Raw genomic sequence first — 57428 nt, forward strand, 5'->3', positions numbered from 1 at the left:
ATCAGCAAATCCTGGGCATGCAGCATACTCGCCTCTTCGTCAGATGCTACGACAACTGTCGTCGGTTGATTGCGCACGACTTCCTCCGCATGGCTGGGACCGGTCAACACAGCGAGCCTCTTGGCGATCGGCTCCGGCACTTCTTCACCGATCACTTCCGACATACGCTTGAGCGTCTCCAACTCAAAGCCTTTGGTCGCATGCAAAAGCAGTACATCGGGATGCAGATGCGGCGCCATTTCCCGACAGACTTGCCGCATCGCATGGGACGGAACGGCAAGCAAGACGACGCGCATGTCCCGCACAGCCTCGCGGATATTTGTCGTCGCTGCAATGCCTGTAGACAGCTTGATGTCCGGCAAGTATTTTCTATTCTCATGCTTCGTGTTTACGTCGCTGGCCAGCTTTTCGTCACGGACCCAGAGCGTGACCTGATGTCCGTTTCTGGCGAGTACGGACGCGAGCGCTGTTCCCCAGCTCCCAGCCCCGATCACGGCAACATGTTGATTCACGATCACAAACCTCCCTTATATCCCTCGCTGCATTGATCTGGAATCAATCCAGCTTCCGCTGCGCTTTTTCCCCGATTTTGCGCTCCTTGCCCGAAAGAAGATTGCGGATATTATCATAATGACGAATGTAGGCAAAAATGGCGAGGATGAGACTCGTCCACACAAAAGCAGCCGGTTTGTCCAGCAGGTAGATCACGATGGGCAGAGCCGTGACCAAGAGGAGTGATCCGAGCGATACGTACCGGGTGATCGCAATCGCGATGACGGCGATGACGGCTCCGATCAGAAACGCAAGGGGTGAAAAGCCGAGGGCGACACCAAGCGTCGTGGCGATGCCTTTGCCCCCGCGAAAGCCGAAGAAAATCGGCCAGTTGTGTCCGGCGATGGCAAACAGCCCCGCCACGGCGTAAGCCAGCGGGTCGCCTGTCAGCAAGTGGGCAATCCCCATCGCCGCCAGTCCTTTGAGTGCATCCAGAATCAGAACAGCGATTGCCGGCCCTTTTCCCAGGACGCGCAGTGTGTTCGTCGCCCCCGCGTTGCCGCTTCCATGTGAACGGATGTCGATACCGGCTATTTTTTTGCTGATCAAGTAGCTAAAACTGATTGATCCGATCAGATAGCTGATTACCCAGGATAATAGCACCATACTGCTTCCCTCTCCCTACGCTTTTTTGCGCGTCCAAATCCGGATCGGCGTACCTTCGAAGACGAACGCCTCGCGAATTTTGTTTTCTATATAACGCTCATAGGAGAAATGCATGAGCTCTGGATCGTTGACGAACAGAATGAAAGTGGGGGGCTTGACCGTCGCTTGTGTCGCGTAGTTGATCTTGAGCCGTTTTCCCCTGTCGGACGGCGGCGGAGTGCGAATCGTCGCATCCGTAATCAGATCGTTCAAGACGGATGTCGGGATGCGCATGTTGTGTGCCTCTGCCACCTCGTTGACTTTTGGCAAAATGGTGTGCACGCGCTGCTTGGATTTTGCCGAGACGTAGAGGATCGGGGCGTAATCCAGGTATTTGAACTCCTCGCGAATCAGCTCCGTGAAGCGCTGCATGGTCTTGTCGTCCTTCTCTACGGCGTCCCACTTGTTGACGACGATAATGACAGCACGGCCCGCTTCATGGGCATAGCCGGCGATTTTTTTGTCCTGCTCGATGATGCCTTCTTCCCCATTGAGCACGACGAGTACGACGTCCGAATCCTCGATGGAGCGCATGGCCCGCATCACACTGTACTTTTCCGTCGCCTCGTACACTTTTCCCCGCTTGCGCATTCCCGCCGTATCGACGAGTATGTAATGCTGCCCGTCCCGTTCGAAAGGCGTATCGATCGCATCACGCGTCGTACCCGCGACCTCGCTGACAATGACCCGCTCTTCCCCGAGAATGGCATTGGTCAACGACGATTTCCCGACATTCGGGCGGCCGATGATGGAGACGCGGATCACGTCATCGCCCAGATTGTCCTCATCCACTGGCGGAAAATGAAGTGCGACGGCCTCAAGCATATCGCCCAAGCCAAGTCCGTGGCTTCCGGAAATCGGATATGGATCACCCAAGCCCAGGGTGTAGAAATCGTAAATATCGGCACGCATGTCCGGGTTATCTATCTTGTTTACGGCGAGCACGACCGGCTTGCCGGTGCGGTTCAGCATCCGCGCCAACTCCTGATCGGCATCTGTCACGCCTGTGCGTCCATCCGTGATCATCACAATCACATCGGCTTCATCGATGGCGAGTTCAGCCTGATAGCGCATTTGTGTAAGAATTTCGTCGGTCTCGCCAAATTCAATACCACCCGTATCAATGACGTGGAAAGAACGAGTCAGCCATTCTCCCTTCCCGTACAGACGGTCACGGGTTACACCCGGCTTGTCCTCCACGATGGCGATACGCTCGCCGACCAATCTGTTAAAAATCGTGGACTTGCCCACGTTGGGTCTCCCCACAATGGCTACCACTGGCAATCCCATAGTTGACAACACTCTCTCTCATTTGCTTTTTTGACTAGCTAATCATACCACAATCTGCATATGCCGAACAACGACAAGCCCTAGGCATCTTCCGGGTTGGACGGCTCTGCACGGTTCCCCGCCATCCGTTTGATGACGGTCCAGACGAGCCGGTACAGCGACCAGCCTGAAAGACTGCTCCACAGCAAATCCTGGGCGTACTCGTCGCCGAGAATACAGGCACCGGACCATTTCCAGAAGTAAAAGCCGTGGGTGGTGTCCGCGATCTCCAGCGAGAAAAGAAGGGAAAAGAGCTGTGACAGCGGGCTGCGAGTAAAAAGCGAAACCATGATGACGGCTACTGTCGGCAACAGGATTCGCTCATCCCAAACCAACAGCACTGGATCGGAGAAAAATACCCATCGCAGCCAGAACAGCGACCAGGCGATGCCGATGGAGGCGATCAAATGAAAGCGGCGCTTTTGCGGCTGTACGCGCGTGTATAGCCAACCGCAAGCAACGAGCGGAAGAAGCGTTCCGCTCAAACTGATCTGCACCGGAGCGAAGGAAAGCTTCCAGCTGGCGAAGGTGCAGAGGAGCGTTACGGTCATGGCCGCCAACACATTTCTGCGCGACAGTCCCACTTCCCGCAACAGGCGATCAAGGCTTCCCATCCAGACCAGGCAGAGCATACACCACTGGATGAGCATCGCAAGTGTCCCTTCGTTCATGTCCATCTCCTCACGATGTGGTTGTCTCTGTCAAAGTATGCCTCAAGCGCCTTTCTTTCATTAAAATGGCCATCTGCGAATCCCGCTTATCCGCGTTGGGCGTATCGCTGTGGCTCGATCCCGCGCAGGCGGGCAAATTCGCCAAGCTCGCCCAGGAGCAGCACAGGTACTCTGCGCAACTCGTCTGGTCCTGTCACGCCGAGCGCCGTCATCGCGACACGAATCTCATGGTGCCAGCGATCGAAGACCGCCAACGCCTCCTCTGTCGTATGGTTTTGCACGAGTGCAAGCATCGCCCCTGCCATACCGACTGCATCGGCACCCAGTACCAGCGCTTTTGCCACATCGAGACCGTGGCGCACTCCGCCCGTTGCCATGAGCGAGATGCCCCGCTCTCGCGGCTCGCATGCTGCTGCCTCCAGCAGACTCTCCGCCGTGGACAGCCCCCATTGCTCGAATGCGGTCAGGGGCTGGCGGCTGCGCATGTTCTCGATTGTGGCAAAATTGGTTCCCCCGCTGCCGCCGAGGTCGATCAGTGTCACTCCGGCTTCGAACAATCGCTGCACCGTTTGCGCCGTCATGCCAAAGCCTACCTCTTTGACCACGACAGGGACTCCCAGTTTTGACTGGATCATCTGGATGTTCTCCAAATACCCGTGAAAGTCCCGATCTCCTTCCGGCATGAGCAGCTCCTGCATCACGTTCAGGTGAATCTGCAGTCCGTCGGCTCGGATCATCTCCACGGCTGCCGCCGCTTGGTCGACAGTTGCCTCCGCCCCGATATTGGCAAAGATGATGCCCTCTGGATGTTCCTGCCGCGCAATCGAATAGCTCTCTCGAACGGAAGCATCCTTGACGGCTGCCATCTGCGAGCCGACCGCCATCGCCAAGCCTCGCTCGCGGGCGAGAATTGCCAGCTTCTGATTGATTCTCTTTGTCACCTCGGCGCCGCCTGTCATGGCATTGATGACGATCGGGGAACTCAGCGCGAACGGACCAAACCGGGTGGACAAGTTCGAGTTGTCATAACATATATTCGGTAAACTGTTAGGCAGCAGACGAACAAGATCAAAATGATTGCCTGCTACCTGTTCATTCACGCGCATTGCGTGACGGATATGTTCCATTTTTCGCTGCGCTCGCTCCACCTTTTCCGCCTCCTGTACAAAACAAAAGGGATACGCTGCTGCGCATCCCCTGTTTTTCGCATATGCTTACTTCAGTTTATCCTTCAGGTCGCCAAACAGTTCGCCAAGCGTAACACCCATCGGCTGGTTGTTTTCTTGCTGGAACTGCTGTTGCTCACGTTTGGACGCACGCTCTGCCTGCTCCTCACGCTCTTCCTCTACGGCGCGAATACTCAGGCTGATGCGTTGTTCATGCGGAACGACATCCAGTACCTTGACTTGTACTTCCTGGCCTTCTTTCAGGACTTCGCTCGGCGTGTTGACACGGCGATTGGCGATTTGCGAGATGTGCACAAGACCTTCGATTCCCGGCGCTACTTCAACGAAAGCACCAAACGAAACGAGGCGTTTGACAGTACCGGTCACGATCGAACCCGGTTTGAATTCTTCCGCCACATTCGCCCAAGGACCTGCCTGCGTTTCCTTGATGCTCAGGCCGATGCGCTCGTTCTCGCGGTCTACCTTGAGCACTTTCACTTGCACCTTGTCGCCTTCTTTGACTACGTCAGACGGCTTTTCTACGCGGTTCCAAGCCAGCTCGGAAACGTGCACCAGACCGTCTACGCCGCCGATGTCGACGAATACGCCGAAGTCCGTCATGCGCTGTACGGTACCTTCGAGGATTTGCCCTGGTTGGATCGAGTCGAGAATCGATTGTTTTTTCACTTTTGCTTCATCTTCGAGAACAGCTTTATGAGACAGGATCACTTTGTTTTTCTCTTTGTCCATTTCCACTACTTTCAGGCTGAGCTCTTTTCCTTTGTAATCGGAGAAGTCCTCAACAAAATGACGCTCTACCATGGAAGCAGGGATGAAGCCGCGAACGCCAACATCTACGACCAGGCCGCCTTTTACGACTTCCTTCACGGTCGCATGGATAACTTCGCCAGACGCCATTTTTTGCTCCAGGTCTGCCCAAGCTGCTTCCATCGCTACTGCTTTTTTGGACACAACCAGCTCTTCCTTGTCATCGTTGAGCTTGATTACTTTTACTTCAAACGTGTCTCCGACTGCTACTACATCGGACACTTTTTCTACGTGCAGTACAGACAGCTCGCTGATCGGAATCAGTCCGTCGTATTTGTACCCTACATCTACTAGTGCTTGTTTTTCTTCTACCTTGGTCACCGTTGCTTTCACGGTGTCGCCAACAGAGATAACTGTGGCGTCTGTAAGGTGTACATTGGTTTCTTCCATCATAAAGACCTCCTTAAATGCCATCCAGTCCCAAACCATCGATCAGAGGTTGCGCTACAACCACCGAGCAAGAAGCGGGAGCATGTATATTTTTAACTGACGCCCGGAGGCTGACAGTTAGATGACGAGCCAGTATGTTCCAGCAGATTTAGTATTCTTCGCTTCGGCGTTTCTATACGGAAGCCGAAGAACGATGCTGCTCATGCAGCGATCGGATTTCCGCCATGATCAGTTCAGTGACGCTTTTCACCGTCTCCGAATTCGTCTTGGCTTCGCGATAGGCGCTTAAGTCAATCGGCTTGCCATATATGATCGTTATCGGTCGAAACAGACGATACGGTCCGATGATCGCGACCGGCACCACTTCTGCCTGTGACTTGAGGGCAAACATCGCTGCTCCACCCTGCCCTTGCCTGATTTGTCCAGTCTTGCTGCGGCTGCCCTCTGGAAAAATCCCCAATACTTTCCCTTGTTCCAGTATGTGCAGCGTCGAGCGGATCGCCGCCCTGTCGCCCGCTCCCCGTTTTACCGGAAAAGCGCCAAACTGGGTAATGAACCAGGAGAGTACCGGGATGCGGAACAGCTCTTCTTTTGCCATAAAGCACACCTGGCGCTCAATGCCGGAGCCCAACAGCGGAGGGTCCCACAGTGAGATGTGGTTGGCGCACAGGATGACTGGCCCTTCCTTAGGTATATGTTCTCGCCCGATCACTTGCCAACGGTAGGCAAAAGAAAAAATCGCGCGAAAAAAACTGCGGAACAGACGGTATAACTTCACTGCTTCGACTCTCCCGTTCGATCGCAAATTTGCAAGATCCGGTCCACGACTTGCTCAATCGAGCTGCCTGTTGTGTCCACGAGAACCGCGTCCTCTGCCTGGCGCAGAGGGGCAACTTCCCTGTTCATGTCGCGATGATCGCGCTCGGCGATTTCTTTCTCCATGTCAGACAATTGCGGATCGTTGCCTTTTGCGCGCAATTCATTCCATCGTCTGCGCGCCCTCTCCTGAATCGAAGCAGTCAAAAATATCTTCACTTCTGCATCAGGCAGCACATGCGTCCCGATGTCCCTGCCATCCATCACTACATTCCCTCGCGTCGCCATCGCTCGCTGCAACCCAAGCATTTGCTCGCGAACAGATGCGTAACTGGCAACGATGGAAGCGTACTCGCTTACTTCCGGGGTGCGGATGAGACGGGTGACATCGATGTCATTCCAGTATACACGCTGCTCGCCCTGTTCACGCTCCAGGCGAATCGTGTTCTCCTGAAGCAGGCGGGCGACCGCTTCCTCGTTCTCGACGGGAAGCTCGTAATGATGCACGGCCCAGGCCAAGGCACGGTACATGGAACCCGTGTCAATATATAAATAGCCCAGCTTTGCGGCTACTTGCTGCGCAACAGTGCTCTTGCCCGCTCCCGCTGGTCCATCAATCGCTATATTCATTCTGTCTCACCTGCTATGTACAGTAATCCGAAAAAAGGAGTAGAAACAAGAAAAGCTTCTGCTGAAGCTCCATTCCTCTCCTATGTTTCTGTGCCCTACCACTTATAGTACCATAGTATGGAAGCATGCGCAAACCTTACGGGACACGGGAAACTCCTTCCAACCGATCCGTTTCGACCAGAACTGCGCGAACTGGCGCATACTCAAGCAGCCATTCTCCCGCTGTCAGGAGGATGAAACATACGGCTATGGCGATGATAATTCCCTTTTCTATACGCTTGGCTACACGCTGAAATTTCTCGTTGTATTGGCTCGTCACGTAAGCTCCCGTCCTGTCCGTTTTGGCGTTATTCGACTATGCCTTTTTTGCGCAATTCCAACTGTCTTTCATAGCAAGCCCTGACCACTTTGGCCCGATCCACTTCACTGATCTGGATGAACTTCCCGGAAATCCATTGAAAATAGCCTCTTTCTTCTTCAACGACCTGTCTGACGACCTCCAGGACAGCGTACGCATGCTGGACTTGTCCTGTTTTGCCGGGGAGCGCGATCCAGACGTGCAGCTGATCCCCTACTCCAATGCGATAGGAATCAGCGCATCGGAAGGAAAGACCTCCACCACTCAGATCGATGGTTCGTGCCACGAAATGGTACGATCGCACGGAATCGATCATCTTGATGGCGATGTCAACACCTGTTTCGATCCGCAAAAAGTTTCGTCGCTGCGTGCGATTGATTTTTTCTGCAGCAGGCAGCTCCAGAAGCAATACGGGGAACGGCTCCAGCTCCCTGCCGACGACGGACGAGGGAAAATCATAACGAGAACCGTCTTTTGCAATATACCAGATTTCACATGCAGTCCCAACGTCAAGCAAACCCGTTCTGCCTGTATTTTCGCTGATCGGCAGCTCAATCAAGGCAATGGAGTCCCGTATGTCGGACACGCGGCTTTTTAATGTAGCAACCCCTGTTTCTTCAGAGGAATCTCTTATGTTTACATATACTGTTTGTCCGATTTGCGGAAAGCTCATGCAACGGTCCTCCTTTGTTTCTCGTCCCCATTTCCATTATATACTCGAACGCATGCAAACAGCAAATAGGGAAAGCCTTAAATTCCGGCTTTCCCCATTGACTTTTTTGCCGCTTATCTTCCTGCTGCCTGTCCACCGCCGACGTCCATTTTGACAATCTCTTCCTCTTCGCCAGTCTGGGCGTTGACGTAAATCATGTAGTTGGTTCCGTCGAGATCGCAATCCAGTTCCCAGGCGAGAATTTCCTTGCCATCGTTTTTGCCTTCGATGATCGCCAGGCGTTGATCGTTGATCTTGACGCCCCCGTTGATGTGTTTCCTCGCTTCCTCCTGGCTGATCGTCGCTTTCGGGATGGTGCGCGGCTTGTGATTGTAGAGATACTCTGTAGAGTTGAAGGCGGTCACGCTGCCGTCGTCCAAAGCGACCTCCACAGCAACAGCGTCCGGATAGATGCGCACCCCGCCCTCATTGGGGACGAAAGTAAAGGTGGCTACGCCTCCATAGCTGTCGCTTTCCGATACCTCCATATTTTCGTAGCCGTGTTGCTGCAAAAACCGGCGGCCTTTTTCCTGTGCTTGTGCCAGCGAGAGCTTGGGGCTGCCCACCTCACGCTCATTCATCATCCAGATGACCTTGCCGCCGTTTTTGGTCACATCCATGTTCAGCGCATGTTGTCCGCCCTGTGGAACGACCCTGACACTGTACGCGGAATACTGTCTGCCCTGACCGTTTTCATCTACTTCCACCTTCGCCTGGCCTTGCCTGATGCCGAGAAACTTCAGCGCGGAGCGTTTGGCTTCCTCCGTGTTTACTCGCTTGCCGTCGATCCCCCGGATCCGCTGTTCCCTTTTTCTCTCCAGGCTCTGAATCCCGACACCCCAGTCCAGATCGGGGTACTCCTCCACCTTTTTCTCGATCGTGCGGAAGCCGTCGACAATCGTATTGTCCGTCTGCTTGTCGTCGGAGGCCAGGGCGGTCTCCACGTCCATCCAGCGCAATTGCTTGTCGAGGACGTTCGTCTGTACCTTTTGCAGCTCGCTCTTGATTTCAGCGGCGTGCTTGTTCAAGCTCTTGAGCGTTTCGTACTCTTTTTGCGTGAGCGGTTCCTTTTCCAGATCGCGTACGGCTACCCGGTAGGAAAAATCGGCAACGCGCGACAGCATTTCTTCGGTCTTGTTAAACGGCATCAGCGTCAGCGGCAGCTGCCCTACAGCAGCCTGAGCCCCGTATGACAGGCGCCAGACGTTGGTCAGAGTCGGCGTCATCTGGCGTCTGGAATTGACGACCAGCGCCTTGCCCAATTCCTCGTGCAGCTTGTCCACATGATACGTAAGCTCATGGAAGGCACGCTGGTACGAGTTTTCGGCCTTGATCAAGATGGAATTTTTCTCGTTATGCTCCTGGTAACCCCAGACGCCTGCTCCCACGAGCGCGACCAAGGCTACGGGAAAAAGTACGCGTGAGACTGCTCCATATACCATCGCTTTCGTTCCTCCTGTTTTCGGATTACGTCCTTGGCACGTCTTGCAATCTTTGCATAGTGTTAGTGGAGGAAGAATGGATTATGCATCCGACTCGCTTGGCGAGAAGGCGCGGACCGCACAAAAAAAGCCCGATGCTTTCTATCGCACCGGACTTCTCTGTTTGGGGGGCACAGATTTTCAATCAGATTCCTGTATTTGAAAGTATTGGCTATTGTCGCACAGGCACTGGCGAAAACCCGTTTCAATCTGCCCGCTCGGATCGCGACGGCCGCGCAGGGTAAATGTCTCACCGCATACATTGCAACGTATCGTCACCTTTGCTCGCTGGGTTTGGTCTTTCATCAAATCTCGTCTCCTCCTCGTCCTTATTGTGGACGGGATGAGAGATTTTTAGAACCGAAATCGTGGGCGCGCTGCACCTTTTTCATCCCTTGCCACCAGAGCAGCACCATGAACGGAATAATCACGACAATCCAGTTTTGAATCGACAAAAAGATGAGATTGTACAAGGCGTGCAGCAAGATGGGCAAAATAACGGAAAACCACAGGAAGAAAAGCTGCTTTCTCCGATTCACCGTGAATTTTGCCCTCCCCATGTAATACCCCATCCAGACCCCGAACAGGGCATGGCCGGAAACGGGGAGCAAGGCGCGCCACAAGGCGACGTTCGTTCCGTTAATAATCAGATAGAAGAAATTTTCTAACGTAGCGAAGCCGAGAGAGACAGCGACCGCATAGACGATGCCGTCATAAGGCTCATCAAATTCAAGATGCTGGTAGACGGTAAAAAAGATGACCATCCATTTGAAGAACTCTTCCAAGACGGCCGACTGGAGCACTTCCATCATCACACCGCCTTGCCAATGCCATTCGTGCTGCATAATATACTGGAGAACCATGATCGGAACCACCAGAAGCATGCCAAAAATAAATGAGCGGATGACCATGGAAATGGGCTCCGGCTCAAAACTGTCACGCAGGTAAAAATAGCTTAAAATGGCAATTCCCGGGGCTATCGCAGCAGTGATCAAAGCGATCATCCTGCATTACTCCTTTACACAAAGCTATTATTCATCGTACCATGAATACTGGTTGATGAAAACCCCGCTACAGGAGAGAGAACATGCCAAATAAAGTGCTCGTGCTCAATACTGGCGGCACGATCGCCATGTCGGTAGACGCTTCAGAAGCTGTGAAGCCGCTCGACGATCAAGCTGTCATAAACATTTTGCCTTTTCTGGAGCAATACGCGGATGTCACGATGAAAAACGTCTTTCAATTGCCAAGCCCGCATATCACCCCAAGCCATATGAACGAGCTGCGCATCCGGATCGAATCGGAGCTGGAGCAGGATCGGTACGCGGGGCTGGTAATTACGCACGGAACGGACACGTTGGAGGAGACCGCCTATTTTCTCGACCTGACCTTGTCGCTCTCCATCCCGGTTGTGATTACGGGAGCGATGCGCAGCAGCAATGAACTGGGGGCAGACGGTCCGGTCAACCTAATCTCCTCTGTGCGTACAGCGGCAGATCCCGGCAGCAAGGGGCGCGGGGTTTTGGTCGTATTCAACGACGAAATTCACGCAGCTGCTCACGTGACCAAAACCCACACCAGCAACGTAGCCACTTTTCAGTCGCCTGAATTTGGACCGATTGGCACTGTTTCCAAAAAAGGCATACACTATCACTACGCACCAGTAAAACGGGAACACTACGAGATTGAAACGGCCGATGCCAACGTCCCTCTGGTCAAGGCCGTAGCCGGCATGGACCCGGCATGGCTGCAATTTTTGCTGGAGCAGCCGATCGACGGACTGGTCGTCGAAGCGTTCGGTCTCGGCAACCTTCCGCCTGCGATCCTGCCTACTCTGCAGCAGCTTTTGGACAAAAACATTCCGATCGTGCTCGTCTCGCGCTGCTACAACGGTCAGGTACAGGACATTTACGACTACGAAGGCGGCGGCAGGCAGCTAAAAAAACGCGGGATCATTTTCTGCAACGGCCTGAACGGTCCAAAAGCGCGCCTCAAGTTAATTGTCGCCTTGCAGCAGACGAACGATGTGAAAAAGTTGCAGGCGCTGTTTGAAGCGATGTAGAATGCAAACTGGCCGACCCAATAAATCAAGCAAGGGCTGTTCCATCGTCCAAAGACGCGGGAACAGCCCTTTTTCATTACCCTCGTACGCTTAAACCCAGCCGCGGAAACGGGACGCTTCGGCCATTTTGCGAACCCCTACCATGTAGGCAGCCAGACGCATATTGACGCGGCGTGCCTGATGCACGGAGTAGATGTTCTCGAATGCGCGAACCATCACTTTTTCCAGTTTTTCTTCCACTTCTTCTTCTGTCCAGTAGTAGCCCTGGTTGTTTTGTACCCACTCGAAATAGGAAACCGTCACGCCACCAGCGCTTGCCAGAACGTCTGGCACGAGCAAAATGCCACGCTCTGTGAGGATTTTGGTAGCTTCCAGTGTAGTCGGACCGTTGGCTGCTTCCACGACAATTTTTGCTTTGATGTCATGTGCATTCGCGCCCGTGATCTGGTTCTCGATCGCAGCCGGCACGAGGATGTCGCAATCCAGTTCGAGCAGTTCCTTGTTGGAAATCGTGTTCGTAAACAGTTTGGTGACAGTACCAAACGAGTCACGGCGATCCAGCAAATAGTCAATATCCAGACCATCCGGATCGTGCAGGGCGCCGTACGCGTCAGAAATGCCGACGACTTTCGCCCCGGCGTCGTGCATGAATTTGGCCAGGTAGCTGCCGGCGTTGCCGAAGCCCTGGATCACTACACGTGCTCCCTCGATGTCAATGCCGCGGCGTTTTGCGGCTTCACGTATGCAAATCGTAACCCCTTTGGCCGTTGCTGTCTCCCGGCCATGCGATCCACCCAGCGCAATCGGTTTGCCTGTAATGAATCCCGGAGAGTCAAACTCGCGAATACGGCTGTATTCATCCATCATCCAAGCCATAATCTGTGAATTGGTAAATACATCTGGTGCAGGGATGTCTTTTGTCGGGCCGACGAGCTGGCTGATTGCCCGCACATAGCCACGGCTCAGGCGCTCCAATTCACGGAACGACATCTCGCGCGGATCGCAAATGATTCCGCCTTTTCCACCGCCATAAGGCAGATCGACGATGCCGGCTTTCAAGCTCATCCAGATTGAAAGCGCTTTCACTTCATCCTCAGTCACCTCCGGGTGGAAGCGAATACCCCCCTTGGTCGGACCGACCGCATCGTTGTGCTGGGCACGATATCCCGTAAACACTTTCACCTCGCCGTTATCCATGCGAACTGGAATACGAACGGTCAATACGCGCAGCGGCTCCTTCAGGAGTTCAAACATCGATTCTTGGTAACCTAGTTTCTCCAGTGCTTCCTTGATCACCGTTTGGGTCGAGTGCAGCAAATTCATGCTTTCTGCTTGTGTCTCAGTCCCTTTGGTGCTTTCGGTTACCACATCTTGATTACCCATTACTTACCACCTCAGAAATGTTGTCGGTAAATCCATCGTTAAGTATACACGCTTGTATCAAGGATGAGAAGATGGAAATTCCCAGCCAGACAATTTCCAGTTGTTTTTTTCGCTACGACTCGTTCGGTGCAGTATGAATGTATTGTCACAACGGGCATTATGACACTCTACCATGTGTAGCGTACCCCAACACAGCGGTTTCATCACCAAACGCAGGCAATTGTGCCATAATGATTCATAAGGATAAAAAAAGACCTGAAAAGGAGACTGCCGCATAATGAAAAACAGCATCCTGTTTGTTTATGCCCATCCTGACGATGAAACCTTCACCGCCGGAATCACGATCAGCAAATACGCGCAGGAAACTGACGCCGCAATCCACGTCGTCAGCGCAACCAGAGGGCAGGCTGGCAAGCCGGGCAATCCCCCGCTCTGCACAGTCGAGGAATTGCCGCAGGTCCGTGAACGAGAACTGCGTGAGGCATGTGCTATTCTCGGTGTAACGACGGTAGAACTATGGGATTATGAAGATAAAAAGCTCGACCAGGTACCCGTATCCGAGCTGGCAGCCCACGTTCACGCCGCGATTGCCCGGCTTCGCCCGCAGGCAGTGGTCACATTCGCCCCACACGGCATATCCGGTCACCCCGACCACAAGGCGATCTCGGCAGCGGTCACACAGGCGATCCAGACGCTTCCCGAGGGCAGCCCGGTCCGCAAGCTGTATTACGCGACACGCGCAAGTGACAGGACGTTCGGCGCGATCCAACCCGTTTTTGGCGATCCGTACGATGCCATCACGACGATTATCCAGGCCCCGGCGTACACCCGGCAGGTGGGAATGGCTCTGCGTGCGCATCGCACGCAGCATCTCTCCGTAGAACGCGTATTCCCTGGCGTACCTGCGGGAGATTACTCCAATGTGCCGGACCAGAACCACTTTATCCTCGCCTGGAACAACATCCCCGGCTACACGATCAGCGGCAAAGAACACGACGTTTTTGCGGGAATCGAATGAGTGCAGGAAAAACAGTAAAAGCACCTAGCGCGGCAGGCTAGGTGCTGATTTATGGGCAAATCTGTTTTTTGTGATAGCGAAAATCAGTGAAAGTGCCTGCAAATCTCTTTGACAGCGTCGTCAGCCACGACGACCTTGCCGTATTCCTCAAGTACATAGATCGTAGTCGGCGTCGCTTCCCCGTACTCGGAGAGGATCGCAATCAACTTGTGGAATCTCTCTTGATCCAAATCGACTTCTTCCAGAACAAGGTGGTACTTGCCCTTGTAGAAGTACGCTGTTCCTCCATTGGTCAACAGAGCGTTTATTCGATGAGAGACTTCTACCAGATGCTCGAAGTCGCGGAAGGCGTAGATGATGAGATCACTTTCTTCCAAGGTAACCTCAAGCTCGTATACGTCATCTTCTTCGTACTCTTCCTCTTCCTTGGCATCCTTTGCGCCTGTTTTTCCCCGCGTTACGATTACGACCATCCCTTGTGCTGGCAAGGCGAACACTTCAACGGCGACTGGCCCTGAGACTTCAAAGCCGAGCTCATTATATGCCTGTTCCATCATGTCGTTGAACAGCTCGTGTACTTTCGGAATGTCACGCCACATGTCTTCTTTCTCTATACCGCGCTCCGACAAATCATCAAATGTTAAAAAGATACGTATTTTGTCTTGACCAAGGCGTTCAACACGCATGACTGTCCCTCCTCGCCATCCAGACGTACTACAAATTATGATCGTAAGCCTGTAAGAGTTCTTCGCTTTTTCCGGCAAGTACCCCGCTGTCTACAAACCATTTTTGCCTTGCAGGAAAATTGAAGGTTAGTCCTATCATATCACATTTCCCAGGCGGAACATAGCGATGCGACAGCTTGTGTGGGTTTTCGGGCACATTCGCGACATGCTGTGCGATTCGCTCGAAACGTGGAGGCAGATGCGGTACCTTGTCAAAAGATGCGCTTTCCCAGGAAAAGATGCTTATGCTCGCGTCATTTCCCGTGGGCTTCGCGTTCGCGCAGCCGTTTGTGAATCCAGATCGCTGCCTGGGCTCCGTCCCCCATAGCAATCGCCACTTGCTGCGAGTGGTTGACGACATCGCCCACTGCCCACAGGTCCGGATGATCCGTCTCCCTCGTCCGCGGGTTGACGATGACATGTCCTTTGTCTGTCAAGCGAACGCGAAACGCTCGGATCAGGTCTGTTTGCACATGCGCTCCGGGAAACGCCAAAAACGCCCTGCTCACTTCAAGACGCCTGCCGTCGTAAAGCTCAAGCGCAACAAGTTGTCCGTGGGTATGCACAAAACGGATGACCCGGGTGTCCCAAATCGGTATCGAATCGTTCCATTTGTCCACAAGCCCGGATTCAACCGAATCGCCTGTGTGGTTGATGACAAACAGACTTCGCGTGAAGCCGATCAGCTCATCGATCATTGCGATGGCATTGGGCCCTGCTCCGACAATCGCTGTCTTTTTGCCGACACTTTCATACCCGTCGCAATCGGGACATAAAAACACCGATTGCCCCAGGCACTCACGCACTCCCTCGATGGCCGGGAAGGGATCGCGTATGCCCGTCGCGAGCACCAGCGTGCGGCCTTGCATGAGCGATGCCGCGTTTTTCGTCTGAACCGTGAAGCCACTCTTTTCATCGTGCTTGACGGCGACGACCTCATCGGTAAAAAAAGCGGCTCCGTACCGCTGCGCCTGTTCCTTGCCGCTGCGCCGGAGCGTATCGCCGCTCACCCCGGAAGGGAAGCCGAGTATGTTGTGATAGCATTTGGCTACCGCCGAACGGCCACCCGGGATGTCGATGACGGCTACTTTTCGCAAACATCGTGCGAGCTGAATCGCGGTCTGCAACCCGGCAATTCCTGCCCCGATGACAATCGTATCGTAAATCAATGGGTACCTCCCTCTGCCGGCAGCTATTTCTCATAGCATATCCGGGAGTGGAAGCGTTCATTACGAGGAGAGCGGAATCATCACGACTTTGCCGATAGACAGCTGTGCATCTTCAGGAAGACCGTTGTATTTGGCAATGCGTGAAACGCCAAAATTGTGACCGTAATACTGCCGCGAAAGTTTGAACAAGGTGTCCCCTTTTTGCACGATGTGGCGAACGACCTTGGGCTGCTGCTGGCTGGTATCCGCCTGTTGTGCCTCTGGCTGAGCCGCTGGTGCAGACGGCTGAACTGTCGGCTTTTCGCCTGCCGTAGCTGACTGCGGACCCGTCGAAGCAGATGGCTGTGTCGAGACGGCAGCCGCTACCTCCCGAGAAGGAGTCGTTTCTCCGGTCGTCTGGGACGGCACTTCCTCTGCCTGTGCATCCTTCCTATCCGGCAACGGCACGACTGGTTCCTCCACTGCATCAGCACTTTCACCGGAATCGGACTGTGCGGATTGCGGCAACTCTTGCGCAGCTTGTGAATCCGTCGAACTGCTCGTATTCTGCGATACCCTTGTTTCGGCTTTATGTGCTTGGTTGGCATGGTAGAGCTCCCAGCCGATCAACCCGAAAAAAAGTGCCCCAAATACAATGAGTCCAGCCTGAATCAATGTTTTCAACGATACTTGCTGCTTTCGTTTTTCGACCTTGCGGGAGCGGCGCGGCGGGAATCCACCTTCACCTTGTATCTCGCTCACAGTTCCTCCCCCTGTCTCCGTTTTATCGTGTAACGCAAATACATAGCAAGAACCAAGTCAATCCCGATGTGGGCCAAAATCGGCGGCCACAACGAATGCTCAAGCTCAAACAACAGACCGAGCAGCCAACTGGTGCCGAACATGCTGATGACGAGCAATGGCTTGCGCAAATATCGCGTATGTACAATGGTAAATATGACACTCGTCCACAAATTTCCTGCAAATGGGTGAATCACACCACGAAACAACCATTCTTCGCTGAAGCCGACTGCTACACACACAAGCACAATGCCCGCTGTGGACATGTTCCCGAAAATCCGTTCGTTGATGCTGCCATCATCCTGCCAATTGGACGGCAGGTACCGATCCATGGCGATGCTCGTCAAAATCACGACGGTAGCTGCCGCCGCAGCCCAGCCAACTCCTGACAGCAGAGGAAGCCGAAATAAGCCAAGCGTGCCGTCCCAGCCGTGCAGCCACAGGCTGCAGGATGCCGCAATCGCCAAAATCAACCCTTGTGTCAGCCAGAGGTTCAAGCACAGTGTGGCGTCGTCTACTTCCTGCAAATTCCGTTTCACCGTGAACCTCCTCGCTTCTAATTCGGCAAAAGCCGGGACAATGCCTGTCGCAAATCCCACGGGATTGCACCTTGCGAGCGGACAGAAGCTGTTCCTTCCATATATAGCTCTCTCGTCAAGCCGCAGGCAGAGCAGCACTGGGATGTGAAGCTGGCCTGCCCATCTTGAAAGTAGCTATTGAGCTGCTTGCGCAGGCATTGGTCGCCCCCCTGCGCGAAACGGACGATCTCTGCCAGCTTTTGCCCTTTGCGCCGCTTTCTTATGTCCAATTCTTCCGCTATCCACTCTGCAATCGTCTGCGGCTCCTGTCTCGTCTGCGCACTGCTGCGTGTCTCCGGGTGCGTGAGATGCGCCTCTGCTTTTTCCGCGTAAAAGGCGAGCAGGTCCGCCATTTCCTGCGTCAGCTCCAATGCGGCGAGTTTGTCCGGCATTAGCGGCTCGCCTGATGCCCGCAGCTGACAATACGATTGCAACTGCTCTGGGGTCGGATATTCCCGCTCGATCATATGCAGGTGAATCTGAACATCGTCCGCCGCGTAAAAAAGTGCCGCATACCCGGCTTGACCGTCTCTTCCCACCCGGCCAATTTCCTGGGCGTACGCTTCCAGGCTCGACGGAAGCTGGTAGTGAATCACAAAGCGTATATCGGATTTGTCGATGCCCATGCCAAATGCGTTGGTCGCGACGATCACATCCAATTCTCCAGCGAGAAACTGGGCCTGGATCAGCGTGCGCTCCATGCTCGACATCCCGCCGTGGTACCCGTGGATTCTTTTTTGACCGTCGAGCTGGTACGAGGCGACCAGTACGTCTACTGCCTGTCGCGTGCTGCAGTAGACGATCCCCGGACCGGCCAGCTTGTCGATCAGCCGGATTACATGCTGACGCCGCTCTGTTTCACTCGTAGTCGGGATTACTTCCAATGCGATGTTCTCGCGGTTGACAGGCAGAGCGATCACATTTTCCTGCCGAATGGAAAACAACTGGCAAATTTCCGCCTGCACCTCTGCCGTAGCAGTCGCAGTGACCGCAAGCACCGGAGGATCTCCCAGTTTTTTTACCACATCTGGCAGACGCATGTAATCCGTGCGAAAATCATGGCCCCATTGCGAGATACAGTGCGCCTCATCGACCGCAACCAGCGATACGCCAGCGCGTCTGAGCACTTGTTGGACGTACGGCTGCTGCAATCGCTCGGGCGAGATGTAGAGCAGCTTGTACACGCCCTGCTCGAGCTCACGAAGCGTCTCCCGTGCCTCGGCCACATCCTGGGCGCTGTTGAGATACGCTGCCGGTATGCGGCGTTGCGAGCGCAACTGTTGGACCTGATCCATCATCAGCGAAATGAGAGGGGAAACTACGACCGTGATTCCCGGCAGCAACAGAGACGGCAACTGGTACGTAATCGATTTGCCGCCCCCGGTCGCCAACACGCCCAGCACGTTTTTCCCTGCCAGCAGTCGGCTGACCACTTCCTTTTGACCGGGACGAAAGGAAGTGTGGCCAAAGCAGGTTTTCAGCGTTTCCACGAGTCTGTCATCCATGCTGCCTTCCCTCCAGTCTTCTGGCCAGCGCGAGGCGAATTTGCAAGTAAGAGGCATTGCCCTCCAGATGATCCTTGATAATCCTTAGTCTGCTTGTCCCCAACTGTTCGCTCACCGCGATGATCCGCTCTGCCAGTTCCTTTGGCAGCAGCTCTGAACAATCCCAATCCGGGCAGCGCAAGGCAATTTCGACCAGGTGATCTTCGACTGTGCTTTCCTTGATCCTTCTGATTCGCGCGATCTCCTCTTTGGGCAGACCGCGCTGGACGAGAGTGTACGTGCGCGCTGCACTTTCCGTCAGGACAACGCCCGGCTCGTCCTTTGCCTCAGCCAGTCGGCTCAGCAGCGGGAATTCGCTTTTTTCACGCTGTACCCGTTCCATCGAGACAGCCAGACCGTAGCGAAGCTGAACCTGCACAAAGGAGGGCGCCGCACCGTGCTGCAACGCGAGCTGACCCAGCGTCTTGCCCACCTGTGCCGTTCCCGAGAGCTGTTCGACCAACAGCCGCTGCACCACTTCCGGCAACGGCTCCCACAGCCGAAACAGCTCTTCTGCCAGATGCTGCTTCCACTCTTCCCTCTTGCCTTGTTCTCCAATCAGTCGCTTCACCCATGTCTGCACATGCCTGTCGCGGACAACCGGGTAAAAATTCATCTCCTTTGCCAGCATATGGGAAACAGACTGGACAAGCAAGTGCAGCCGCTGCCAAAATACATCCAGGCTGTGCGTCGGCAATGCCTGGGCAAAAGGCTCAAGCCACTTGTGCAGATCGTAGATGGCAAAGCGCTCGTGTGCGTACAGCCTGCCTGCTTCAGTGACAACAAAGCTCGGCTTGCTGCGTCGTTGTCCATCCGCATCAATTTCACATATGTAATCGCGCATGAGGAGGACGGAGACAGTTTGCTCCCATTCCTCTCGCGCCAGCCGCGGAAACAGCCGATAATACGGATAAAGACGGTACAAATGGACGTCCTGCATGGTTTGATTCGCTTTGCGGCCGCGCAAAATGTGAAAACCCGCCTGCAGCGTTCGCTCGTTGGCTAATGGAAGCATTGTATTCAAGGCAACCGTACACAGAAAATCCCGTTCCTGTGCGTCCATGCTTTGCTTGTTCATTCGTTCATCCTTCTTTAACAACTTTGTGTAAAACATATGTTTGAAATCGTTCAATCATTGGTAATAGTAAAATGAACAGATATTATGTACGAATCGTGGCAATACACGCCGTATGATTTGCTGCTGGAGATGGAGGCTTTTGTATGAAAAAACGATTGGCAAAATCGGATTTTATGATGGCGTATATGATCATCATAACACTTGCTTGTACCATTGGCGGATTTTTTTTCGGTGCATTTTACATGAAGACAGAGATCGAATCCGCACAGGCCGCAGCGCTGGAAGCCGAGCAGCGCGAGGCGGAAAAGGAACAAATGCTCAAAGAGCACAAGCTGTACAATGAACAGGATTTCGTCCGCTTCCACTACGCCGTACTGGCCCCTGTACGCGAGTTGCAAAACGCACATTTTGGCACCATCGATATGTGGGCTGATCTGGATGCAAAGGGACAAGAGGAAGCACTGAAGGAACTGGAGAAGGCTGCTAAAGAGACATTGAAGCTTTTGGAAAAGGATGTACTCTTGCCTACTTCACCGCTGCTCGTGCAAGCCCACTCGAATTTTACGGAAGGTGTACGGACGTATTTGGCTCGTATGGAGCAGGTACGAACCGCTCAGAATAGTAATGCCTTGTCAGTCCAGGAAGTCGCATCGCACTTTGCGTCCCCCGGCGAGAACTGGGCGAAGGCACAGGAGGAGCTGTACCTCTCCCTTGCCAACTGGGAGGCTTCCTACGTGACCAGGCAGGCAATCCCGCAGGAGGCACCCGAGACGGTCACGATCGCGCAGTGGAAGCAGTACCCGTTCCACTACCGGACATACCTGAGCGCAGTCTCCATGACAAGAGAGGGACAATGGACAGCCTTTTACCCGGAGGATCTGGCAACTCGGATCGACAATCTGCTCGCCTCCTCCGATGCTGCCACGATCGGCGTTCAGGATATAAGCGGCGCCGTTCGCCTGTTGTACGCTACAGATGCGATTCAACCTGGGGATTTTACGCACCTGCGGAAAAAAATCCATCCGGAATTAAAGGCACCGGAAATTCCAATCTACAACTAGAGTATATTTTTAGATTGATTCAATCTTGAAATCTTTCCAACAAGAGCATACAATGTGTATGAAAGTGGACGTACCACTGCATGGGAGGTGAAACCACGATGACTACATGGGTTGATAAAGATACTTGTATTGCTTGTGGCGCTTGTGGCGCAACAGCTCCTGACGTATTCGATTACGACGATGAGGGCTTGGCATTCAACAAGCTGGATGACAACAGCAACAGTGCTGAAATCCCAGATATCCTTCAAGACGATGTACGTGACGCTGCAGAAGGATGCCCAACTGATTCCATCAAAGTGGAATAGTTCATCCATTTCCTGCAAAAAGCCTCTCAATACCACCTGGTTTTGGGAGGTTTTTCTTTCCTGGAGTCATAGCAAAACCCGAACATTCCCAGGCGTTTTTTCCATTTTCTGATGGATCAAATCCTTAATGTTCGTTTTTTGCTATTGTTCCACTACATTTCGCCTTTCAAAACCCCTTTATTCACGAACGATCTAAAAATTTTTATTGTTATTGTTCATTTTTTCTACTTGACGACTGGGAAAATCTCATGGTATCGTAAGGACACATCATACGAAACCTTTATAGACAAACAGTGATGACGAAGACAGGCTGTGTATCCGGATACCCTCAGAGAGCCGATGGTTGCTGCGAATCGGCGGTTCCCTTCACAGATAAGCACTTCCGAGCTGTTGCGCTGAACATGTCACATCAGTAGGCGCGAACCGGTTGATCCGTTATCTCTTCAGGTCACGTACCTGTTAAGGCTTTTCTTTGTGAGAAGAAAAGTAAATGAGGGTGGCACCGCGAAGCAAGCCTCTCGTCCCTCACTGTTCACTTGGAGCAGTGTGGGAACGGGAGGTTTTTTTATTCACTGAAAGTCCATAAGGAGGTGGAGAGAATCATGCGTAAAGAGAGAATGATTGGGGGATGTCCCGGTCCAGCACCGATCCCTCCACATGTCCGATCTTTTTCCGGCATTCGCGCCGGTTAAGGTGAGGTCGTGTTGGAAGATCCCCCGCACATTTGGCGCAATCGACTTTGCGCCGCACGAGTCAATCGGCACTCCAAACGAATGCCGGTGTAAAATTGCCCAGGAGGTGCACATTGCACATGTATAAAGTTCTCATAACTGACCCACTTAGCGAATTTGGTATTCAGCAACTGCTGGATGCACCTGATGTTGAAGTCGTACGCCAAACGAATCTCTCCCCCTCTGACCTGCTGGCGATCATCGGCGATTACGATGCCCTGCTCGTTCGCAGCCAGACCCAAGTGACAGCCGAAGTATTCGCTGCCGGAAAAAAACTGAAAGCGGTCGGACGCGCCGGTGTCGGCGTCGACAACATCGACATCAATGCGGCGACCCAGGCCGGAATCCCGGTCATTAACGCCCCGGACGGAAACACGATTTCGACCGCCGAGCATTCCTTTGCGATGCTGATGGCAGTAGCCCGCAACATTCCACAGGCACATAAAAAGCTGACAGACGGCAACTGGGATCGCAAAAGTTTCCAGGGTGTCGAATTGAACAACAAAATAATCGGGATCATCGGGATGGGCCGCATCGGTTCCGAGGTAGCCAAACGCGCCAAGGCATTCGGCATGCAGGTCATGGGCTACGATCCGTTTATGACCGCAGAGCGGGCTGAAAAAATGGGCGTCATCCACTCCACCGTCGAAGAAATTTGCCGTCAAGCAGACTTCATCACAGTACACACGCCTTTGACCAAAGAGACGCGTCACATCATCAGCTCGCGCGAATTCGCCATTATGAAGGACGGTGTGCGCCTGATCAACTGTGCGCGCGGCGGCATCATCGACGAAAAAGCACTGTATGAAGCGATCCTGACCGGGAAAGTTGCCGGGGCCGCTCTCGACGTGTACGAGGAAGAGCCACCTGTAAACAACCCGCTGATCGGCTTGCCGCAAGTGGTCAGCACGCCGCACCTGGGTGCATCCACGGTTGAGGCGCAAGAGAACGTCGCCGTAGACGTGTCCGAAGAAATTCTCAAGGTACTGCGCGGCGAGCCGTTTAAAAACGCCGTAAACCTCCCTTCCATCCCTGCACACGTGATGGAAAAGGTGAAGCCGTACTTCACGCTCGGTGAAAAACTTGGACACTTCCTGGCACAAGTGACCGTCGGCTCCATCTCCGAGATCGAAATCAAGTACAGTGGCGAGCTGACAGAAGTCGATACCAGCCCGCTGACCCGTACCGTGGTCAAAGGAGTCCTCTCCTTCCGCCTGGGCGAAGGCGTAAACTACGTCAACGCACCGATTCTCGCCAAGGCGCGCGACATCACCGTTACGGAACAAAAAACGGCGCAAAACCGCGGCTTCACCAACCTGCTGACAGTAACGCTGAAAACGACGCAGGAATCGCGCAGTGTCGCCGGTACTCGTCTGAACGGCTACGGTACTCGCATCGTCAAAATTGACGACTTTGCCATCGACGTCGCTCCAGAAGGATACTTGCTGTACATTCACCACAATGACCGCCCAGGCGTAATCGGCCGCGTCGGCTCGATTCTTGGCCAGAACAACGTCAACATCGCGACCATGCAGGTAGGTCGTCGCGACGTCGGCGGCGACGCGATTATGATGCTGTCCGTGGACAAAGCACTCACCGCCGAGCTGCTGGACACGATGGGGGAATTGTCCGAAGTGAAGAGCGTAACGCAAATCGAGCTGTAATTGTCCCAAACAAAAACGAAGCTGTCCCCTGCTCTGCACCACGCGGAAAAGGGACAGCTTTTTTATCATCGACAAACAAAACGAACATAAAAACCCCCTGCGTCAGTCGTTACTGGCGGAAGGGGGTTTGCTGCATGCAGTTACAGGATAGTCAGAAGGCCTCGCACATCGTCGAAAATGTAGTCGGCTTGTACCTCTTCAAACTTGGCGCGCGCTTCCTGTCCGGACAGACCGGTCAGTGTAGCTGCGAACTTGCAGCCGATCGAGCGGGCAGCGAGGAAATCTGCCAGCGAGTCGCCGACAATCAGCACCTCGTCCCCATTTTCAATCGGCAGCGGGAATTTCACAGCCTCGCTGTTTGGCGTATCCAGACCGAGCAAACCTTTGACATAGGAGATCGGGTGTGGCTTGGACATCGGTGCGTACTGCGGAAACTCTCCCTCTACCTCGAGGACGTGAGAAGCCGTCACGACGCGGTTTGGATCAAACCATTCCAAAATGCCCAACTCGCTCAACGGCACATGCGTCTCAATCGTCGGACGCCCTGTGCCAATTCCGAGCGTGTACCCTTTTTCCTTCAACGTGCGGAACAGGTCAATCATTTCGGCCGGCGGCACGATCGGGATTTCATCGGTGAGGAAGCCCTTCTTGCCCGGCTGCCTGGTCGGTCTGCCGATCGAATCCGCTACCCTGTCGTCGCCCAGATACCACTCCTGGAACGTCTCCTGGCACAACTGCCACAACTGGCTGCTGCGAGAAAACATCTCTGTGTCGACCCCGCACCGCTCTTTGGCGATCTGGTTGAGGTAGACGAGCATTTCCGCTTTCTGCGCGTTGCCCTTGGCGAAATCGGCAGTGAATGCGGCGTAGTCGATGTGGAAATCGGCCGCATGCGCTTTTGCCCACGCTTGAAGCTGTGCCACCTGCGGACGGTCAATCTGCTGTGCCAGCATCTGCACAGCCTCATCGCCCAGCGCAGGTTTGAGCTGTTCCACAAGTCGGATCAACTGGTAGGAGAACGCCAGAAACACCATGTCCCAGTTGGAATTGATGCCACGGGATTTGATAAAGTTCAGCACCTCGTCACGGGCAAACACTTGCTCACGAACACTTCTGATCTGCGGCTCTGCCGGTGCCGGCGTAAACGTCTCGGCGGACAGACCCAGGTATTGCGGGCTGTTCAGCATTTCCCACACTGTCAAGGCAGATGCATCAAAGTAGCGTTCCTCGCTCAGCATAACCCCATCTACGTCAAACAAGATCGTTTTGATCATTTCTCTCTACACTCCTAGCTGTGTTTGTTTTCTTCCAGGAAAGCGATGGTAAACGTCGTTCCTTTATCCTGCTTGCTTTGCACGCTGATCGAAGCACCGTGCGCATCGACGATGTTCTTGGCAATGGCAAGCCCCAGGCCAGTCCCTCCGGCACGGCCGCGGGTACGCGCTTTGTCCGCCTTGTAGAAGCGTTCAAAGACAAACGGCAAATCTTCCTGCGGAATACCGCTTCCGGTGTCGCTTATTTCCAAAATCAACTGCTTGTCGCCAGATGCCCGCAATGTCACGCATCCGTCTTTGGGCGTGTGCCGCAGCGCATTGTCGATCAGATTGGTCAGCACCTGTTCCATCCGGTCAGGATCGATCGAAGCCTGTGTGAACGTAGTCGAAAAATCGAGCTGCAGGTTGATGCCCTGTTCCCTCGCCAGGTTGACAAACTTGCGGTGAACCCGCTCCAGGTACGGGCGCAGCTCCACAGTTTCGCGGACCAGCTCTACATGCCCCGCTTCCATTCGCGCCAGGTTGAGCAATTCGTTGACCAGCTTGGTCATCCGCACCGACTCATCGTAAATGATTTGCGCCAGCTCCTTGTGCTCCTCCGGCGTCGTGGCGATGTCATCGACGATCGCTTCGCTGTACCCTTGCAGCATCGACAGCGGCGTGCGAAGCTCATGCGAGACGTTGGCGACGAAGTCATTGCGCATTTTGTCGAGCTTTCGTTCGCGCGTCATATCGCGTATGACGGCTACTGCCCCGCGAATCTGGTCGCGGTCCATCAGCGGCACCATGACCAGCGACCACGTCCGGCCTTGGACCGGAATGTCCTCGATCAGCTCATGTCCGCCGCGCACGACACGGTCATAAAAACCGTACAGCGGGAAGGGCTCCTCGGGGTGCTCATACGTCCAGTCACGCAGGAAATGCTCGGCCGGCGGGTTCGTCACGGCGATTTTCCCTTCGGCATCGATCATTACGACCCCATCGACCATACTGCGCAACACGCTGGACAACTGTTCCTTTTCCTTTGACAGCGCATCTACCAGTTGATTCAAGCGGGAAGCCATCGTGTTCAGCGACGCAGCCAGCTCGCCGATCTCGTCCGTGGTACGAATCGGTATCTCGGCGTGAAAATCCCCTTCCGCGATGCGATGGGCGGTCTCCTTCATTTGCAGCAGCGGCGAAGTAATCCGCGACGACAGAAAAAAGGCGAAGAACGTCGTCGACGTAAAGGCGATTACACCGACCACAAAAATAAGGAATCTGACCTCGACCAATGTATCGTCAAAATCTTCGATCGTCTGATACATCAAGACGGCACCCTGATGCCCTGGGGAAATTTCCAGGGGGACGGCCACAGCCAGAATAGGCAGGCTCTCGCTGGAAGACGTAGGTGCATCTTCATTCCTGATTCCAGACAGGTCAAGAATCAGCCTCTCGGGCTCCGGATGTTGTCCCTGCAACGCCTGCGTTACCTTGGCTTCGGCTGCCTGAATCAACAGCTCGCTCGGAATGTTGGGAAGCGATTTTCCTTCGCTTTTGCCCACCGGCACGCGATGCTCATCGAGCAGCAGCATCCCGGTGTGGTGAACCAGCCCGAATTGCGAGGCCAGTGCAAGTGCACTCTGCTTGTCCTCGCTGTTCGCAAGCCCTGCCGATAGTCCTTCAGCCAGCTCCTGCAAGCTGGCCGTCTGTTGGCGATGGTAAAAATTGTCAAATGACTGGACGAGAAGCAGACTGAACACCGTCAGCACGAGAGCGAACAACGCGATAATCGTCATCCAGAGCTTGCCGACGACACTTTTGAAAATGACGTCCACGTTACTTTGGCACCTCGAGTTTATAGCCGACGCCCCAAACCGTCGCGATCATCGCAGCAGCCTGCGGGGAGACGCGATTCAGCTTTTCACGCAGCCGCTTGATGTGGGTATCCACGGTTCGCAAATCTCCGAAAAATTCATAGTGCCACACGTCTTTCAGCAATTCTTCACGCGTGAACACCTTGTCCGGCGATTGCGCCAGGTAGTAAAGCAGCTCATACTCTTTCGGTGTGAGACTGACTTCCTGTCCGCTGGCGACGACCTTGTGCGCGTCGTGATCGATCGTCAATTCCGGGAAAACGAGAATGGAATGGCTGTTGATGCTTTCCGTCTTCAGGTACGCCGTCGTCGAGGAGCGGCGCAGGATTGCCTTGACCCGGTAAACGACCTCGCGCGGGCTGAACGGCTTCACCACATAATCGTCGACCCCGGCCTCGAAGCCGTGTACGCGATTGGTTTCCTCACCCTTTGCCGTCAGCATGATAATCGGTGTTGCTTTAAATTCGCGAATCCGTTGGCACACCTCGATGCCATCCATGCCGGGCAGCATCAGGTCGAGCAGGATGATATCGTAGTCGCTCCCTACTGCCATCTCCACTGCCTGCTCTCCATTGTCCGCTTCATCGATCTGAAAGTTTTCCCGCTCCAGGTACATTTTCAGCAACCGGCGGATGCGGTCTTCGTCATCTACCACGAGAATACGTGCATTTTCCATGCTTAACACCCCAAGGTTACGTTTTCGTTATGAAAGGTGGAGATAGTCCAAAAAGCTGGCGGCAAGACCAGCTTTTTCAACTTCTATCTTACACTCCGGCATAGGAATGTAAACCAGCAATCACCAAATTTACCACTACCAGTGTGATTAAAATGATAACAAAACCAATGACAGACATCCAGGCTGATTTTGCGCCGATCCAGCCGCGCGACAAGCGCAGATGCAGGTAGGCACTGTAAAACAGCCAGACGATCAACGCCCACACCTCTTTAGGGTCCCAACCCCAGAAACGCCCCCACGCTTCATTCGCCCAAATCATGGCGAAAATCAGCGCGCCCAGCGTAAACACCGGATAGCCAATACTGATCGCGCGATAGCTGATCTCGTCGACCAGGTTCGGGTCGATGTCATCCAGCGCAGGCTGAATGACCGCGGCAAGCCGTTTGCGGAAGATCAGGCGCAGCAGGCCGTAGAGGACAAGTCCGGAGAGGACCGACCAGATCATCGTATTCAGCTTGCGTGCCGCGTCTTTGCCTTCCATCCAGGTAGGTGCGGTAAACAGCGGCGACATCGGACCTTCCTTCACCAGTGTCGCGTCGGCAGGTGCCACAATCGCCGGCAGCGTGTACTCGACCTGTACCTGCTGCTCGCCTGTAAGCGGCGCAGGAGCCGGCTGGGTCATTTCAAAGACGGTGCGCTGGTCCAGCCGCGAGTAGGTCGATTCCATCAAGATAAAACCAACCAGCATCAGCACGACAGCCAGTACAACCTCCAGCCATTTTGTGCTTTTGGTGGAAACCTTCTGCGGGACCGTCATAATCAAATACATCAGGCCGGCGGCGAAACCGACCGCGAGAATTCCTTCTCCCAGTGCTGCTGTCGTGACGTGAATGTACAGCCAGTAGCTTTGCAGCGAAGGAATCAGCGGTGTGATCTCTTTGGGAAACACGTACGAGTACGCCAGCATGATGACGCCCAGCGGCAGCACGAAAGCCCCGATCACCGTCAGCTTGTAAATCCGGTAAATAATCAGATAGGCGAGGATAATACAGTAGTCCAAAAACGCCATAAACTCAAACATGTTGCTCGTCGGACTGTGACCGCCGGCGATCCACCGGGTAATCACATAACCGGTATGGGCGATAAAACCGACCGCCGTCATCCAGTAGCCGATTCGCCCGTACTTTTGCTCATGCTGCTTGGGATCGCGGCCGGACCATCTCTTTCCGGTCATTGCGACGACAAACACAACAGTCGCAAGTACGTATAACAAAAATGCGATATCAAGCAGCCAGTCACTTACATGGTACAACTGCACGAAGTTTCCCTCCTTGAAGAACGATTATGCCTTCGGATTCTCGTCCACTGTTATCGCCAGCTTCACTTGATCCGCTACTCCCTGCACTTCTTTTCGGATACCGAACCAGTTTTTGTTGGTATGTGCGGCAAGCAGGACCTTGTCATCCTGGAACTGGATCCAAACCCTGCGGTGCTGCCAGAAGAATCCCATGCACACACCCACCATGAAGATAAAGGAGCCGACGTAGATCACTGGCAGTGCTTTGTCCACACGTACGTTCAACCCGGAAATGTCGACCAGATCGGGCATCGTAATCTTCAAGCCAAAGCGAGGATCGCTTTCCTGCGAGAGAATTGCTCCTTGCAGGTACACCATTTTTTCGCTGTGATTTTCGTTCAAGTCGATAACCTCGAACGCAAACATCGGGTTGTTGGGCAGATTGCTTTGTGTGATCGGCTTGCCATCCTCACCCATCTTGAAATCCGGGAAGTAATCGAGCACGCGAACGGTAAAGCCATCGGCCACTTCCTGCTCCTGTTCTGGTTCATACACGTGGAGTTTGAACGGTCCGATCTCCCTGTTGCCGTCCTTCAGGTCCAGCAAGGTGAAATTGAGCGCCGCGAGCTGCATCTCCTGCACACCGGATTGATAGAGGTAAAGGCTTTCATAGTTCATCGGATGGTTGACCACGATCGGTCCGCTTTGCACCTCGACCAAATCGGGCTTTGATCCGGGAATATCGGCGTTTTTGTTCAGGTACAAAATCGCGTCTGTCTGGTACGATTTCGGGATGGCCCCTCCGTTTAGCTCCAGCTCGACCGGCATTTCATCCTCGGCCCAGTATTCGGTGTGATACGAGACATTTTTCACGTAATACGGCGTATCGGGAATCGGCACCGTCTCTCCTTCGCGAACCCAGACGTACTTGTCCAGATGAAAACCAGGCAGACTGCGCATCAACACTCCGATCAGAAACAGAATCAGCCCGATGTGGTTGATGTATGGGCCCCAGCGGCTGAACCGCCCTTTTTCGGCAAGCAAGGCGCGGTCCGTCTGAAAAATCCGGTACCCTCTTTTGTTCAGGGCATGGGCAGATTCAGCGAGAAATTCCTCCAGCTTTTTGCCTGGCGGCAGATCTGCTTCGGCGTATACCTTTTGCCCTTTCAAAAACGATTTGTGCTGGTTGAGGCGCGGCTTGCTCAGCGCCTTGTAGAGCGGAACGACACGGTCCAGACTGCAGATGACCAGGGATGTGCCGAGCAGCACCAAAAGCGTGACAAACCACCACGAGGAGTACATGTTGTGCATGCCGAGCTCGTAGTAGATCGTCCCCAGCACGCCGTACGTATTGGTGTAGTATCTGGCGACATCGGCTTCGGTAGGAACCGGCACCGGTATGTATTGCTGCTGTGGGAAAATCGTCCCGATCGCTGATGTGACAAGCAGCACGACGATAATCCAGATGGCTACTTTGACCGAGGAAAAGGTATTCCATACCTTGTCTATCAGCTTCGTTGTATACGTCTGCGAGCGACGAGCCATTCCTTCATAGCGCATATCCGGGAACATATTTTGCTCATCGGGATGAATCTCCAGCGGTTTTCCGCAAGATTCACAAAGCAGCGTCCCGATGGGATTCGTATGTCCACATTCACATTTTCGCTGATCCATATTGTTCCTCTCTTACGGCAAGATTTTCTCTACTTTGGAGGCAATTAGCTCCTCGCTTAATTGTCCGATGAAAATTTCCTCCACTCTTCCTTCAGGAGAAATGAAAAACGTCGTCGGGATCGGCCCGATGCGGTACAGCTTCGTAATTTGCGTCTGGCGATCCAGCAAGATCGGAAAATTGATTCCGTACTGGTTGATAAAAGGTTCGATCGTAATCGGTGATTCCGAGATATTGACCCCGATCACTTCCAAGCCCTGATCCTTGTACGTCTCGTATTTTTTCTGCAAGGCTGGCATCTCCGCCTTGCACGGCTCACACCAGGTTCCCCAGAAATTGAGAACGACGCCCTTGCCGCGCAGATCGTTCAGTGCGATTTCACCGCCACCGAGACGCTCCAGGCTGAAATTCGGAGCTGCACTTCCTACTTTTACCGCGTTGGGGTCTTTGACAAAACTGGAGTATAGCGCAAAGACCAGCGCAATGAGCAGGACCCCCAAAATAGCGACGCGAACGTAGATGCGGTTCTGTTTGTTCATCATCCCGTACTCCCATCTATTACATATAAAAATTGCAACCGTTTCCCTCTATTATAGCGTTGCTTGATTTTGACACAGCCTACAACTTATGAACAGATTTTGAACGAAATCAGAGAGGGCCACGCTTTGCCTGTTTTCGCTGCTGCAGCCCTCGCTTGAGCTTGTTCACTTCTTCGCTTGTCAACAGCCGGTAGTCCCCTGGGCGCAATCCTTCCAGTGTCAAAAATCCAAGGCGCACCCGCTCCAGCGTCAAGACCGGATGGCCGATTGCCTCGCACATCCGCCGGACCTGTCTGTTACGCCCTTCGTGGATGGTCAATTCGATCCACGCCTTTTGCTTGTCCGAAGACGTTTTCAACAACCGCGCGCGTCCAGGTGACGTCATCCCGTCCTCCAGGCGAACGCCAGTCGCCAGGCGCTTGATGCTCTCCGCAGAAGGAATTCCTTTTACCCATGCCCGGTACACCTTGTCGATCTCGTAGCTCGGATGAGCCAGCCGGTTGGCAAGCTCTCCGTCGTTGGTCAACAGCAGCAGCCCGGACGTATCGTAATCCAGCCGTCCGACAGGGTAGACACGCTCCTTGACACCTTTGAGCAAATCGGTCACTACCCGCCTGCCCTGCGGGTCGGAGAGGCTGGTGATAACACCCGTCGGCTTATGGAGCAGGAGATAGACGTGCCGCTCGAGCTTGATTGGCTTGCCGTTGACCACGATCCTGTCCCGCTCCGGGTCAACCTTGGTGCCAAGTTCCCGCACCAGCTTTCCGTTTACCTCCACACTTCCCTGCACGATCAGTTCTTCACAGCGACGACGAGAGGCGACTCCTGCCTGAGCCAATACTTTCTGCAAACGTTCCATATTCCCGGATCACCTCTACAACATCATACCCATTCTTCCTAGTGTGGACAAGAAAAAGGGAAAAACTTCCCCCGTCGAGGAAGTTTTTCCCTGCCTGACACTTTGCGGACATCGCTCTATCCGAACACATAGGAAACGACGAGCAATGAAAAAATGACCCCTGCCAGATCGGACCACAATCCCACTTTCAACGCGTAGCCCGAGTTGCGGATGCCGACTGCCCCGAAATAAACCGTGAGGACGTACAGGGTCGTATCGGTACTCCCCTGCATCGTCGCCGCCAGCCGGCCCAAAAACGAATCGGGGCCATACTGTGCGATCAAATCGGTAGCGATCGCAAGCGAACCTGTCCCCGTCAGCGGGCGAAGCAGGGCGAGCGGTACGAGTTCTTCGGGAAAGTGCAGCAAGTCTAGCAGCGGCTTCAATCCCGCGAGCAGCAAGTCAAGCGCTCCCGATTCGCGAAACATCGTGACCGAAACCATCATCGCGATCAGGTGCGGCAAGATGCGGATGGTCGTGCCCAGTCCTCCTTTCGCCCCTTCTACAAATGCTTCGTAGACGGGAACCTGGCGTCGCCAACCGTGCAGCAGGACGAAGACTATCAGAACCGGTATGGCCCACAGGGAGACCAGCGTAACCCATTGGTACATCCACGTCCCTCCTTACCTGTGCCTGCGAAAATGGCGATAGCGATACCAGCGGTCGATGATCAAGGCGACCAGTGTAGCGGCAAAAGAGGAAAGCAGCGTCGTTCCGACGATCTCTACCGGATTGATCGAGCCGTACTGCATCCGAATGGCGATCATCGTCGTCGGGATAAGCGTGATACTCGCTGTGTTAATCGCCAAAAGCGTACACATCGCTGGAGAGGCTTCCTGCTTGTTCGGATTGAGCTTTTGCAGTTCCTCCATTGCCTTCAGTCCCATCGGCGTGGCGGCATTCCCCAGTCCCAGAAGGTTGGCGCTCATATTGGACAAAATGTAGCCGATCGCAGGGTGTCCTTTCGGAATATCCGGAAACAGCAGGCGGATTAGCGGCGACAGCGCGCGTGCCAGCAATTCCAGCAAACCGGACTTTTCCGCTACTTTCATCACGCCCATCCAAAAGGCCAGCACGCTGAGCAGACCGAAGCAGACGGTAACGCCCGTTTTCGCACCGGAAAAGGCAGCCTGGTTGATTACTTCGATGCGACCATTGATGGCAGCGACCACGACACTGCTGACGATCAGGACAAGCCAGATGTAGTTAAGCACTCCACAGTCCCCCTGCCACCAGTCTCCATACCTGCTGCCAGAAGCTGCCCGACCGGGCCTCCTGTGGCTGCGCCCAGGCCGGCTTTTCCCGCTGGACAATGAGAGGCACCTGCCCGATCATCTGGTCCTTGAAGTGAAACTGCAGAAAGCCGGCGATTTTCCCGCTCATCTCTTCGGTGATGTTCGATTCGGCTGTCACCACACGCAGTTGCACCTCTCCTGCTTCTTCTGCCTGCAGCGGATAGGAAAACGAATTGGTCGTAATCAGGCGGATGCCGTCCTCGATCGTGACTCCGATGTCAGGCTGGACTGTCTGCCCCAGGCTAGCCAGCTCTTTCAGCGGAAAATTTCGGAACCCCCAATCGAGCATTTTCGCGGAATCGTTCCAGTCATCGGGAGCGTTGAGGGTAATCGTCGCAAGCTGCCTCCCATCCCGCGTCGCCGAGGCAGCCAGGCAGCGCTTTGCCAGCTTCGTGTAGCCGGTTTTGACACCGTCTGCTCCCTGATACAAATGCAGCATTTTGTTTTTGTTGAGCAGCCGCCTGTTGTATTCCTCGCCTTCCCAGGAGATGTCCTTTACCTTGGTGGAGACGATCTGCTGGAACGTCGGGTTTTGCAAAGCGTACGCCGACAGCTTCGCCATGTCCTCGGCTGTGGAGTAGTGCAGGTTGCTGTCGTCCAGACCGTGTGGGTTGGTAAAATTGGTGTTGGTCATGCCGATCAGCGCCGCTTTTTCGTTCATCAGGTGGACAAAGCCCGGCACTGAGCCCCCGACATGGGTGGCGATAGTAACCGCCGCATCGTTGCCGGAGCGCAGCATCAGACCGTAGAGCAACTCCTCAAGGGTGAGCTTTTCATTGTGTTTCAGGTAGATCGAGGAGCCTTCTACACCAACTGCTTCCGGCGGCACTGTCACGACGTCGTCGAGCTTGCCCGATTCGATGGCGACGATTGCAGTCATCGTTTTCGTCAGGCTGGCGATCCTCATTTTTTTCTGTCCGTTTTTGGAGTAGAGAATTCGGCCGCTTTCCACATCGATCAGCGCCGCTCCCTCCGCAGACAACGTGGGCGGAGCGGCTGCCGCTGCCGCCTGGACCGGTGACAAAAGTAGCTGTATAAAAAGAAAAACGACGAGTACGCCGGACCATGTTTTGCGCACGCTCATCCTCATCCTCCCCATTCGTACAAGTGATTCCATAGGTTTGTACCATGTATATGGGGACGAGTCATCTGATAGTACGAAAAAACTCTCCATTCGCGTATCGTCGTTCACCTATTCGGTTGTCGGTTTGCCGGTATCCGCTGCCTTGGCAAACAGGGCCGATGCTTCCAGCCGCGCTTCTTCCAGATCGAAATTCATCGGCGGCTCTGGCAGATCAGACAGCTCGCGCAAGCCAAAATGCTCCAAAAATTCTTTGGTCGTCGCGTACAGGATCGGGCGTCCAATGCCTTCTGCCCGGCCCGCCTCGCGAATCAACTGCTTGGAGAGCAGCGTGTTCAGCGCCTTTTCGCATTTCACGCCGCGGATTTCCTCGATTTCCGAGCGGGTCAACGGCTGCTTGTAGGCGATGATCGCCAGAGTCTCCAACGCCGCCTGCGATAGCGTCGCCTGGTTGGGCGAGCTGGCCAGCCGCTCGAAGTATTCGGCGTGCTCCGGCAGCGTCGTCAACTGGTATGCCCGCGCCACCTCGACAATCTGGATGCCTCTTCCCGCACGGCGGAAATCGGCTTTCATGTCTTCGATCAGATCGATAATCTCTTCTTCCGGAACTTGCGTAATCTCGCTGATTTCCTTGGCAGCGATTCCTTCATCACCCGAGATGAACAACAAGCCCTCGATAACCCCTTTCAGCTTGTCATAGTCCATCGGCAGGGACTCCTTTCGCATTGTTTTCACAAATCATAATGTCCTGGAACAACTGGTTCTGGATGCAGGTGACTTCCTTGGCCTTCATCAACTCCAGCAAGGCGAGGAACGTGGTGACAATCTGCGAGCGCGTCACACCGCGCGAGAAAAGCTGGTAGAAACGGACCATCCCGCCTCCCGCGCGGACGAGCTGACGAATTTCGCCCATCCGGTCCTTGATCGAAATTTCGTCGCGCGACACCCTGGTCAGCGGCTGTTCCTTTTCTTGCGTCTTTTTCACCAGCTTCTCCAGCGCCTGGATCAAATCATACAAGGTGACGTTTTTTACGGTGTTGTCCTCTTCGCGGATGTACGGCGTCAGGTCCTCGGCCGGACGGGTAAACACCTGGCTGCGCCCGATTTCCATCTCTTTCAACGTCTCCGCCAACAGCTTGTACCGCTTGTACTCCAACAAGCGCTGCACCAGCTCGTCGCGCGGGTCCTCTTCTTCGAGATCCATGTCCAGATGCGGCTGAAACACATGCTCTTCCTTTTTCGGCAGCAGCATTTTGCTTTTGATCGCCAACAGCGTAGCCGCCATCACGACAAACTCGCTGGCAACATCAAGCTGCAGCTGCTGCATCGTGTCCAAAGTCGCCAGGTATTGCTCCGTAATGTCCGCAATCGGAATGTCGTAAATGTCCACTTCCGCCTTGTCGATCAGATGGAGCAACAGGTCAAGCGGTCCTTCAAATGAGTCGAGTTTAATGCTGTACCCCACGATCGTACTCCCTTTTTTTCATTTATAGGAACAGCGTCAGAATCGAGATCGCAATCTGTTGTATCCAGGCGAGCATAAATCCCATCGGGGCGCCCAAGACAACTTCCCGGATCCCTGGAATGAAAATCAGCAGCAACAATATCCACGGTCCGTACACTTCGTAATTGTAGTAGAAGCGATCCCACTGCCGGGGAGACAGGAAACGCAGGATTTTGTAACCGTCCAGCGGCGGAACTGGCAACAGGTTGAAGACACACAATGCGGTGTTGATGATGAAACTGAAGCGCAACGTCAGTTCAAGCGCAGAAATCCACTTGTCGCTCGTATCGGCGAACACACCCATATATCCTGCGTAAATGTAGATGATGGCGAACAAAATGGCCAAAATCAGATTCACCAACGGCCCGGCACCCGCTACGTAGACCATGCCCAGCCGCTTGTTTCCGCGAAAATGAAGCGGGTTGACTGGCACTGGCTTGGCCCAGCCAAACGGTCCAAACAGGATCAGAAGCATCCCGAACGGATCGATATGCGGAATCGGGTTGAGCGTCAGTCTGCCTTCATCCTTGGCCGTCGTATCTCCCAGCTTCCAGGCGACGAATGCATGCGCGTATTCGTGAAGAGTAAAAGCGATGACGAACGCAATCAAGCGAAACGGCACAGTCTCCCACTCAAAGTGAAAAAGATCCATCGGTTCCTCCTCAAAAAAATGTCTACCATCTAGCATACCAGCATGTGGGTGTGCTTACAAGCCTTGTGCCTGAGCAATCCCGTCCTGCTTCACTGTCAGGAAAAGAGACGTTTTTGAACCTCATCAACAAGTAGTCGATCCCCATGCGACGCAAAAAACACCGGCAACTTGAGTCGCCGGTGCTTTCGTACCATGTTATGCGTTTACAGCACTTTTACTGTTTCCATTTTGTCGCCTTGCTTGATCGCATCGACATGCTCCATGCCGGAGGTCACACGGCCGAATACGGTGTGTACGCCGTCGAGATGCGGGAAGGAATCGTAGCAGATGAAGAACTGGCTGCCGCCTGTGTCTTTTCCTGCGTGCGCCATGGACAGCGAACCGCGCAGATGCTTGTGCGGGTTTCCAGCCGTTTCGCATTTGATGGTGTAGCCAGGGCCGCCGGTACCTGTTCCATGCGGGCAGCCGCCTTGTGCCACGAAGCCAGGGATGACACGGTGGAAGCTCAAGCCGTTGTAAAAGCCTTCATTGGCCAGTTTTTCAAAGTTGGCTACTGTGCCAGGCGCTTCCTGGTCGTACAGTTCCAGCTCGATTTGATTGCCGTTTTCCATCGTGATATGTGCCTTTTTCATCTACAAGCCTCCAGACAAAAGTAAAGTTAACCCATTCATTGTAGCATGCTGCAAACGCAGCGTCCAATTTCTGCTTACCGCTGCAATTGCGCACGCTTCGGCAGCAGGTCGTGACTGACGACATCGGCATACGTTTCCCGTTTTACGACCAGCTCCGCTTCCCCATCCTTGACAAAGACGACAGCAGGGCGCGGAATCCTGTTGTAGTTGTTGGACATGGCGTAGCCGTACGCTCCTGTGCTCGGCACGGCGAGGATGTCGCCAGCGGAGGCTTGTGGCAGTTTCACATCCCAGATCAGCATATCGCCTGATTCACAGCATTTTCCGGCGATGGAGACGACTTCGTTCTCCGTCTCGTTCATTTTGTTGGCGATCGCTGCTTCATACACCGCCTGGTACAGAGCTGGGCGCAGATTGTCGGTCATACCTCCGTCGACGGCCACGTATTTGCGCACGCCCGGAATGTTCTTCTGCGAACCGATGCGATACAGCGTCGTACCCGCATCTCCCACGATGCTGCGGCCCGGCTCGATCCACAGTTCCGGCAGCGGAATATTTCGCTTGCTCATCTCTTCGCGCACCGCAGTCGTGATCGCCTTGATGTACTCCGCAGCTTCCAGCGGCGTGTCGGAATCGGTATAGCGAATACCAAAGCCTCCCCCGACATTCAGTACGGTGGAGACAAAACCGAATGCATGCTTCGCTTCGTCGAGCAGATCGATCAGTCGTTTGGCTGCGATGACAAAGCCCTCTACTTCAAAAATTTGCGAGCCGATATGGCTGTGTACGCCCAACAGGTGAAGGTTCTGGCTCTCATGCGCGTACCTGATCGCCTCCAAGGCTTGACCGGTTTGCACGTCAAAGCCGAACTTGGAGTCTACCTGTCCTGTAGAAATGTACTCGTGCGTGTGCGCTTCCACTCCCGGTGTGACGCGCAGCAACACGGAAACCTGTTCTCCCCGCTCCCGGGCGATTTCGTCCAGTTCAAACAGTTCGATAAAGTTGTCGACGACAAAGCAGCCGATCTTCGCATCGAGAGCCATGACGATCTCTTCGCGCGACTTGTTGTTCCCGTGAAAGTGAATCCGCTCCGTCGGGAAGCCTGCCTGCAGTGCTGTCAGCAATTCCCCGCCAGATACCACGTCCAAAGACAAGCCTTCTTCTTCGACCAGTTTGCACATCGCCATGGTACAAAACGCCTTGCTGGCATACGCGACCTGAAAGGCAAATCCGGTGTCGCGGAACGCCTCGACATACGCGCGGCACTTGCTGCGAATCAACGCTTCATCGTAGACGTAGAGCGGCGTGCCGTAGGTGGCAGCGAGTTCGGTCGTATCGCAACCGCCGATTTCCAGATTGCCCTGTTCATTGATTCGACTTGTCCCGTGTAAGTACATTTTCTTTCCTCCCAGTCCCCCGTGGTAGCCGGATGATCGTCGCACTCAGGCTGATCGTATTAAAGAACGGCAACCGACAAAACCGTCAGTTGCCGTACATGCCACATAACCACAGTCTCTGTTTTATCACAAATGTACTATACGCACGCATATTTGACAATGGGTGTATCCCTACCGTATCAAACAGATCATTGCCGGGATGTGTTTTGCGAGCGGACGATGCTCGGCCGCTTGTTCTTGAAAGGGACTGCCATGCGGATCATCACATCCTTGAAAGCCGCATAGTTGAACGGAATGAACGGCCACAGGTACGGCGTGTTCAGCGATCGCGTGCCCGCCAGCATGACAACGACGAGCAACAGACCAATCATCAATCCGGGGACAGAGAAGATTCCCGCCATCAGCAGCAAGAAGATACGGACGAGCCGGTTGGCGAGGCTCAACTCATAGCTTGGAGTCGCGAACATCCCGACTGCCGCGATCGCCAGATACAAGATCGTCTCCGCAGCGAACAACCCGACATTGATCGCGACTTCTCCGACCAGAATGGCGGCGAGCAGACCGAGAGCAATCGACAAAGGCGCCGGTGTATGGATCGCCGCCATACGCATCAGATCAAGTCCCAGCTCAGCGAGCAGAAACTGCGCCAGCAAAGGGACCGTACCTTCTTTCCTGATTCCCAAAAACGAAAGCGACTCCGGTATCAGGGAAGGATGCATGACGAGCGTGAGCCAGATCGGCAGCAAAAAGACGGATGCAAAAATGCCGAAGAAGCGAACCCAGCGCAGATACGCACCGACGACCGGGGTTTGCCGAAACTCTTCGGCGTGCTGGACGTGGTGAAAGTACGTGGCCGGCGTAATCATAACACTGGGCGATGTATCGACGTAAATCAGCACATGACCCTCGAGCAGGTGGACAGCCGCGACATCGGGTCGCTCCGTATAGCGCACCATCGGAAACGGATTGAATGTTTTCCCGATGATAAACTCCTCGATTGTTTTTTCCGCCATCGGAATTCCGTCGATGTCTATCTCCTTGAGCCGGGAGCGCAGCTCGTCCACCAGATCGTGGTTAGCCACTCCTTTGATGTAGCAAATAGAGACATCCGTCTTCGTCCGCTCCCCGACCTGCAAGATTTCGAAGCGAAGCCTGTCATCCCGAATTCTTCTGCGCGTCAACGCCGTATTGGTCACGAGGTTTTCCGTAAAGCCGTCATGGGCGCCGCGAACGATCCGCTCCGTATCCGGTTCCGCAGGGGTACGGCCGGGATAGTTCTTTGCGTCCATAATAATCGCTTTGGATGACTGGTCGATAATCAGTCCGACCTGCCCGGCCAACAGCTTGTCGAGAAATTCGTCCGTCGTTTTGACCTCGGTCAACTGGAAAAACGGGATGTACTTGTGGACCAAGTATTCGTACAAGTCCTCCCGCAGGTGTCGGTCGCGCAAACTGTTCAGATCCTGCATGATCTCGGTAAGGATGTTGCTCTCAGCAAAACCGTTTATGTAGTACAGCAGAAGACGGGTCCCGCCTACATAAAAGTCGTGAACCCCAATATCAAAGCTCGTTCCTACCCCCAGCTTGTCATTCAAGAATGTTTTGTTTTCTTCGATATGCTCAGAGATGGGGCGCCTTTTCTCCGTGATCTCCACCATCAGCACCACTCCTTTCGAGAATCCACTGAACCGCTTTTTTGGTAATCGGGCTGCCGTGCCGCAAACTGTCGCGCCCTTCCATCTTGCCGATGTCGCCGATGCCGATTACATTGGGTACCTGCAGAGTATTTAAAATATCGACCGTATCCCCGTAAATCCTGTTTTCCAGCTCCACATCCGCATATCCGTCCTTGTCCACAGCTTCTTCGACCAGACGGCCGTGATTGTCGATCGAATAGCGGACGCGCGCGCCCCGTACCCAGCGCGTGTTGGACGCAACGGCAATTGCGCCGATCACCTCGATGTCAGGGTGCTTGACTACATACTCGATCGCCCGCTCGCCTCTCCCTCTGCCGAAATCACCATTGTCATCAAACATGACGATCACCGGATCATGCGGTGCCATCTGGATCAATTCGACGATCTGGCTCCCATCCAGCGGAGTCGGATTGCCTGCAGACAGCGAGATGCAACGGCCCCCGAATTCCCTGGCAACGGCTTCGACAACCTTTTGCGCAATATGATCGCCATCGGTCACCAAAATGACCTTTCTTCGCTGTCTCTCCATTTGCGTTTCACCGCCTCTGCTGTTCCTGCTGCGATTGTCAGCCTTTTGGCTTGAAGACAAGCGAAGCCAGGAAGCCGAACGTGATGGCGGCCGAAATCCCGGCACTCGTAACTTCGAAAATGCCGGTCGCCACGCCCATCAGCCCGTTCGATTCGGCCTCGGCAATCGCCCCGTGGTACAGGGAATGTCCGAAACTGGTGATCGGCACTGTCGCCCCTGCACCTGCGAAATCGATAAACTTGTCGTAAATCCCGAAGAAATCGAGCACGACGCCAGTCACCACCAACGTGCTCATCACATGTGCCGGGGTCAATTTGCCGACGTCGAGCAGCAGTTGCCCGACTACACAAATCAGCCCGCCAACGACGAATGCAATCACGTACTCCATCATATTCCTCCTTCCAACGCGACCGCGTGCGCAATGCACGGAATGGAATTTCCTTGTTGATAGCTGACCGGACTGAGCAAGGCGCCTGTAGCGCAAACCAGTACCTTTTTCAGCAGTCCCTTGTTCAGTTGCTCCGCGATATAGCTGTACGTCACGACAGCACTGCTGGCACAGCCGCTCCCTCCGGCAAACACATCCTGATCGGGAGAATAGATCATCAGACCGCAATCGTTGTACACGCGGTCCATGTCATAGCCCTGTGCCGTCAGCAGCTCTTTGGCGATCGGGTATCCGACCGAAGCCAAATCTCCAGTTACGATCAAATCGTAATCCTGTGGCGAGCGCCCCGTATCGGAAAAATGGGTCGCCAGGGTCGAGACGGCTGCCGGCGCCATCGCCGAACCCATGTCCAGCGGGTCTTTCACACCCAGGTCCACGACCTTTCCCATCGTGGCATATGTAATTCTCGGTCCGCTGCCGCCGATCCCGACCAATCCTGCTCCCGCACCGGTTACAGTCCACTGAGCAGTCGGCGGCTTTTGTCCGCCGTACTCGGTCGGATAGCGGTACTGCCGCTCCGCCGTCGCATTGTGACTGCTGCACGCTGCGATCGTCCGCATGGCGTAGCCCGCATTGACCAATGAAGCTGCTGTCGCCAACGTCAGCATCGAAGTCGAACAGGCCCCGTACATGCCGAGCAAGGGAATCTCCAGCACCTCTGCGGTAAAGTTGGTCGTAATGTTCTGGTTGAGCAAGTCACCTGCGAGAATGAGGTCCACGTCCTGGTCCTTGATCCCCGCTTTTTTCAGGAGAAGCTGAACGGCGTCCTCCATCAGTTGCTTCTCCGCTTCCTCCCAGGTCTGCTGCCCGGCGTAGAAATCGCTGTGAATCTTGTCAAAAAAGGCAGCCAGCGGCCCTTCTCCTTCTTTTGGACCTACGGCCACCGCCGAGGCCTGCAAGCGGACATCCTCGGCAAAATGCCAGGTCTGCCGACTGACCCGCGCCCCCTTTGTCTTGCTGTCCACTTGTTCGCCCTCCTCAAAAGATCATCTTGAAAATGCTCTTGATCAGACCGGCGACAAATGCCGCTACCACCCCGAACACGATGACGGAGCCTGCCAGTTTGAACATGTTTCCGCCCACACCGAGGACGTATCCCTCGCTGCGATGCTCAATCGCAGCAGACGCGATCGAGTTGGCAAAGCCGGTTACCGGAACGGCAGAGCCTGCCCCCGCATACTGCCCGATATTGTCGTACACGCCCAGCCCCGTCAGCAGTACAGAGAGAAAAATAAGCGTTGCTACCGTCGGATTGCTCGCCGTCTTTTCATTAAAATCGAAAAAGTGAATGTACAAGTTTTGCAGGATCTGTCCCAACAGGCAAATCACACCCCCGACCCAAAATGCTCGCCAGCAGTTGACCAGCACATTCCGCTTGGGCTGGTATTTGGAGGCTTTTTGCTGATAGGACTCCTTCGTCATCTGCATGGAGCCGACCCGCTTTGTTTTCGCCTTGGTCGCCATCGACCTTCACTCCCTCTTTGTGCATACAACTTTCTTCCTGCCTATATCTTTCCTTTTTTTATCGAAAGCTATGATTAGCGCTATTTACCAAATTCACAGCGCCAGCAGCCACTGCACGAGCGAGCCCGCGATCTTCCCCAGCACCATCGCCATCAACAGGTACAGCAGCTTGTCTTCCATTTGCAGACGCTTGGCGATGATCGGGAAGACGTTCAGCGCTTCTGTCAATCCGGCAGCCAGCGTTCCGACAAATACACCTGAAAACAGGCCGTACACGGATGCAGCGAGCCTGGGCAACGCCGTCTGCCAGCCGTAAAAATCGACAAGTGTAAAAAACACGACCCCGCAAATCAAGGCCCATTCCAGCTTGCGTATATGACGTCTGGAGTTGGTGAGCTGCGTAAGTCGCGGAATGAGATCCAGCACGGTAATAAAGGCAACAAATCCGCTGCCTACAGCAACGCCCCAGCCCAACCCGATCATGGCCAGCAGCAGTCCACTCCAGAAGCTCATGTCTTGGTGCGCTGGTTTTCCTTGTTTTCGTGCTGGATGTAGTATTGATCGAGGCTTTGCTGGTACAAGAACAGCTCTACTTCCAACGGGCTTGGCTCCTCGCTGATTTTTTTCTTGAAGATATGGTTAAAAAACAAAATCATCCCCAAGCCGACCCCGATCGAATACGGAATTTGCAGCCAGAGCGGATGTCGGCTCTCCTCCCCAGTGATCAGGTAGTAGATTCGCTGATGGACTTCCGGCATGCTTACGTCAGTGTGAAAGTTCATAATCGCCAAGCCCGATCCGATGAACAGAAGCAGCCAGACCAGTGCGACCAGGATTCCTTTCGGGCGTTTGCGGGCAGATCGCACCTCTACGATAATTTGCGAGGCTCCGGTAATTTCCAGTTCGGTCTCCGGGTAGGCAGAGCGAAGTCTTGCAATCACCTGCATAATGTCAATAATGACGAGATCTCCGTCCTCAGGGCGGACCTTGTAAACCGGAATCCTGCGAATCGCTTCCTCCCGTTTTCCGTCCCAGTATATCTGGCAGATATCCCCCAGCGTAATCACCGTTTCCGGCCATACCGACAGTCGCTGCCGCAGACGCAAAAACAACGGATTCTTCACACTGATCCCCTCCTGATTGTGTCTCCTCGTCCGATAGTATGTGCCAGCGCAAAAAGAAAAACACCAAAGCGCTCATACGCTCTGGTGCTGGCAAACACATCCATCCGGGATACGCGTCAGTGTTCAATTTGATCCTTGATCGTCTGCAGGATGCGCTTTTCCAGCCGCGAGACCTGCACCTGGGAGATGCCCAGCCGTTCGGCTACTTCGGATTGCGTCTGGTCCTTGTAATAGCGCAGATAGACGATCAACTGCTCCCTTTCGCTCAAACGGCTGATTGCGTCTTTCAAGGCGATCTTCTCAAACCATTTGTTGACGCCATCATCAGCAATCTGGTCGATCAAGGTAATCGGGTCCCCGTCATTTTCAAAGACGGTTTCATGGATGGAAGACGGTGCCCGGCTTGCTTCCTGGGCAAAGACCACTTCCTCCGGGGTAATCCCGACCGCCTCCGCCACTTCGGCAATCGTCGGCCCACGGCCAAATTGCTTGTACAATTCATCTTTGGCACGCCTCACCTTGTTTGCCGTCTCTTTGAGCGAGCGGCTTACCTTGACCGTGCCGTCATCCCGCAAGAAACGCTGGATCTCGCCGATAATCATCGGCACGGCATACGTCGAGAAGCGTACGTCATAGGCCAGGTCAAACTTGTCAACAGCTTTGAGCAAGCCGATACACCCGATCTGAAACAGATCATCGGCTTCATACCCGCGGTTGATAAAGCGCTGGACGACGGACCAGACCAGCCGGATATTGCTGTTCACCAAAAGCTCGCGAGCCTCGGTATCTCCCGCTTGGCTTTGGGCGATCAATTCTTTCACTCGGTCATTGGTCAAGAATGGTTGACTCGCATTTTTGATATCGGCACCCATTGGCACTACCCCTAATTTTGCAAGGCTTTGGCAAACGATAGGCGTTTCGTCAGACGGACCGTGGTTCCTTTTCCTACGGACGTCGCCACTTCCAAAGAATCCATGAAATTCTCCATAATCGTAAAGCCCATCCCCGAGCGTTCCAGCTCAGGTTTGGTCGTGAACAAAGGCTGCATCGCTTGCTCGACATCTTCAATCCCTTTGCCGTGATCTTCTACCACCACATCAACGGTTCCATCTTCTATTCGCACGCTGATATGTACCACACCCTCCGGATTTTCGTCATACCCGTGGATGATCGCGTTGGTCACTGCTTCCGAGATCACCGTTTTGATTTCTTCCAGCTCATCCATCGTAATGTCCAGTTGCGAAATAAACGAGGCGACTGCGACGCGGGCGAATGCCTCATTTTGGCTAACAGCAGCAAATGATACCGTCATAAAGTTCGACTGTACCTTGTTCATTACGCCACCCCCAGGATATGAAGTGCTTCTGCCTCGTTTTCACGAAACTTGATCACTTTGAACAATCCCGACATCTCGAAAATGCGGTAAATCGTCGGATTGATCGAGCAGACGTACATCTCGCCCGAACGAGCGGAGATTTGCTTGTATCTGCCGAGGATCACCCCGATGCCGGAACTGTCCATGAACGCCAAATCTGCAAGACTTAACACGATATGGCGAACTGGGGAGGTACGTAGAGCTTCATCTACTTTGCTGCGCAACTCTTCTGCCGTATGATGATCCAATTCCCCTTGCAAACGAATCACCAGCACATCTTGTCTGGTTTCCATCGCGATGCCCAAACTCATAGCTGACACACTCCTTCATCCCGTAGTGACAATCTCTTTCTGCTTCCCGCAATCCATTTCCTGCCAGGCGACAAAAGAACAAAAAAATCGAGCAGCCGTAACCAAACATTCGAGGCGACTCGATTCTTTTCGCGTTCTGGATGTCCTCTTGCTAGTAGCTCAATACCTTCTTCGTTGTCCGCTTGAGAATCTCCCACATGCCTGCCTTTTCTACCGCCTGTTCCGGGTATAGATCGATTCGGTTTACTTCTTTTCCGTCTTTGGTACGGATGAAAATATGGCCCACCACCTGGTCTTTGCTGACAGGAGCGTTGAGCGTCTGATCCAGCACGACCTCCTGCTGATAGTCTTCTGCTTTCTCGCCTTTTTTCATCAACAGGCTGACGGCGTGCGGCGTAACCACGTCGACTTGCGGCTGTGCGCCTTTATCCACGGTAATTTGCTGGACCGACTCCCCTTTTTTGTACATCGGCTGCACCTGGAAATGGCTGAATGCGTAGTTGAACATCGTCGATACTTCATTGTTGCGTGTTTTGACGTCTGGCTCACCCATTACAACAGCGATGACCCGCATGTCGTTTCGTTTCGCGGTCGCCGTCAGGCAGTATCGCGCTTCCTCGGTGTAGCCTGTCTTCAGGCCGTCCACACCTTCGTAGAAACGGACCAGCCGATTCGTATTCACAAGCCAAAACGGATTGGCTGTATCCTTGCGCAAGTAATCCTGGTAGGTTCCCGTAAATTTGGTGATAAGCTCATGCTTGAGCAGTTCCCGGGACATGATCGCGATGTCATGCGCCGAAGAGACGTGATTTTTGGCAGGCAAGCCGTTGGAATTGACAAAATGGGTGTTGTTCATGCCCAATTCTTTAGCCCGCTGGTTCATGCTGTTCACAAACGCTTCCTCTGTGCCGCTCAAATGCTCGGCCATGGCGACCGAGGCATCGTTGCCTGAGGCGATGGCGATTCCCTTGATCATGTCTTCGACGGTCATCTCCTCGCCCGGCTGAAGGAAAATTTGCGATCCGCCCATGGAAGCTGCCCGCTCGCTCGTACGTACTTTGTCGGTCAGCTTGAGCTCCCCGCGTTCGATCGCTTCCATAATTAAAAGCAGCGTCATCACTTTGGTGATGCTGGCTGGCGGGAGCTGCTCGTTCGCATTTTTTTGAAACAAGACCGTCCCCGTATCGGCTTCAATCAGAACAGCAGAGCGCGCTTGCGGTGCAAAGTCGGTCGATTGGGGAGGCGTTGGCTTCTCTTTGGCGAAAACAACCGCCTTTGGAGAAAAGAACGTGATGCACATGATGAAGCATAGAGCGAGATAACCTATCCGTTTCATAACAGTCTCTTCCCTCCATTCATGGTTTTATTCTCACCAACTGCCGAGGAAAATATTCACAAATTCCTGCCCGTTTTGCAAAAGAAAGAGGGTACCAGCCAGCAGTCGCCTGCCAGCGGTACCCCCTCGTACGAGTCGGTTGGATGTGCAAGGTTTTTTGTTGTCAGATGACGAAGCGGCTTACGCTCTTGGTCAAATCATCCGCCATTTTCTTCAACTGCTCCACGTTTTCGTTGATGCGCGCGATCGAGTTCAACTGCTCGTCCACGGTCTGCACGACGCCCGAGATCGACTGCTTGATCTCATCGGAAGTCGCCGCCAAACGCTGAATCGAGTGGGTGACCACCTGGTTGCCGGCGGCCATTTCTTCTGCTGTCGCGCTCATCGACTCGCTTTGCTCGGCTGCGTACTCGATATCCGAAACGATGTTCTGGAAGGCCGTGCCCACCCATTCGACCGACTTCAGCCCTTCGCCGACCATGTTGACGATTTCGTCCATATGCGTACTCATCTCCATCGCTTCATCGTTGATGGAATGAGCGATCGCAGCGATTTTCTCGGAGAAGGCATTGCTTTCTTCGGCCAGCTTGCGCACTTCTGTCGCGACCACCGAGAAGCCACGTCCGGCTTCTCCTGCGCGAGCTGCTTCAATCGCCGCATTCAGCGCGAGCAGATTGGTTTGCGAAGCGATGCTGCTGATCATCTCGACGATGCTCGTAATCTCCCGGGCGCGCTCACGCAGGCTGTGCATTTGCGCCGCTGTTTTTTCCACTTCGCTGGAAGCCTGGCGCACGGTATGGACGACGTCGCCGACCATCTCCATCCCGTTCTGGGCCCGTTCAAAGGTACGTGTCGTCGCGACTGAGGAAGATTCAGCCGCAGAAGCGACTTGCTGTACACCTTCGGAAATCTCGGAAACGGTCTGGGCTGTCGCCTGTGCTTCGTCTGACTGGGATGACACCTGATCGGCAATGGTGGAAATATTGCTCGTAATGACCTGGATCGCATCCTTGTTCTCTTCGGCGAAGCGGGTCAGTTCATCCGTGGCATTGTTCAACTGCACAGCTTGTCCTTGCACCAGTGAAATAAGTTTGCGCAGCTCTGCCGCCATGTCGTTCATTTTCTGCCCGACCATCGCCAGCTCGTCGTTGCCCTTCACCTGTACTTTCACGTCGAATTGCCCGGAGCCGATTCGTTCCATGTCTTGGGCGATGGCGTACAGCGACGTGCGGATACGGCGTGCGAACCACCAGATCAAGCCTGTCGCGACGAGCACAAACGGGATCGCCAGCAGGACGAAGTAGCCGATCATTTCGTTTACTTCGCCGTACACCTCATCGACGCCGGTCGAGAGTACGACATTCCAGTTCAGCAAAGGAATCCGTGCAATGGCCGCAAACGCATCCTCGCCTTGAATCCGGTATGTCAGGCTTTGGCTTTCTTCATGTCCCAGCATGGCCATCATATCTGTATACGACGGATCTTCTGCCAAAGAGAGCTGGTTGTTATACTCCGGATTTTGGTGCGAAACAACCAGCCCGTCCGGTTTGATGACAAAGGCGTAACCGTTTTGCATGAACAAAATATCTTGCGTATCTTCAAGCAGTTCCCGGATGACAAAAGAGACGACGAACATTCGCTCTTTGTTGTCGCCGACCGGAGTCGCCACATTGAGGAACGCTCTTTCTGCGCCCTTTGTAAACTCGCTGTCGGAAATGCTCGTTGTTCCCGTCTCCAGCGCCTTTTGAAAATAATCTGCGTTGCGGAAATCAATGTCGGATTTCCCGGTCAGTCCGTACAGGGAATTTCCGCTCTGCGTATCGACGAGGAAAATGCGGACGATGTCTTTGTGCGCTTGCATCAGCATGCGGAACTCTTCCATGATCAACGGCTCCATGTCCGTGGACATGATGCGTTTTTCTGCCGATTCTTCGACCGAAGAGACGATCGAGCCGACCCAACTGTTCATGCTGTGGGCATGCTGTTCTGCCAGCATTTTCGCCTGGTTGGAGGTAATGCTCATCAGCGTGGACTTCGACAAGGAAATAGCGATCGATTCCAATGCAACAATAATGGTTAAAACCAAAATAAGTCCAAAAACAATCATTTTCTTGGCAATTGAACCTTTTAGCAGTTCATTTGCGAATTTTGGAATCAGGGAACCGCGTTTGCTATTCTCAGAAGGTGTCATCACTTTTCGTCCCTTTGGAATTGGAAAACGGAATTTTCGCATGATAGTCCCCCCTTGCTATAACCGATACCCTTCAAACAAACAAACCAAACAATTCGAAACCTTTTAAATTTTTAATTATATGTAAAAACAGGAAAGCGGGTCCAAAATGCCTGTCCAGGACCCACTTTGTCTGTTTAGTTGTACAGATGGCAAGCCGTAAAGTGTCCTTTTTCCACTTCTTTCCAGATCGGCTCGCTCGCCGCGCACTCCGGCATTGCTTTCGGGCAGCGCGTGCGGAAATGGCATCCGCTCGGCGGATTCATCGGGCTTGGCACATCCCCTTGCAGAACGATTCTCTCCCGGTTGCGCTCGACTTCCGGATCGGGAATCGGAATTGCCGACAGCAGGGCTTGTGTGTACGGATGCAGCGGCTTTTCGTACAGCGTGTCGCTTTCCGCCAATTCGACCATTTTGCCCAAATACATCACCGCTACGCGATCGGAAATGTATTTTACCATCGACAGGTCATGGGCGATGAACATGTAGGTCAGACCCATTTTTTCCTGCAACTGTTCCAGCAGGTTTACGACCTGTGCCTGTACCGATACGTCGAGAGCAGAGATCGGCTCGTCACAGACGATAAACTTCGGCTCCACCGCCAATGCCCGGGCAATCCCGATCCGTTGGCGCTGTCCGCCCGAGAATTCATGCGGGAAACGGTTCATATGCTCGGGATTGAGGCTGACCAGCGAGAGCAGCTCCTGGATGCGCTCCTTGCGTTTTTGCCCGGTAGCGAGTCCATGAATATCGAGCGCTTCCCCGATGATGTCTCCTACCGTCATCCGCGGATTCAGCGAAGCGTACGGGTCCTGGAAAATCATCTGCATGTTGCGGCGCATCGCCTTCATTTCCTGGTTGTTCAGTCCCATGATGCTCTTGCCTTCAAACAATACGTCTCCCTCAGTCGCATCGTACAGACGCAGGATCGTACGGCCTGCGGTCGATTTCCCGCAGCCGGACTCCCCTACTACGCCCAGTGTCTCACCTCGTTTGATGTCAAACGAAATATCATTGACCGCCTTCAGCGTATTGTCTCCGATCTGGAAAAACTTCTTCAGGTTGCGCACTTCAATCAATGTGTCGCGATTTTCCACTGTTTCTCCTCCCTCTTACGATCCTGTGCGGCTTTGCTTTTGCGCAAGCGGATGCTGCAGCCAGCAAGCTGCCCGTTGCGTTGAGCTGACATCGTTCATCTCAGGGTCAAATTCCTGACATACGCGCATGGCCGATTCGCACCGTGCAGCAAACGCGCAGCCTGTTGGCGGACGCAAGAGGTCCGGCGGCGTACCGTAAATCGGGGTCAACGGTTCATCCCGATTCAGGTCAAGGCGCGGCACGGAACGGAGCAGTCCTTTGGTGTACGGATGCTGCGGGTTGTAGAAAATATCGTCTACAGTGCCCGACTCGATGACTTTTCCTGCGTACATGACGATGACCCGATCGCACATCTCGGCTACGACGCCCAAATCATGCGTGATCAAAATGATCGAAGTGCCTGTCTTCTTTTGCAATTCTTTCATCAAATCCAGGATTTGTGCCTGGATGGTCACGTCGAGAGCGGTAGTCGGCTCGTCGGCAATCAGCAGCTTCGGGGAGCAGGACAGCGCGATGGCGATCATCGCCCGCTGTCTCATCCCGCCAGAAAACTCGTGCGGGTACTGCTCGACACGCTTTTCCGGCTGCGGTATGCCTACCATTGTCAGAAGTTCAATTGCCCGTTTGCGCGCTTCCTCACGCCCCAGCTTCTGGTGCTTGACCAAACCTTCGATGATCTGGCTGCCAATCGTCATGGTCGGATTGAGCGACGTCATCGGGTCCTGGAAAATCATCCCGATATCTTTTCCGCGGATCGCTTCCATTTCTTTGTTAGATTTCTTAACAATATTTTCTCCATTGAACAGGATTTCACCTTTTTTGATTTCACCCGGAGGCATCGGTATTAATTTCATCAAGGTTTGTGCCGTTACGGATTTCCCGCAGCCGGACTCCCCTACAATCGCGACAGCTTCACCGCGATTTACGTGAAAATTGACGCCTCGCACTGCCTTGACTTCCCCTGCATACGTGTGGAAGGAGACATGTAGGTCTTTTACATCAAGTATTCTATCTTTCATAATAATCCTCCCCCTCTTATTTGCGCAAGCGTGGGTCTACAGCATCACGCAGACCGTCACCCAACAGGTTGAACGCCAGAATGGTCACCGAAATAAATACAGCAGGGAACATCAGACGCCATGGATAGTAACGCATCGCCGACAAGCCCTCTTCGGACATCGTTCCCCAGGAAGCGATCGGGGCGGATACGCCCAACCCGATGAAGGAGAGGAAGGACTCGGTGAAAATCGCGTTGGGAACCGTCAGGCTAAGCGTAACGATAATCGGACCCAAAGCATTCGGAATCAGGTGTTTGAAGATCAGCCGGCGGTTGTCAGCTCCGAGTGAACGTGCCGCGAGCACAAATTCCTGCGTCTTTAGCTGCATCAACTGTCCGCGTACAATCCTCGCCATCCCGATCCATCCGGTAATCGACAAGGCTATAATAATCGTCAGGACGCCCGGTCCCATCCATACCATCAGCAAAATGACAACCAGCAGATACGGAACAGCGTACAGAATATCGGCAATCCGCATCATAATCTCATCTACTTTGCCGCCGTAAAAACCGGCGATTCCGCCCCAGATCACCCCGATGATCAGGTCGATCAGAGCGGCTGTCAGACCTACTTGCAAAGAAATTCTCGCACCGTACCAGATGCGCTCGAAGATGTCGCGTCCGAGGTCGTCGGTACCAAACCAGTGTTCAGCAGAAGGCTTCTGGTTCTTTCCCGAGAGGTCAGTCGTATAGTAGTCGTAGGCTGTAAACCACGGTACACAGATCGCACAGATGACCAGCAAAATAATAAATATCAACGAAGCCATCGCCACTTTATTCATTTTCAGGCGGCGCCATACATCCGCCCAGAACGAGAGGCTGGGGCGCTTGATTTCTTCCGCCTTGCGAAGGTCGATGGAAACCGGCTCAAAATGTTCTTTATTCAACTGCATGAATCATTTCTCCCTTCCTGCGTCTGCCAGCTTGATTCGCGGATCGATCAGGGTATACACGATGTCGACAATCAGTACCATCACAACCAGGATGATCGAGTAGAATACAGTCGTACCCATGATAACCGTGTAATCGCGGTTGGTAATGGAGAGCACGAATTCGCGTCCCAGTCCGGGAACACCGAAAATGCTCTCGATGACGAAGGCACCGGTCAAAATGTTAGCCACCAACGGTCCAAGATACGTCACAACCGGGAGCAGCGCGTTGCGGATCGCATGCTTCACGGTGATGGTAAACGTGTTCACCCCTTTTGCTTTCGCTGTCTTGATGTAATCCTGCCCGAGCACCTCAATCATGTTGGAGCGCGTCAGACGGGCGATAAACGCCAATGGTGTAGCCGCGAGCGCAATCGATGGAAGCACCGTGTACATAAATCCTTCCCAGCGGGCAATCGGGAACAGGCCCAAGCGAATCGCCAAGAAATACTGAAGAAATGATGCCAGGATAAAACCGGGAACCGAAAGTCCCAACACCGCAATCACCATCGCGGTGTAGTCTTGCCATTTGTTATGCTTCAACGCGGCGATGACTCCCAAAATAATGCCGCCGAAAACCGCAATAATCAGTGACTGCAGCCCCAAATGGGCGGAAACAGGGAAACCGCGTTCAATGATTTGGTTGACGGTAGATGATTTTTCTTTGAACGATGGGCCCAGCTCCCACGTCACAATGCCTTTCAAGTAGTTCAGATACTGCTCGTGAAACGGCTTATCCAGCCCATACTTCGCTTCCAGGGCCCTTTGGATTTCTTCCGGAACATTTCTCTCCGACGTAAAAGGTCCACCTGGTACCGCATGCATGATCAGAAACGTGGCTGATACGATCAAGTAGAGCGAGATGAGCATAAAGATGATGCGTTTGCCAAGATAACGGATCAACGAACTTACCCCCTTCAGGTTTTACGTTTGCTTTCACGTCCCATCTTTACACTGCTGACGTGTGACGACACAGTGCAAAAATCGGCTGTGTAAATAACCCAGATTCGATCTCTTGCGAATGTGAATGTTTCTCTCTATTTGGCGGCAGCCGGGCTGCCTTTTCTTTTTATATGGTAGAGGCGCATAAGATAAGGTATATGGACGGCCATATACCTTATCCTGTCGCACTCGTTTCTATTTGGCTGTTCTTACTCGATGTAAGCCCATTTCCAGTCTACGTCGCCAAGACCAGTCATTTGTACGCCTTTGACGCTTTCGTTTTGCACCCAGGATTGCGTGTAGAAGTAAATCGGTGCAATCGGCATTTCATCCATCAGGATAGCTTCCGCTTCAGCGAGGATCTGTTTGCGTTTCTCCGGATCAGATTCAAGCGCCGACTCGTTGAGCTTCGCCTTGAAGTCCGGATGCTCCCAGAACGTATCGTTGTTGCCGCCGTATTTATCCTTGTACAGCTCGAGGAAGTTGATCGGGTCGTTGAAGTCACCCAGCCATCCCATCCGTCCGACTTGATAGTTCCCTTGATGCAGGTCTTCGAGGTAAACAGCCCATTCCTTGTTCTCCAGCTTCACTTCTACGCCGAGATTTTTTCTCCATTGGTCCTGAATTGCTGCGGCGATTTTCGCGTGTGCTTCGGATGTGTTGTAGGAGAGCGTAATCGGCGGCAGGGAGGTGATGCCCAACTCCTGCATACCTTCCTGGAGCAGTTTTTTCGCGGTTTCCACATCGTTGTCCTTGAAGTATCCGCCTTCTTTGAGAGCCATCGACGGTGGTACGGCGCCCATCGCCGGAAGCTGTTCAGCTTGCGTGATGTTGTCGATAATCGACTGGCGGTCGATGGAGTAAGCGAATGCTTTCCGGATTTTCACGTTGTTGAACGGCTCTTTTTCCGTATTAAACTTGTACCAGTACGTACCTGCAATCGGTTTGACGTGCATTCTGCCGGAATCCTTCAACGCCGGAATCGCGTCAGTCGGCAGTGCGCTCATCGGCGATCCAGCCCAGTCCAGCTCGCCGTTTTCAAACATGGACAACTCGGTGTTCTCGTCTTCTACCATCGTGAACTCGATGCGCTCCAGCTTGACGCTGTCAGCATCCCAGTAGTTTTCGTTTTTGACCAGGACCATTTTGTTTTTGTGGTCCCACGATTCCATCTTGAATGGACCGTTTCCGACGTGGGTAGCAGCTTCTGCAGCCCATTTCTCGTTTTCTTGTACGACCTTCGGATTAACCGGGAAGTACGTACGGAAAGCAGTCAGCTCCAGGAAGAACGGTGTCGGGTTTTCCAGTTGCACTTCCAGCGTTTTGTCGTCAAGTGCCTTTACGCCAACTTCATCGAGCGATACTTCGCCCTTGTTCGCTTTTTCTCCGTTTTTAATGTAATAGAGCTGATACGCGTAGTTGGAAGCTGTTTTCGGGTCGAGCGCGCGCTTCCATGCGAATTCATAATCGTGTGCAGTAACCGGGTCGCCATTGCTCCACTTCTGGTCGCGAATTTTGAAGGTGTAAGTCATCAGGTCGTCAGACACCTCATAGCTTTCAGCTCCCGAAAGCTCCGGCTTGTCATCGGCACCGATCCGTGTCAATCCATCAAACGTAGCCAGAATGATGGCACCGGAAGTCGTGTCCTCTGCCAGTCCCGGGTCGCCTGTAGGCGGTTCAGAGTGAAGGTTGATACGCAGCACCTGCGGCTTGGAAGAGGAAGGTGCAGGTGTCTCACTATTGTTTCCGCCTTGTTCAGCCGGCGGTGTCGCCGCTTGCTGACCACCACAACCAGCAAGTGCTGTACTCAATACTGTCAATGAACTGACTACTGCAAATAGGCTCTTTTTCAACGCAATTACCCCCGATACATTATCTTTTTGTTTTTTCAGAAAAAACGAACGATAAGGTGTGCAGCTTGACGTCTGCTGGAGGCATCAACCCCTTTCACTGCAATGTTACTTCGTCATCCTGAACGATTGAGAAGGAGTCCTTGTACTGCTTCAGCTCCAAGGAAACATCGGCAGCCGCAATGCCTTCAATTTGTGAGAGTCGTTCGTTGACGAATGTGATGAGCTCATCATTGTTATGGAAACACGCCTGGATAATCAAGTCGTGCTTTCCGCTGAATGCACCCACAAAACGGACCGCAGAAAACTTGCTGAGCTCTTTGGCTACATGTCTTTGCATGCCCAGCCTTGTGGTTAACCCGATGATCGCCTGAACGTGCAAGCCCAGCTTCTCCGGGTCGGGTTGAATGACAAACTGGAAGACACCATCTTGCAGAAGCCGACCGATTCGGGCGCGGATAGTACCCTCACTGACGCCGAGCTGCTGTGCGATCTCTGTGTACGGTATCCTTCCATCTTCCTGGAGGATCTGAAGGATTTGCTTGTCGATGTGGTCAAGCTTTTTCATAGATACGTTTTTCTTAGAACCTCCAACTAAATTTTACGAATTTCGCAAAAAACCTTAACGATAAAATTGGTTATCATTAAATTAATCTGAATCCGCAGTAGTGTCAACGAAATTTGACAAGTAGAAATATAAAAAATTATAAAGAGCATCCTACCAATAAAAAAATTTTTCTGTAAGATTCGACACTCCCTGTCACTCTATTACAGCGGAATACGTCAAAATAATCAAGAATATTTTTTCGAAAAATGTTTTTTGAAAACATATAAAAGAGGGAAATGAGCATGTTGCGCCCATTCCCCTCTTATCTGAACTTCCTTCCAGCTACTCCACAATCCGGTAAATCAATGTGGTCGGTTCCGGCTGATGCGAGGCGACCGAAAACGCCCCTTCCAGCTCCTGCAACGCCGCTTGCAGCGCCGCTTCCTGATTGGCGTACAACGTCGCTACGGTCTCACCGGCCTGCACCGCATCGCCCTGCTTTTTGTGCAGGACGATCCCGACAGCCAGGTCGATCGGCATTTCCTTGGTCATTCGGCCCGCGCCCAGGACCACCGAAGCACGCCCCACAGCCTCGGCGTCAATTTCCGACAAAAAGCCCGCAGTCGATGCAGTCAACGGATGGGACAGTCTTGCTTGCGGCAGCCTGCCCGGATCGTATACAGCCTGTCTGTCGCCGCCCTGAGCCTCGACCATAGCCGCCAATTTGTCCACAGCCTTGCCGGATGCGATCAGCTCTTCCAGGCGGGCACGGCCAGCCTCTACATCCGGTACCAGCTCGCCCAGGACGAGCATTCGGGCACCGATTTCCAAGACGAGTCGGGTCAAGTCAGCAGGGCCTTTTCCAGCCAATGTATGGATCGCTTCCTGCACCTCCAGGGAATTGCCCACAGCAAAGCCAAGCGGCTGGTTCATGTCGCTGATGACCGCCACCGTCTTTCTGCCCACCTGCTTGCCGATGTCCACCATCGCCCGGGCAAGTCTCTCGGCTTCCTCCAGATTTTTCATAAAGGCACCCTTGCCCACTTTCACGTCGAGCAGGATTGCGTCTGCCCCTGCTGCAATTTTCTTCGACATGATCGAACTGGCAATCAGCGGGATCGCCTCCACCGTTGCCGTCACATCGCGCAAGGCGTACAGTTTTTTATCGGCAGGTGTGAGGTTGCCCGACTGACCGATGACGGCCACGCCAAGCTCGCGCACCTGCTGCATAAACTGCTCCCGAGAGCGCTCCACCTGAAATCCCTGGAACGATTCGAGCTTGTCAATCGTCCCTCCCGAATAGCCGAGGCCGCGCCCCGACATCTTCGCCACAGGAATGCCAGCAGCAGCAACCAGTGGAGCGACGACAAGTGTTGTCTTGTCGCCCACTCCCCCGGTACTGTGCTTATCCACCTTGACTCCTGGCAAGCCCGACAGGTCGAGCTGTTCGCCCGATCCTGCCATCGCCATCGTCAAATCCGCCGTCTCCCGTGCCGTCATGCCGCGAAAAAAGACTGCCATTGCCCACGCAGACATCTGGTAGTCCGGGATGCTTCCGTCGGTATAGCCGTTTACGAGGAATTGGATTTCCGCTGTAGACAGCTCTCCCCCATCCCGTTTTTTTGCGATCAGATCAACCATGCGCATCGCTTGTTCCCTCCGCTCGCGTTACTGGATCGCGCCATTTACAGCTTCGCCAAAATGCCTTGGACCAGTGCCAAAAATTGTGCTTTTACCTTTTCTGTCGTCTCCATAACCTCTTCATGGGACAAAGGCTGCTCCAAAATGCCCGCAGCCATGTTGCTGATGCAGGAAATGCCGAGTACCTGCAGTTGCATATGTTTGGCTACGATCACTTCCGGCACTGTCGACATGCCTACTGCATCGCCGCCCAGCATGCGCAGCATGCGGATTTCTGCCGGCGTCTCGTAGCTCGGTCCAAGCAAACCTACATAGATGCCCTCTCTCAGGTGGATGCCTTGCTCAGCAGCGACACCTTTGGCCAGCTCGCGCAGGTTCTTGGAGTACGCCTCGGACATGTC

General features: G+C 53.7%; 60 protein-coding genes and 1 other annotated feature (2 of these 61 only partly in view). Of the genes, 6 read left to right on the top strand and 54 right to left on the bottom strand.

Going from position 1 to position 57428, the window contains the following annotated elements:
* The 11 genes from ACAF76_RS12085 to ypeB form a co-directional block, all read right to left on the bottom strand.
* Positions 1 to 512, bottom strand: the start of a protein-coding gene (locus ACAF76_RS12085; protein ID WP_400163803.1) for an NAD(P)H-dependent glycerol-3-phosphate dehydrogenase. Its footprint begins 523 nt before the window's first position; 512 of the gene's 1035 nt are visible here — the first part of the coding sequence; its start codon is at positions 510 to 512; its stop codon lies off the left edge, out of view.
* A gap of 43 nt (positions 513 to 555) precedes the next feature.
* Complete coding sequence (gene plsY / locus ACAF76_RS12090) at positions 556 to 1158, bottom strand: glycerol-3-phosphate 1-O-acyltransferase PlsY (RefSeq protein ID WP_400163804.1); 603 nt, start codon at positions 1156 to 1158, stop codon at positions 556 to 558.
* A 15-nt stretch (positions 1159 to 1173) separates the two neighbouring features.
* Complete coding sequence (der, locus tag ACAF76_RS12095; RefSeq protein WP_400163805.1) at positions 1174 to 2487, bottom strand: ribosome biogenesis GTPase Der; 1314 nt, start codon at positions 2485 to 2487, stop codon at positions 1174 to 1176.
* Positions 2488 to 2567: 80 nt separating this feature from the next.
* Positions 2568 to 3197 (bottom strand): YphA family membrane protein, encoded by a 630-nt coding sequence (locus tag ACAF76_RS12100; RefSeq protein ID WP_400163806.1) that lies wholly within the window; start codon positions 3195 to 3197, stop codon positions 2568 to 2570.
* 86 nt (positions 3198 to 3283) lie between these two features.
* Positions 3284 to 4324, bottom strand: a complete 1041-nt coding sequence (fni, locus tag ACAF76_RS12105) for a type 2 isopentenyl-diphosphate Delta-isomerase (RefSeq protein WP_400163960.1) — start codon at positions 4322 to 4324, stop codon at positions 3284 to 3286.
* A gap of 87 nt (positions 4325 to 4411) precedes the next feature.
* Positions 4412 to 5584 (bottom strand): 30S ribosomal protein S1, encoded by a 1173-nt coding sequence (rpsA, locus tag ACAF76_RS12110; RefSeq protein ID WP_400163807.1) that lies wholly within the window; start codon positions 5582 to 5584, stop codon positions 4412 to 4414.
* Positions 5585 to 5753: 169 nt separating this feature from the next.
* Positions 5754 to 6359 carry a lysophospholipid acyltransferase family protein gene (locus tag ACAF76_RS12115; protein ID WP_400163808.1) on the bottom strand — a complete coding sequence of 202 codons (606 nt, stop codon included), beginning with the start codon at positions 6357 to 6359 and terminating at the stop codon, positions 5754 to 5756.
* Positions 6356 to 7027, bottom strand: coding sequence for a (d)CMP kinase (gene cmk, locus ACAF76_RS12120; RefSeq protein ID WP_400163809.1), 672 nt, complete (start codon positions 7025 to 7027; stop codon positions 6356 to 6358). The genes ACAF76_RS12115 and cmk overlap by 4 nt, the downstream gene beginning before the upstream one ends.
* 136 nt (positions 7028 to 7163) lie before the next feature.
* On the bottom strand, positions 7164 to 7346 hold the full coding sequence (locus ACAF76_RS12125; RefSeq protein ID WP_400163810.1) for a hypothetical protein: 183 nt from the start codon (positions 7344 to 7346) through the stop codon (positions 7164 to 7166).
* A 28-nt stretch (positions 7347 to 7374) separates the two neighbouring features.
* Positions 7375 to 8058 (bottom strand): flagellar brake protein, encoded by a 684-nt coding sequence (locus ACAF76_RS12130; protein ID WP_400163811.1) that lies wholly within the window; start codon positions 8056 to 8058, stop codon positions 7375 to 7377.
* Between the two features lie 113 nt (positions 8059 to 8171).
* Positions 8172 to 9539, bottom strand: a complete 1368-nt coding sequence (ypeB, locus tag ACAF76_RS12135; RefSeq protein ID WP_400163812.1) for a germination protein YpeB — start codon at positions 9537 to 9539, stop codon at positions 8172 to 8174.
* A gap of 83 nt (positions 9540 to 9622) precedes the next feature.
* On the opposite strand from ypeB, the gene ACAF76_RS12140 reads away from it, so the two are divergent.
* Positions 9623 to 9823 carry a hypothetical protein gene (locus tag ACAF76_RS12140; RefSeq protein WP_421616745.1) on the top strand — a complete coding sequence of 67 codons (201 nt, stop codon included), beginning with the start codon at positions 9623 to 9625 and terminating at the stop codon, positions 9821 to 9823.
* An 84-nt stretch (positions 9824 to 9907) separates the two neighbouring features.
* Here the strand turns inward: ACAF76_RS12140 and prsW are convergent, their stop codons facing one another.
* Positions 9908 to 10582, bottom strand: coding sequence for a glutamic-type intramembrane protease PrsW (gene prsW, locus ACAF76_RS12145; RefSeq protein ID WP_400163814.1), 675 nt, complete (start codon positions 10580 to 10582; stop codon positions 9908 to 9910).
* 83 nt (positions 10583 to 10665) lie between these two features.
* Here prsW and ACAF76_RS12150 point away from each other — a divergent pair, with 83 nt between their 5' ends.
* Positions 10666 to 11640 (top strand): asparaginase, encoded by a 975-nt coding sequence (locus ACAF76_RS12150; protein WP_400163815.1) that lies wholly within the window; start codon positions 10666 to 10668, stop codon positions 11638 to 11640.
* A 90-nt stretch (positions 11641 to 11730) separates the two neighbouring features.
* Here the strand turns inward: ACAF76_RS12150 and ACAF76_RS12155 are convergent, their stop codons facing one another.
* A complete protein-coding gene (locus ACAF76_RS12155) occupies positions 11731 to 12963 on the bottom strand; it encodes a Glu/Leu/Phe/Val dehydrogenase (RefSeq protein WP_400163961.1) in 1233 nt (410 codons plus the stop codon).
* 334 nt (positions 12964 to 13297) lie between these two features.
* Here ACAF76_RS12155 and ACAF76_RS12160 point away from each other — a divergent pair, with 334 nt between their 5' ends.
* Complete coding sequence (locus ACAF76_RS12160; RefSeq protein ID WP_400163962.1) at positions 13298 to 14041, top strand: PIG-L deacetylase family protein; 744 nt, start codon at positions 13298 to 13300, stop codon at positions 14039 to 14041.
* An 83-nt stretch (positions 14042 to 14124) separates the two neighbouring features.
* Here ACAF76_RS12160 and ACAF76_RS12165 read toward each other — a convergent pair whose 3' ends face one another.
* The 6 genes from ACAF76_RS12165 to ACAF76_RS12190 form a co-directional block, all read right to left on the bottom strand.
* A complete protein-coding gene (locus tag ACAF76_RS12165) occupies positions 14125 to 14727 on the bottom strand; it encodes a genetic competence negative regulator (protein WP_400163816.1) in 603 nt (200 codons plus the stop codon).
* A 293-nt stretch (positions 14728 to 15020) separates the two neighbouring features.
* Positions 15021 to 15935: an NAD(P)/FAD-dependent oxidoreductase gene (locus ACAF76_RS12170; protein WP_400163817.1), complete on the bottom strand. Its 915-nt coding sequence runs from the start codon at positions 15933 to 15935 to the stop codon at positions 15021 to 15023.
* Positions 15936 to 15995: 60 nt separating this feature from the next.
* On the bottom strand, positions 15996 to 16676 hold the full coding sequence (locus ACAF76_RS12175) for a LysM peptidoglycan-binding domain-containing protein (protein ID WP_400163818.1): 681 nt from the start codon (positions 16674 to 16676) through the stop codon (positions 15996 to 15998).
* Positions 16673 to 17254 carry a lysostaphin resistance A-like protein gene (locus tag ACAF76_RS12180; protein WP_400163819.1) on the bottom strand — a complete coding sequence of 194 codons (582 nt, stop codon included), beginning with the start codon at positions 17252 to 17254 and terminating at the stop codon, positions 16673 to 16675. Before ACAF76_RS12180 ends, ACAF76_RS12175 begins: the two co-directional genes overlap by 4 nt.
* Before the next feature lie 17 nt (positions 17255 to 17271).
* Positions 17272 to 18798 carry a RecQ family ATP-dependent DNA helicase gene (locus ACAF76_RS12185; protein ID WP_400163820.1) on the bottom strand — a complete coding sequence of 509 codons (1527 nt, stop codon included), beginning with the start codon at positions 18796 to 18798 and terminating at the stop codon, positions 17272 to 17274.
* The gene (locus ACAF76_RS12190) at positions 18791 to 19915 is read right to left on the bottom strand and encodes a helix-turn-helix domain-containing protein (protein ID WP_400163821.1); all 1125 of its coding nucleotides are present in this window, start codon (positions 19913 to 19915) and stop codon (positions 18791 to 18793) included. The genes ACAF76_RS12185 and ACAF76_RS12190 overlap by 8 nt, the downstream gene beginning before the upstream one ends.
* Positions 19916 to 20058: 143 nt before the next feature.
* Here ACAF76_RS12190 and ACAF76_RS12195 point away from each other — a divergent pair, with 143 nt between their 5' ends.
* The 3 genes from ACAF76_RS12195 to serA all read left to right on the top strand — a co-directional run bounded on the left by ACAF76_RS12195 (position 20059) and on the right by serA (position 23676).
* Positions 20059 to 20976, top strand: coding sequence for a hypothetical protein (locus ACAF76_RS12195; RefSeq protein ID WP_400163822.1), 918 nt, complete (start codon positions 20059 to 20061; stop codon positions 20974 to 20976).
* A gap of 98 nt (positions 20977 to 21074) precedes the next feature.
* Positions 21075 to 21281 (top strand): ferredoxin, encoded by a 207-nt coding sequence (locus ACAF76_RS12200; RefSeq protein ID WP_400163823.1) that lies wholly within the window; start codon positions 21075 to 21077, stop codon positions 21279 to 21281.
* 287 nt (positions 21282 to 21568) lie between these two features.
* Positions 21569 to 21810: a binding site (T-box leader), on the top strand.
* 282 nt (positions 21811 to 22092) lie between these two features.
* Positions 22093 to 23676: a phosphoglycerate dehydrogenase gene (gene serA, locus ACAF76_RS12205; RefSeq protein ID WP_400163824.1), complete on the top strand. Its 1584-nt coding sequence runs from the start codon at positions 22093 to 22095 to the stop codon at positions 23674 to 23676.
* Between the two features lie 140 nt (positions 23677 to 23816).
* Here serA and ACAF76_RS12210 read toward each other — a convergent pair whose 3' ends face one another.
* The 35 genes from ACAF76_RS12210 to ACAF76_RS12380 all read right to left on the bottom strand — a co-directional run.
* Positions 23817 to 24950, bottom strand: coding sequence for an HAD family hydrolase (locus ACAF76_RS12210; protein ID WP_400163825.1), 1134 nt, complete (start codon positions 24948 to 24950; stop codon positions 23817 to 23819).
* Between the two features lie 14 nt (positions 24951 to 24964).
* Positions 24965 to 26767 (bottom strand): HAMP domain-containing sensor histidine kinase, encoded by a 1803-nt coding sequence (locus tag ACAF76_RS12215; RefSeq protein WP_400163826.1) that lies wholly within the window; start codon positions 26765 to 26767, stop codon positions 24965 to 24967.
* A 1-nt stretch (position 26768) separates the two neighbouring features.
* A complete protein-coding gene (locus ACAF76_RS12220; RefSeq protein ID WP_400163827.1) occupies positions 26769 to 27482 on the bottom strand; it encodes a response regulator transcription factor in 714 nt (237 codons plus the stop codon).
* A gap of 88 nt (positions 27483 to 27570) precedes the next feature.
* Positions 27571 to 28800 carry a cytochrome c biogenesis protein CcsA gene (ccsA, locus tag ACAF76_RS12225; protein ID WP_400163828.1) on the bottom strand — a complete coding sequence of 410 codons (1230 nt, stop codon included), beginning with the start codon at positions 28798 to 28800 and terminating at the stop codon, positions 27571 to 27573.
* Between the two features lie 24 nt (positions 28801 to 28824).
* Positions 28825 to 30453 (bottom strand): cytochrome c biogenesis protein ResB, encoded by a 1629-nt coding sequence (gene resB / locus ACAF76_RS12230; protein WP_400163829.1) that lies wholly within the window; start codon positions 30451 to 30453, stop codon positions 28825 to 28827.
* 12 nt (positions 30454 to 30465) lie between these two features.
* Positions 30466 to 30990 carry a thiol-disulfide oxidoreductase ResA gene (resA, locus tag ACAF76_RS12235; RefSeq protein ID WP_400163830.1) on the bottom strand — a complete coding sequence of 175 codons (525 nt, stop codon included), beginning with the start codon at positions 30988 to 30990 and terminating at the stop codon, positions 30466 to 30468.
* A gap of 109 nt (positions 30991 to 31099) precedes the next feature.
* Entirely contained in the window at positions 31100 to 31849 is a 750-nt protein-coding gene (locus ACAF76_RS12240) for a pseudouridine synthase (RefSeq protein WP_400163831.1), read from the bottom strand.
* A 116-nt stretch (positions 31850 to 31965) separates the two neighbouring features.
* On the bottom strand, positions 31966 to 32499 hold the full coding sequence (locus ACAF76_RS12245; protein ID WP_400163832.1) for a spore maturation protein: 534 nt from the start codon (positions 32497 to 32499) through the stop codon (positions 31966 to 31968).
* A 12-nt stretch (positions 32500 to 32511) separates the two neighbouring features.
* On the bottom strand, positions 32512 to 33102 hold the full coding sequence (locus ACAF76_RS12250) for a nucleoside recognition domain-containing protein (protein ID WP_400163833.1): 591 nt from the start codon (positions 33100 to 33102) through the stop codon (positions 32512 to 32514).
* Positions 33095 to 34267, bottom strand: coding sequence for a D-alanyl-D-alanine carboxypeptidase family protein (locus tag ACAF76_RS12255; RefSeq protein WP_400163834.1), 1173 nt, complete (start codon positions 34265 to 34267; stop codon positions 33095 to 33097). The genes ACAF76_RS12250 and ACAF76_RS12255 overlap by 8 nt, the downstream gene beginning before the upstream one ends.
* A gap of 108 nt (positions 34268 to 34375) precedes the next feature.
* Complete coding sequence (gene scpB, locus ACAF76_RS12260) at positions 34376 to 34969, bottom strand: SMC-Scp complex subunit ScpB (protein WP_400163835.1); 594 nt, start codon at positions 34967 to 34969, stop codon at positions 34376 to 34378.
* The gene (locus ACAF76_RS12265) at positions 34959 to 35729 is read right to left on the bottom strand and encodes a segregation/condensation protein A (RefSeq protein ID WP_400163836.1); all 771 of its coding nucleotides are present in this window, start codon (positions 35727 to 35729) and stop codon (positions 34959 to 34961) included. Before ACAF76_RS12265 ends, scpB begins: the two co-directional genes overlap by 11 nt.
* A gap of 22 nt (positions 35730 to 35751) precedes the next feature.
* Positions 35752 to 36420 (bottom strand): site-2 protease family protein, encoded by a 669-nt coding sequence (locus tag ACAF76_RS12270; RefSeq protein WP_400163837.1) that lies wholly within the window; start codon positions 36418 to 36420, stop codon positions 35752 to 35754.
* Positions 36421 to 36623: 203 nt separating this feature from the next.
* The gene (locus ACAF76_RS12275) at positions 36624 to 37052 is read right to left on the bottom strand and encodes a peptidylprolyl isomerase (RefSeq protein ID WP_400163838.1); all 429 of its coding nucleotides are present in this window, start codon (positions 37050 to 37052) and stop codon (positions 36624 to 36626) included.
* Positions 37053 to 37126: 74 nt separating this feature from the next.
* Positions 37127 to 38449, bottom strand: coding sequence for a diaminopimelate decarboxylase (gene lysA / locus ACAF76_RS12280; protein WP_400163839.1), 1323 nt, complete (start codon positions 38447 to 38449; stop codon positions 37127 to 37129).
* A gap of 188 nt (positions 38450 to 38637) precedes the next feature.
* The gene (locus ACAF76_RS12285) at positions 38638 to 40107 is read right to left on the bottom strand and encodes a spore germination protein (protein WP_400163840.1); all 1470 of its coding nucleotides are present in this window, start codon (positions 40105 to 40107) and stop codon (positions 38638 to 38640) included.
* The gene (locus ACAF76_RS12290) at positions 40070 to 40675 is read right to left on the bottom strand and encodes a stage V sporulation protein AE (protein ID WP_400163841.1); all 606 of its coding nucleotides are present in this window, start codon (positions 40673 to 40675) and stop codon (positions 40070 to 40072) included. Before ACAF76_RS12290 ends, ACAF76_RS12285 begins: the two co-directional genes overlap by 38 nt.
* A gap of 37 nt (positions 40676 to 40712) precedes the next feature.
* Positions 40713 to 41063, bottom strand: a complete 351-nt coding sequence (gene spoVAE, locus ACAF76_RS12295; protein WP_400163842.1) for a stage V sporulation protein AE — start codon at positions 41061 to 41063, stop codon at positions 40713 to 40715.
* Positions 41063 to 42088, bottom strand: a complete 1026-nt coding sequence (spoVAD, locus tag ACAF76_RS12300) for a stage V sporulation protein AD (RefSeq protein WP_400163843.1) — start codon at positions 42086 to 42088, stop codon at positions 41063 to 41065. The genes spoVAE and spoVAD overlap by 1 nt, the downstream gene beginning before the upstream one ends.
* 13 nt (positions 42089 to 42101) lie before the next feature.
* Complete coding sequence (gene spoVAC / locus ACAF76_RS12305; protein ID WP_400163844.1) at positions 42102 to 42587, bottom strand: stage V sporulation protein AC; 486 nt, start codon at positions 42585 to 42587, stop codon at positions 42102 to 42104.
* 93 nt (positions 42588 to 42680) lie between these two features.
* Positions 42681 to 43100: a stage V sporulation protein AB gene (locus ACAF76_RS12310; protein ID WP_400163845.1), complete on the bottom strand. Its 420-nt coding sequence runs from the start codon at positions 43098 to 43100 to the stop codon at positions 42681 to 42683.
* A complete protein-coding gene (locus tag ACAF76_RS12315) occupies positions 43097 to 43711 on the bottom strand; it encodes a stage V sporulation protein AA (protein ID WP_400163846.1) in 615 nt (204 codons plus the stop codon). The genes ACAF76_RS12310 and ACAF76_RS12315 overlap by 4 nt, the downstream gene beginning before the upstream one ends.
* Positions 43712 to 43827: 116 nt before the next feature.
* Positions 43828 to 44583 (bottom strand): RNA polymerase sporulation sigma factor SigF, encoded by a 756-nt coding sequence (gene sigF / locus ACAF76_RS12320; RefSeq protein ID WP_400163847.1) that lies wholly within the window; start codon positions 44581 to 44583, stop codon positions 43828 to 43830.
* A gap of 11 nt (positions 44584 to 44594) precedes the next feature.
* Positions 44595 to 45047 (bottom strand): anti-sigma F factor, encoded by a 453-nt coding sequence (gene spoIIAB, locus ACAF76_RS12325; protein ID WP_400163848.1) that lies wholly within the window; start codon positions 45045 to 45047, stop codon positions 44595 to 44597.
* Entirely contained in the window at positions 45047 to 45397 is a 351-nt protein-coding gene (spoIIAA, locus tag ACAF76_RS12330) for an anti-sigma F factor antagonist (RefSeq protein ID WP_400163849.1), read from the bottom strand. Before spoIIAA ends, spoIIAB begins: the two co-directional genes overlap by 1 nt.
* Positions 45398 to 45548: 151 nt before the next feature.
* Entirely contained in the window at positions 45549 to 46733 is a 1185-nt protein-coding gene (locus tag ACAF76_RS12335; protein WP_400163850.1) for a D-alanyl-D-alanine carboxypeptidase family protein, read from the bottom strand.
* Positions 46734 to 46896: 163 nt separating this feature from the next.
* Positions 46897 to 48966: a methyl-accepting chemotaxis protein gene (locus ACAF76_RS12340; protein WP_421616746.1), complete on the bottom strand. Its 2070-nt coding sequence runs from the start codon at positions 48964 to 48966 to the stop codon at positions 46897 to 46899.
* Positions 48967 to 49100: 134 nt separating this feature from the next.
* A complete protein-coding gene (locus ACAF76_RS12345) occupies positions 49101 to 50060 on the bottom strand; it encodes an ABC transporter ATP-binding protein (protein ID WP_400163852.1) in 960 nt (319 codons plus the stop codon).
* Positions 50061 to 50075: 15 nt separating this feature from the next.
* Complete coding sequence (locus ACAF76_RS12350; protein ID WP_400163853.1) at positions 50076 to 51080, bottom strand: ABC transporter ATP-binding protein; 1005 nt, start codon at positions 51078 to 51080, stop codon at positions 50076 to 50078.
* Positions 51081 to 51096: 16 nt separating this feature from the next.
* Positions 51097 to 52011 carry an ABC transporter permease gene (locus tag ACAF76_RS12355; RefSeq protein ID WP_400163854.1) on the bottom strand — a complete coding sequence of 305 codons (915 nt, stop codon included), beginning with the start codon at positions 52009 to 52011 and terminating at the stop codon, positions 51097 to 51099.
* 3 nt (positions 52012 to 52014) lie between these two features.
* Positions 52015 to 52950, bottom strand: a complete 936-nt coding sequence (locus ACAF76_RS12360) for an ABC transporter permease (protein WP_400163855.1) — start codon at positions 52948 to 52950, stop codon at positions 52015 to 52017.
* Between the two features lie 248 nt (positions 52951 to 53198).
* A complete protein-coding gene (locus tag ACAF76_RS12365; protein ID WP_400163856.1) occupies positions 53199 to 54842 on the bottom strand; it encodes a peptide ABC transporter substrate-binding protein in 1644 nt (547 codons plus the stop codon).
* A 94-nt stretch (positions 54843 to 54936) separates the two neighbouring features.
* Positions 54937 to 55407, bottom strand: coding sequence for an Lrp/AsnC family transcriptional regulator (locus tag ACAF76_RS12370; RefSeq protein ID WP_400163857.1), 471 nt, complete (start codon positions 55405 to 55407; stop codon positions 54937 to 54939).
* Positions 55408 to 55728: 321 nt separating this feature from the next.
* Positions 55729 to 57033: a pyrimidine-nucleoside phosphorylase gene (locus tag ACAF76_RS12375; RefSeq protein ID WP_400163858.1), complete on the bottom strand. Its 1305-nt coding sequence runs from the start codon at positions 57031 to 57033 to the stop codon at positions 55729 to 55731.
* A 38-nt stretch (positions 57034 to 57071) separates the two neighbouring features.
* Positions 57072 to 57428, bottom strand: partial view of a purine-nucleoside phosphorylase gene (locus ACAF76_RS12380; protein WP_400163859.1) — the 3' end only. Its footprint extends 453 nt past the window's final position; only the last 357 of its 810 coding nucleotides appear in the window; the start codon falls outside the window, past its right edge; its stop codon occupies positions 57072 to 57074.

This window comes from Brevibacillus sp. TJ4 (assembly GCF_044627595.2).
GTDB lineage: Bacteria > Bacillota > Bacilli > Brevibacillales > Brevibacillaceae > Brevibacillus.

What these genes read in the sequence shown, in the direction of transcription:
- ACAF76_RS12245 (WP_400163832.1), bottom strand. Translation starts at nt 32,499, where the DNA reads ATGTACCAATGGGTTACGCTGGTCTCCCTGTGGGCCATACCGGTTCTG.
- ACAF76_RS12355 (WP_400163854.1), bottom strand. Translation starts at nt 52,011, where the DNA reads ATGCAGTTGAATAAAGAACATTTTGAGCCGGTTTCCATCGACCTTCGC.
- ACAF76_RS12270 (WP_400163837.1), bottom strand. Translation starts at nt 36,420, where the DNA reads ATGGATCTTTTTCACTTTGAGTGGGAGACTGTGCCGTTTCGCTTGATT.
- prsW (WP_400163814.1), bottom strand. Translation starts at nt 10,582, where the DNA reads ATGATCGCTTTGATCACTGCTGCGATAGCCCCGGGAATTGCCATTTTA.
- sigF (WP_400163847.1), bottom strand. Translation starts at nt 44,583, where the DNA reads ATGGGTGCCGATATCAAAAATGCGAGTCAACCATTCTTGACCAATGAC.
- spoVAC (WP_400163844.1), bottom strand. Translation starts at nt 42,587, where the DNA reads ATGGCGACCAAGGCGAAAACAAAGCGGGTCGGCTCCATGCAGATGACG.
- ypeB (WP_400163812.1), bottom strand. Translation starts at nt 9,539, where the DNA reads ATGGTATATGGAGCAGTCTCACGCGTACTTTTTCCCGTAGCCTTGGTC.
- plsY (WP_400163804.1), bottom strand. Translation starts at nt 1,158, where the DNA reads ATGGTGCTATTATCCTGGGTAATCAGCTATCTGATCGGATCAATCAGT.
- ACAF76_RS12200 (WP_400163823.1), top strand. Translation starts at nt 21,075, where the DNA reads ATGACTACATGGGTTGATAAAGATACTTGTATTGCTTGTGGCGCTTGT.
- ACAF76_RS12275 (WP_400163838.1), bottom strand. Translation starts at nt 37,052, where the DNA reads ATGAAAAAGGCACATATCACGATGGAAAACGGCAATCAAATCGAGCTG.
- serA (WP_400163824.1), top strand. Translation starts at nt 22,093, where the DNA reads ATGTATAAAGTTCTCATAACTGACCCACTTAGCGAATTTGGTATTCAG.
- ACAF76_RS12335 (WP_400163850.1), bottom strand. Translation starts at nt 46,733, where the DNA reads ATGAAACGGATAGGTTATCTCGCTCTATGCTTCATCATGTGCATCACG.
- spoIIAB (WP_400163848.1), bottom strand. Translation starts at nt 45,047, where the DNA reads ATGAACAAGGTACAGTCGAACTTTATGACGGTATCATTTGCTGCTGTT.
- rpsA (WP_400163807.1), bottom strand. Translation starts at nt 5,584, where the DNA reads ATGATGGAAGAAACCAATGTACACCTTACAGACGCCACAGTTATCTCT.
- ACAF76_RS12285 (WP_400163840.1), bottom strand. Translation starts at nt 40,107, where the DNA reads ATGGTGGAGATCACGGAGAAAAGGCGCCCCATCTCTGAGCATATCGAA.
- ACAF76_RS12220 (WP_400163827.1), bottom strand. Translation starts at nt 27,482, where the DNA reads ATGGAAAATGCACGTATTCTCGTGGTAGATGACGAAGACCGCATCCGC.
- ACAF76_RS12350 (WP_400163853.1), bottom strand. Translation starts at nt 51,080, where the DNA reads ATGAAAGATAGAATACTTGATGTAAAAGACCTACATGTCTCCTTCCAC.
- ACAF76_RS12375 (WP_400163858.1), bottom strand. Translation starts at nt 57,033, where the DNA reads ATGCGCATGGTTGATCTGATCGCAAAAAAACGGGATGGGGGAGAGCTG.
- ACAF76_RS12290 (WP_400163841.1), bottom strand. Translation starts at nt 40,675, where the DNA reads ATGGAGAGACAGCGAAGAAAGGTCATTTTGGTGACCGATGGCGATCAT.
- ACAF76_RS12340 (WP_421616746.1), bottom strand. Translation starts at nt 48,966, where the DNA reads ATGCGAAAATTCCGTTTTCCAATTCCAAAGGGACGAAAAGTGATGACA.
- spoIIAA (WP_400163849.1), bottom strand. Translation starts at nt 45,397, where the DNA reads ATGAGTTTGGGCATCGCGATGGAAACCAGACAAGATGTGCTGGTGATT.
- ACAF76_RS12100 (WP_400163806.1), bottom strand. Translation starts at nt 3,197, where the DNA reads ATGAACGAAGGGACACTTGCGATGCTCATCCAGTGGTGTATGCTCTGC.
- ACAF76_RS12255 (WP_400163834.1), bottom strand. Translation starts at nt 34,267, where the DNA reads ATGAGCGTGCGCAAAACATGGTCCGGCGTACTCGTCGTTTTTCTTTTT.
- ACAF76_RS12150 (WP_400163815.1), top strand. Translation starts at nt 10,666, where the DNA reads ATGCCAAATAAAGTGCTCGTGCTCAATACTGGCGGCACGATCGCCATG.
- resA (WP_400163830.1), bottom strand. Translation starts at nt 30,990, where the DNA reads ATGAACAAACAGAACCGCATCTACGTTCGCGTCGCTATTTTGGGGGTC.
- fni (WP_400163960.1), bottom strand. Translation starts at nt 4,324, where the DNA reads ATGGAACATATCCGTCACGCAATGCGCGTGAATGAACAGGTAGCAGGC.
- scpB (WP_400163835.1), bottom strand. Translation starts at nt 34,969, where the DNA reads ATGGACTATGACAAGCTGAAAGGGGTTATCGAGGGCTTGTTGTTCATC.
- ACAF76_RS12165 (WP_400163816.1), bottom strand. Translation starts at nt 14,727, where the DNA reads ATGCGTGTTGAACGCCTTGGTCAAGACAAAATACGTATCTTTTTAACA.
- ACAF76_RS12195 (WP_400163822.1), top strand. Translation starts at nt 20,059, where the DNA reads ATGAAAAAACGATTGGCAAAATCGGATTTTATGATGGCGTATATGATC.
- ACAF76_RS12190 (WP_400163821.1), bottom strand. Translation starts at nt 19,915, where the DNA reads ATGAACAAGCAAAGCATGGACGCACAGGAACGGGATTTTCTGTGTACG.
- cmk (WP_400163809.1), bottom strand. Translation starts at nt 7,027, where the DNA reads ATGAATATAGCGATTGATGGACCAGCGGGAGCGGGCAAGAGCACTGTT.
- ACAF76_RS12140 (WP_421616745.1), top strand. Translation starts at nt 9,623, where the DNA reads ATGCATCCGACTCGCTTGGCGAGAAGGCGCGGACCGCACAAAAAAAGC.
- spoVAE (WP_400163842.1), bottom strand. Translation starts at nt 41,063, where the DNA reads ATGGAGTACGTGATTGCATTCGTCGTTGGCGGGCTGATTTGTGTAGTC.
- der (WP_400163805.1), bottom strand. Translation starts at nt 2,487, where the DNA reads ATGGGATTGCCAGTGGTAGCCATTGTGGGGAGACCCAACGTGGGCAAG.
- ACAF76_RS12240 (WP_400163831.1), bottom strand. Translation starts at nt 31,849, where the DNA reads ATGGAACGTTTGCAGAAAGTATTGGCTCAGGCAGGAGTCGCCTCTCGT.
- ACAF76_RS12370 (WP_400163857.1), bottom strand. Translation starts at nt 55,407, where the DNA reads ATGAAAAAGCTTGACCACATCGACAAGCAAATCCTTCAGATCCTCCAG.
- lysA (WP_400163839.1), bottom strand. Translation starts at nt 38,449, where the DNA reads ATGTACTTACACGGGACAAGTCGAATCAATGAACAGGGCAATCTGGAA.
- ACAF76_RS12155 (WP_400163961.1), bottom strand. Translation starts at nt 12,963, where the DNA reads ATGAATTTGCTGCACTCGACCCAAACGGTGATCAAGGAAGCACTGGAG.
- resB (WP_400163829.1), bottom strand. Translation starts at nt 30,453, where the DNA reads ATGGATCAGCGAAAATGTGAATGTGGACATACGAATCCCATCGGGACG.
- ACAF76_RS12185 (WP_400163820.1), bottom strand. Translation starts at nt 18,798, where the DNA reads ATGGATGACAGACTCGTGGAAACGCTGAAAACCTGCTTTGGCCACACT.
- ACAF76_RS12210 (WP_400163825.1), bottom strand. Translation starts at nt 24,950, where the DNA reads ATGATCAAAACGATCTTGTTTGACGTAGATGGGGTTATGCTGAGCGAG.
- ACAF76_RS12130 (WP_400163811.1), bottom strand. Translation starts at nt 8,058, where the DNA reads ATGAGCTTTCCGCAAATCGGACAAACAGTATATGTAAACATAAGAGAT.
- ACAF76_RS12310 (WP_400163845.1), bottom strand. Translation starts at nt 43,100, where the DNA reads ATGAGCTTCTGGAGTGGACTGCTGCTGGCCATGATCGGGTTGGGCTGG.